The sequence below is a fragment of the Streptomyces sp. DSM 41931 genome (assembly GCF_050271085.1).
In the GTDB taxonomy this organism is placed as follows: Bacteria; Actinomycetota; Actinomycetes; order Streptomycetales; family Streptomycetaceae; genus Streptomyces; species Streptomyces albogriseolus.
The window spans coordinates 3,743,092-3,799,122 of the sequence record NZ_CP189902.1; the positions used below are offsets into that span (position 1 = coordinate 3,743,092).

The 56,031-nt window shown below is 72.3% G+C and carries 52 protein-coding genes and 1 tRNA gene (2 of these 53 cut by a window edge); 37 read left to right on the top strand and 16 right to left on the bottom strand.

Annotation, left to right across the window (positions count from 1 at the left end):
• The 11 genes from ACP7TJ_RS17415 to ACP7TJ_RS17465 form a co-directional block, all read left to right on the top strand.
• Positions 1–284, top strand: partial view of a UTRA domain-containing protein gene (locus ACP7TJ_RS17415; protein ID WP_020700213.1) — the end only. The gene continues 445 nt to the left of window position 1, outside the view; the window shows 284 of its 729 coding nt (coding positions 446–729); the start codon falls outside the window, past its left edge; the stop codon is at positions 282–284.
• 126 nt (positions 285–410) lie between these two features.
• On the top strand, positions 411–761 hold the full coding sequence (locus tag ACP7TJ_RS17420) for a hypothetical protein (RefSeq protein WP_019527050.1): 351 nt from the start codon (positions 411–413) through the stop codon (positions 759–761).
• 5 nt (positions 762–766) lie between these two features.
• Positions 767–2,140: an FtsK/SpoIIIE domain-containing protein gene (locus ACP7TJ_RS17425; protein WP_019527051.1), complete on the top strand. Its 1,374-nt coding sequence runs from the start codon at positions 767–769 to the stop codon at positions 2,138–2,140.
• Positions 2,141–2,222: 82 nt separating this feature from the next.
• Positions 2,223–2,852, top strand: a complete 630-nt coding sequence (locus tag ACP7TJ_RS17430) for a DUF2637 domain-containing protein (RefSeq protein ID WP_019527052.1) — start codon at positions 2,223–2,225, stop codon at positions 2,850–2,852.
• A gap of 18 nt (positions 2,853–2,870) precedes the next feature.
• Entirely contained in the window at positions 2,871–3,062 is a 192-nt protein-coding gene (locus ACP7TJ_RS17435) for a hypothetical protein (protein ID WP_019527053.1), read from the top strand.
• A complete protein-coding gene (locus ACP7TJ_RS17440) occupies positions 3,062–3,253 on the top strand; it encodes a mobile element transfer protein (RefSeq protein WP_019527054.1) in 192 nt (63 codons plus the stop codon). Before ACP7TJ_RS17435 ends, ACP7TJ_RS17440 begins: the two co-directional genes overlap by 1 nt.
• Positions 3,254–3,263: 10 nt before the next feature.
• The gene (locus ACP7TJ_RS17445) at positions 3,264–3,458 is read left to right on the top strand and encodes a hypothetical protein (protein ID WP_019527055.1); all 195 of its coding nucleotides are present in this window, start codon (positions 3,264–3,266) and stop codon (positions 3,456–3,458) included.
• Positions 3,459–3,472: 14 nt separating this feature from the next.
• A complete protein-coding gene (locus ACP7TJ_RS17450) occupies positions 3,473–3,730 on the top strand; it encodes a hypothetical protein (protein WP_019527056.1) in 258 nt (85 codons plus the stop codon).
• Positions 3,731–3,862: 132 nt separating this feature from the next.
• Entirely contained in the window at positions 3,863–5,167 is a 1,305-nt protein-coding gene (locus ACP7TJ_RS17455) for a replication initiator (protein ID WP_427763756.1), read from the top strand.
• Positions 5,160–5,342, top strand: a complete 183-nt coding sequence (locus ACP7TJ_RS17460; RefSeq protein ID WP_019527058.1) for a helix-turn-helix domain-containing protein — start codon at positions 5,160–5,162, stop codon at positions 5,340–5,342. Before ACP7TJ_RS17455 ends, ACP7TJ_RS17460 begins: the two co-directional genes overlap by 8 nt.
• Positions 5,342–6,511 carry a site-specific integrase gene (locus tag ACP7TJ_RS17465; protein ID WP_427763758.1) on the top strand — a complete coding sequence of 390 codons (1,170 nt, stop codon included), beginning with the start codon at positions 5,342–5,344 and terminating at the stop codon, positions 6,509–6,511. Before ACP7TJ_RS17460 ends, ACP7TJ_RS17465 begins: the two co-directional genes overlap by 1 nt.
• A gap of 97 nt (positions 6,512–6,608) precedes the next feature.
• Here ACP7TJ_RS17465 and ACP7TJ_RS17470 read toward each other — a convergent pair.
• The 3 genes from ACP7TJ_RS17470 to ACP7TJ_RS17480 form a co-directional block, all read right to left on the bottom strand.
• Positions 6,609–6,682: transfer RNA gene (locus ACP7TJ_RS17470), tRNA-Pro, on the bottom strand.
• Positions 6,683–6,729: 47 nt separating this feature from the next.
• A complete protein-coding gene (locus ACP7TJ_RS17475) occupies positions 6,730–7,482 on the bottom strand; it encodes a Pr6Pr family membrane protein (RefSeq protein WP_266547896.1) in 753 nt (250 codons plus the stop codon).
• 149 nt (positions 7,483–7,631) lie between these two features.
• Positions 7,632–8,555: a metallophosphoesterase gene (locus tag ACP7TJ_RS17480; protein ID WP_167741186.1), complete on the bottom strand. Its 924-nt coding sequence runs from the start codon at positions 8,553–8,555 to the stop codon at positions 7,632–7,634.
• A 124-nt stretch (positions 8,556–8,679) separates the two neighbouring features.
• Here ACP7TJ_RS17480 and ACP7TJ_RS17485 point away from each other — a divergent pair, with 124 nt between their 5' ends.
• Positions 8,680–9,144, top strand: a complete 465-nt coding sequence (locus ACP7TJ_RS17485; protein ID WP_167741185.1) for a GatB/YqeY domain-containing protein — start codon at positions 8,680–8,682, stop codon at positions 9,142–9,144.
• A gap of 147 nt (positions 9,145–9,291) precedes the next feature.
• Here the strand turns inward: ACP7TJ_RS17485 and ACP7TJ_RS17490 are convergent, their stop codons facing one another.
• Positions 9,292–11,571 carry a transglycosylase domain-containing protein gene (locus ACP7TJ_RS17490; RefSeq protein WP_367454228.1) on the bottom strand — a complete coding sequence of 760 codons (2,280 nt, stop codon included), beginning with the start codon at positions 11,569–11,571 and terminating at the stop codon, positions 9,292–9,294.
• Between the two features lie 428 nt (positions 11,572–11,999).
• Between ACP7TJ_RS17490 and ACP7TJ_RS17495 the strand changes: the two genes are divergently transcribed.
• Positions 12,000–12,338: a WhiB family transcriptional regulator gene (locus ACP7TJ_RS17495; RefSeq protein ID WP_176710656.1), complete on the top strand. Its 339-nt coding sequence runs from the start codon at positions 12,000–12,002 to the stop codon at positions 12,336–12,338.
• A 338-nt stretch (positions 12,339–12,676) separates the two neighbouring features.
• Here the strand turns inward: ACP7TJ_RS17495 and ACP7TJ_RS17500 are convergent, their stop codons facing one another.
• Both ACP7TJ_RS17500 and ACP7TJ_RS17505 read right to left on the bottom strand, forming a co-directional pair.
• Positions 12,677–14,053, bottom strand: a complete 1,377-nt coding sequence (locus ACP7TJ_RS17500; RefSeq protein ID WP_193457723.1) for an ArsA family ATPase — start codon at positions 14,051–14,053, stop codon at positions 12,677–12,679.
• A gap of 109 nt (positions 14,054–14,162) precedes the next feature.
• Entirely contained in the window at positions 14,163–15,140 is a 978-nt protein-coding gene (locus ACP7TJ_RS17505; protein ID WP_167741183.1) for an ArsA family ATPase, read from the bottom strand.
• A 128-nt stretch (positions 15,141–15,268) separates the two neighbouring features.
• Between ACP7TJ_RS17505 and ACP7TJ_RS17510 the strand changes: the two genes are divergently transcribed.
• The 4 genes from ACP7TJ_RS17510 to ACP7TJ_RS17525 all read left to right on the top strand — a co-directional run bounded on the left by ACP7TJ_RS17510 (position 15,269) and on the right by ACP7TJ_RS17525 (position 17,852).
• The gene (locus tag ACP7TJ_RS17510) at positions 15,269–15,430 is read left to right on the top strand and encodes a DUF4177 domain-containing protein (protein ID WP_003975360.1); all 162 of its coding nucleotides are present in this window, start codon (positions 15,269–15,271) and stop codon (positions 15,428–15,430) included.
• Positions 15,427–15,897, top strand: a complete 471-nt coding sequence (locus tag ACP7TJ_RS17515) for a RidA family protein (RefSeq protein ID WP_048456988.1) — start codon at positions 15,427–15,429, stop codon at positions 15,895–15,897. The genes ACP7TJ_RS17510 and ACP7TJ_RS17515 overlap by 4 nt, the downstream gene beginning before the upstream one ends.
• Before the next feature lie 246 nt (positions 15,898–16,143).
• Positions 16,144–17,025 carry an NUDIX hydrolase gene (locus ACP7TJ_RS17520; RefSeq protein ID WP_320586025.1) on the top strand — a complete coding sequence of 294 codons (882 nt, stop codon included), beginning with the start codon at positions 16,144–16,146 and terminating at the stop codon, positions 17,023–17,025.
• Positions 17,022–17,852, top strand: a complete 831-nt coding sequence (locus ACP7TJ_RS17525) for an MBL fold metallo-hydrolase (protein WP_189911101.1) — start codon at positions 17,022–17,024, stop codon at positions 17,850–17,852. Before ACP7TJ_RS17520 ends, ACP7TJ_RS17525 begins: the two co-directional genes overlap by 4 nt.
• A 61-nt stretch (positions 17,853–17,913) precedes the next feature.
• Here the strand turns inward: ACP7TJ_RS17525 and ACP7TJ_RS17530 are convergent, their stop codons facing one another.
• Positions 17,914–18,588 carry a Crp/Fnr family transcriptional regulator gene (locus ACP7TJ_RS17530; protein WP_006132548.1) on the bottom strand — a complete coding sequence of 225 codons (675 nt, stop codon included), beginning with the start codon at positions 18,586–18,588 and terminating at the stop codon, positions 17,914–17,916.
• A gap of 252 nt (positions 18,589–18,840) precedes the next feature.
• Between ACP7TJ_RS17530 and nth the strand changes: the two genes are divergently transcribed.
• From nth to ACP7TJ_RS17545, 3 genes are all read left to right on the top strand, one after another.
• Positions 18,841–19,983: an endonuclease III gene (nth, locus tag ACP7TJ_RS17535; protein ID WP_427763764.1), complete on the top strand. Its 1,143-nt coding sequence runs from the start codon at positions 18,841–18,843 to the stop codon at positions 19,981–19,983.
• Positions 19,984–20,074: 91 nt separating this feature from the next.
• Complete coding sequence (locus ACP7TJ_RS17540) at positions 20,075–20,770, top strand: NUDIX hydrolase (RefSeq protein ID WP_093764665.1); 696 nt, start codon at positions 20,075–20,077, stop codon at positions 20,768–20,770.
• A 45-nt stretch (positions 20,771–20,815) separates the two neighbouring features.
• The gene (locus ACP7TJ_RS17545) at positions 20,816–22,015 is read left to right on the top strand and encodes a MarP family serine protease (RefSeq protein ID WP_189911100.1); all 1,200 of its coding nucleotides are present in this window, start codon (positions 20,816–20,818) and stop codon (positions 22,013–22,015) included.
• Positions 22,016–22,067: 52 nt separating this feature from the next.
• On the opposite strand, the gene ACP7TJ_RS17550 is transcribed toward ACP7TJ_RS17545, so the two are convergent.
• From ACP7TJ_RS17550 to ACP7TJ_RS17575, 6 genes are all read right to left on the bottom strand, one after another.
• Complete coding sequence (locus tag ACP7TJ_RS17550; RefSeq protein WP_246532096.1) at positions 22,068–22,250, bottom strand: hypothetical protein; 183 nt, start codon at positions 22,248–22,250, stop codon at positions 22,068–22,070.
• Positions 22,251–22,428: 178 nt separating this feature from the next.
• On the bottom strand, positions 22,429–23,379 hold the full coding sequence (locus tag ACP7TJ_RS17555; RefSeq protein WP_189911099.1) for an alpha/beta fold hydrolase: 951 nt from the start codon (positions 23,377–23,379) through the stop codon (positions 22,429–22,431).
• The gene (locus ACP7TJ_RS17560) at positions 23,376–23,864 is read right to left on the bottom strand and encodes a phage holin family protein (RefSeq protein ID WP_093764526.1); all 489 of its coding nucleotides are present in this window, start codon (positions 23,862–23,864) and stop codon (positions 23,376–23,378) included. Before ACP7TJ_RS17560 ends, ACP7TJ_RS17555 begins: the two co-directional genes overlap by 4 nt.
• An 85-nt stretch (positions 23,865–23,949) precedes the next feature.
• Positions 23,950–25,383, bottom strand: a complete 1,434-nt coding sequence (gene nhaA / locus ACP7TJ_RS17565; protein WP_386001937.1) for a Na+/H+ antiporter NhaA — start codon at positions 25,381–25,383, stop codon at positions 23,950–23,952.
• A 223-nt stretch (positions 25,384–25,606) separates the two neighbouring features.
• Complete coding sequence (gene acs / locus ACP7TJ_RS17570) at positions 25,607–27,562, bottom strand: acetate--CoA ligase (RefSeq protein WP_427763770.1); 1,956 nt, start codon at positions 27,560–27,562, stop codon at positions 25,607–25,609.
• 196 nt (positions 27,563–27,758) lie between these two features.
• The gene (locus tag ACP7TJ_RS17575; RefSeq protein ID WP_427763773.1) at positions 27,759–30,218 is read right to left on the bottom strand and encodes a bifunctional SulP family inorganic anion transporter/carbonic anhydrase; all 2,460 of its coding nucleotides are present in this window, start codon (positions 30,216–30,218) and stop codon (positions 27,759–27,761) included.
• A gap of 377 nt (positions 30,219–30,595) precedes the next feature.
• Between ACP7TJ_RS17575 and ACP7TJ_RS17580 the strand changes: the two genes are divergently transcribed.
• Positions 30,596–31,870, top strand: coding sequence for a polysaccharide deacetylase family protein (locus ACP7TJ_RS17580; RefSeq protein ID WP_427763775.1), 1,275 nt, complete (start codon positions 30,596–30,598; stop codon positions 31,868–31,870).
• 3 nt (positions 31,871–31,873) lie between these two features.
• On the opposite strand, the gene ACP7TJ_RS17585 is transcribed toward ACP7TJ_RS17580, so the two are convergent.
• Positions 31,874–32,854, bottom strand: a complete 981-nt coding sequence (locus ACP7TJ_RS17585) for an ATP-binding protein (RefSeq protein ID WP_189911096.1) — start codon at positions 32,852–32,854, stop codon at positions 31,874–31,876.
• A gap of 101 nt (positions 32,855–32,955) precedes the next feature.
• Here ACP7TJ_RS17585 and ACP7TJ_RS17590 point away from each other — a divergent pair, with 101 nt between their 5' ends.
• The gene (locus ACP7TJ_RS17590) at positions 32,956–33,780 is read left to right on the top strand and encodes an oxidoreductase (RefSeq protein ID WP_427763778.1); all 825 of its coding nucleotides are present in this window, start codon (positions 32,956–32,958) and stop codon (positions 33,778–33,780) included.
• A gap of 406 nt (positions 33,781–34,186) precedes the next feature.
• Here ACP7TJ_RS17590 and ACP7TJ_RS17595 read toward each other — a convergent pair whose 3' ends face one another.
• Positions 34,187–35,020, bottom strand: a complete 834-nt coding sequence (locus ACP7TJ_RS17595) for an HAD family hydrolase (RefSeq protein WP_167741172.1) — start codon at positions 35,018–35,020, stop codon at positions 34,187–34,189.
• Positions 35,021–35,598: 578 nt separating this feature from the next.
• On the opposite strand from ACP7TJ_RS17595, the gene ssd reads away from it, so the two are divergent.
• The 7 genes from ssd (at position 35,599) to ACP7TJ_RS17630 (ending at position 40,616) form a co-directional block, all read left to right on the top strand.
• Positions 35,599–36,699, top strand: coding sequence for a septum site-determining protein Ssd (gene ssd, locus ACP7TJ_RS17600; protein ID WP_167741171.1), 1,101 nt, complete (start codon positions 35,599–35,601; stop codon positions 36,697–36,699).
• Positions 36,696–37,913 carry a TadA family conjugal transfer-associated ATPase gene (locus ACP7TJ_RS17605; RefSeq protein ID WP_093764535.1) on the top strand — a complete coding sequence of 406 codons (1,218 nt, stop codon included), beginning with the start codon at positions 36,696–36,698 and terminating at the stop codon, positions 37,911–37,913. The genes ssd and ACP7TJ_RS17605 overlap by 4 nt, the downstream gene beginning before the upstream one ends.
• Positions 37,910–38,773, top strand: a complete 864-nt coding sequence (locus ACP7TJ_RS17610; protein WP_193457713.1) for a type II secretion system F family protein — start codon at positions 37,910–37,912, stop codon at positions 38,771–38,773. Before ACP7TJ_RS17605 ends, ACP7TJ_RS17610 begins: the two co-directional genes overlap by 4 nt.
• Positions 38,770–39,555 carry a type II secretion system F family protein gene (locus ACP7TJ_RS17615; RefSeq protein ID WP_380864594.1) on the top strand — a complete coding sequence of 262 codons (786 nt, stop codon included), beginning with the start codon at positions 38,770–38,772 and terminating at the stop codon, positions 39,553–39,555. The genes ACP7TJ_RS17610 and ACP7TJ_RS17615 overlap by 4 nt, the downstream gene beginning before the upstream one ends.
• A 107-nt stretch (positions 39,556–39,662) precedes the next feature.
• Complete coding sequence (locus ACP7TJ_RS17620) at positions 39,663–39,872, top strand: DUF4244 domain-containing protein (RefSeq protein ID WP_033274961.1); 210 nt, start codon at positions 39,663–39,665, stop codon at positions 39,870–39,872.
• Entirely contained in the window at positions 39,859–40,263 is a 405-nt protein-coding gene (locus ACP7TJ_RS17625; protein ID WP_176710657.1) for a TadE family type IV pilus minor pilin, read from the top strand. The genes ACP7TJ_RS17620 and ACP7TJ_RS17625 overlap by 14 nt, the downstream gene beginning before the upstream one ends.
• Positions 40,260–40,616 carry an Rv3654c family TadE-like protein gene (locus ACP7TJ_RS17630; protein ID WP_093764539.1) on the top strand — a complete coding sequence of 119 codons (357 nt, stop codon included), beginning with the start codon at positions 40,260–40,262 and terminating at the stop codon, positions 40,614–40,616. Before ACP7TJ_RS17625 ends, ACP7TJ_RS17630 begins: the two co-directional genes overlap by 4 nt.
• Here ACP7TJ_RS17630 and ACP7TJ_RS17635 read toward each other — a convergent pair.
• A complete protein-coding gene (locus ACP7TJ_RS17635) occupies positions 40,579–43,122 on the bottom strand; it encodes a DEAD/DEAH box helicase (RefSeq protein WP_427763787.1) in 2,544 nt (847 codons plus the stop codon). The two genes, ACP7TJ_RS17630 and ACP7TJ_RS17635, sit on opposite strands and share 38 nt — an antisense overlap.
• Positions 43,123–43,201: 79 nt before the next feature.
• Between ACP7TJ_RS17635 and bldG the strand changes: the two genes are divergently transcribed.
• From bldG to tmk, 8 genes are all read left to right on the top strand, one after another.
• Complete coding sequence (bldG, locus tag ACP7TJ_RS17640) at positions 43,202–43,543, top strand: anti-sigma factor antagonist BldG (protein ID WP_006132569.1); 342 nt, start codon at positions 43,202–43,204, stop codon at positions 43,541–43,543.
• Positions 43,544–43,652: 109 nt separating this feature from the next.
• Positions 43,653–44,090: an ATP-binding protein gene (locus tag ACP7TJ_RS17645; protein ID WP_093764541.1), complete on the top strand. Its 438-nt coding sequence runs from the start codon at positions 43,653–43,655 to the stop codon at positions 44,088–44,090.
• Positions 44,091–44,411: 321 nt separating this feature from the next.
• Positions 44,412–46,823 (top strand): sodium-translocating pyrophosphatase, encoded by a 2,412-nt coding sequence (locus ACP7TJ_RS17650; RefSeq protein WP_427763791.1) that lies wholly within the window; start codon positions 44,412–44,414, stop codon positions 46,821–46,823.
• A gap of 182 nt (positions 46,824–47,005) precedes the next feature.
• Positions 47,006–47,596 carry a small secreted protein gene (locus ACP7TJ_RS17655; protein ID WP_093764543.1) on the top strand — a complete coding sequence of 197 codons (591 nt, stop codon included), beginning with the start codon at positions 47,006–47,008 and terminating at the stop codon, positions 47,594–47,596.
• A gap of 83 nt (positions 47,597–47,679) precedes the next feature.
• The gene (locus ACP7TJ_RS17660) at positions 47,680–49,209 is read left to right on the top strand and encodes a DUF7059 domain-containing protein (protein WP_427763794.1); all 1,530 of its coding nucleotides are present in this window, start codon (positions 47,680–47,682) and stop codon (positions 49,207–49,209) included.
• Between the two features lie 443 nt (positions 49,210–49,652).
• Positions 49,653–49,850 (top strand): hypothetical protein, encoded by a 198-nt coding sequence (locus ACP7TJ_RS17665; RefSeq protein WP_093764544.1) that lies wholly within the window; start codon positions 49,653–49,655, stop codon positions 49,848–49,850.
• Positions 49,851–50,096: 246 nt separating this feature from the next.
• Positions 50,097–52,925 (top strand): type I DNA topoisomerase, encoded by a 2,829-nt coding sequence (topA, locus tag ACP7TJ_RS17670; RefSeq protein ID WP_189911084.1) that lies wholly within the window; start codon positions 50,097–50,099, stop codon positions 52,923–52,925.
• A 159-nt stretch (positions 52,926–53,084) separates the two neighbouring features.
• Positions 53,085–56,031: the 5' portion of a dTMP kinase gene (tmk, locus tag ACP7TJ_RS17675; RefSeq protein ID WP_367461979.1), read on the top strand. It continues 221 nt past the right edge of the window; the window shows 2,947 of its 3,168 coding nt (coding positions 1–2,947); the start codon lies at positions 53,085–53,087; the stop codon falls past the right edge of the window.

Sequence of the window (56,031 nt, forward strand, 5' to 3'; positions counted from 1 at the left end):
GCCTGGTCGAGGGAACTGAGCTGGGGACCGACGAGCCTCTGAGTGGGAGTGTTCGCGAACATCTCGAAACGCGGAAGAAGGTCCGCTTCGACCACGTGGTCGAGCGTGTGTCGGCCCGGTTGCCCGAAGCGAGTGAAGCTGAACTGCTGGGTCTGCCGGACGGTATGCCCGTGCTGAGTGTCCTGGTCGTCGCCTGTGACGCCTCCGGCCGGTCCTTGCAGGTCGCTGACGTGCTCCTGCCCGCTGACCGGCAGGAACTCGAAGACACCTACCGCCTGAGCTGAGCCCCGTCCGGGAGTGAAGCCCCGCGATAGCAGCTTGACAAGTCAACCTGGCATCCTTAGCTTCGAACTTGCTAAGTCAACTTGTCAGGTCGGCGAGTTGATCAACTCTCAGAAGGAGCAATCCCTGTGCGTGTGATCCGCATTGACGCCTCGGCCGCCACGATCCTGCTCACCGAAGCTCCGGCGCCGAAGGTGCGCGACCGGCAGACCGGTGAGATCGCCAAGGACGCGATGACCGGTGAGGCGCTGATGACCGTCGGCGTCGTCTACATCGACGAGGGCGAGTCGTCACTGATCCAGGTCACCGTCCCGGAGAGCGGCGTGACCGAGGGCCTGACGGTCGGTGCTCCGGTCTCGCTCCCGGGACTGGTGGCACGGCCTTGGCAGAGCGTCTTCAACGGCCGGGAGCGGCACGGCATCGCCTACCGGGCGACCGCCGTCGCTCCGGGGGCCTTCTCGATGGCTCAGGCGGGCTGACCGCCGTGACGGATCTGGTGACGTGGGCCGAGCTGGGCGGTTCGCTCGCTGCGATAGGCGGCGCCGCCTACGCCCGGCACGCCCACCCGGCGGCGTACTGGTCCACGGTCGGGCTGCCGCTCTCGGTGGTCCGGCTGCTGGCCTCGTACTCCTCGACCATGGACGCCTGCGGTTTGACCGTCGAGCCGTCCCGGTGGCGGGCGTTGGCCGTCCGGGCGGCCACCCGCCGTGAGGTCCGGCCGGTGCCTCCTCGCCGGGGTGTCATCCGTCCCACCACGACCGGCCTGCGCATGCGGCTGCGGTTGGCTCCGGGGCAGGAGCCGGCTGACGTGGCGGCCTCCGCCGAACGCCTCCGGCACGCCTGGGGCGTTCACGCCGTCCACGTGCGGGACGTCAAGCCGGGCGTCGTCGAACTGCGGCTCGTCGGCTTCGACGTGCTGCGGAAGGTGCGGATGCCCCGGCGGCTGGACGGCGGCCCGCTTCGGATCCCGGTGGCGTTACGGGAGGACGCGACCGCGTTCCTGCGGGACTACCGGGCCGTGCCGCATGAGCTGGTGCTCGGGGCCACGCTCTCGGGCAAGTCCATGTACCTGCGGAACCTGCTGACCGGGCTCGCCGCTCAGCCGGTGGCCCTGGTCGGGATTGACTGCAAGCGCGGGGTCGAGCTGGCGCCCTTCGCACCCCGGCTCTCCGCCCTGGCGACCGACCCGGACCAGGCGGCCGGGCTGCTTCCCGCGCTCGTGAAGGAAATGGAGGACCGGTACGACCTGATCAAGGCCCGGCAGGGCATCGCGCCCGGCACTCCGGAAGAGCTGATCACCTCGGACGTCTGGGGACTTCCGGAGGGCGAACGCCCGGCCCCGATTGTGCTGTTCATCGACGAGGTGGCCGAACTCTTCCTCGTCGCCACGCGGAAGGAGGAGGAGCGGCGGGACGAGATGGTCACCCAGCTCATCCGGCTTGCCCAACTCGGCCGGGCCGCCGGCATCTACCTCGAAGTCTGCGGACAGCGCTTCGGCTCCGAACTGGGCAAGGGCGCGACCATGCTCCGCGCCCAGCTCACCGGCCGCGTCTGCCACCGCGTGAACGACGAAGCCTCGGCGAAGATGGCACTCGGCGACATCGCCCCTGAAGCCGTCGGCGCGGCCTGTGCCATCGCCGCCGAGCTGCCCGGCCTGGCCGTCGTCGGCGACACCTCCGGCGGCTGGTCCCGCATCCGCACCCCCTACCTCTCCCTCGCCGACGCCGCGGCCACCTGCCGCGCCACGGTGGACCTCGCCCCCGACGTACCTGCGCTCCACCCCTTCCGGCCGTACGTCCCGCCGATGCCGGTAGAGGCGTCCGGGCCCGTAGCCAGGGCCCGCCCGGTCACCGAGTAAGCGCACCCCGTCTACGGCCGGCACGGCCGTCCCGTGCCACGTCCCTACCCCCTCCATGCCTGGAACCGGAAGGAGCTGCGCCGTGCGTGCCCTGTCCGTCCGCATCGACGCCGTACTCGTCCAAGCGCTGATCGCCGCCGCGCTGTCCTTCGCCCACCTGCACGACCTGGCGCTGGCCGCCGGGCAGGACGGCTGGAAGGCGTGGGCCTACCCGGTCTCCGTCGACCTGCTGCTGGTCGCGGCATGGCGGCGGCTGCGCTCCGGTGAGGCGAAAACGGCCGGGTGGTGCTGGTTCCTCGTCGCCCTGACCGCCTCGCTCGGCGCCAACGTCGCCACGGCCGGACTCCTCGACCTCGACGACGTGCCGGACTGGCTGCGCATCCTCGTCGCCGGATGGCCCGCGATCGCCTTCCTCGGCGGGACGCTGCTCGCCCACGGAGCAACCGCGGACGCCCCGACGAGGGAACGCGAGTCGGCCCCGGAACCCATTGCGCCCGAAGCGCCTGACCCTGCACCTGAGTTGCCCGCTGCGGAGCCGGAACCGGCTCCGCCCTCCACGCCCCCGGTCCCGCCAGCGCTCGTCACGCTCGCGCGCAAGGTCGCCGACGAACACCGCGCCCGGACCGGAACGCCCATCGACACCTCGACCCTTCGCGCCCGGCTCGGCGTCCCGCTGCCCCTGGCCGAAGCCATCTCCACCCACCTGACCTGACCCGGAGGACTTTCCCCCGTGCGCCCGTCCACGCTCCGCGCGCTGAAGCGCGCCGCCGAGCTGACCCGACAGAACCGCCTCACCGAAGCCGTGCTCATCGCCGAGCCCGTGATCCTCGCCGCCGACAGCTACGAGGGCGACGAGATCTTGCGCTGGCTGGCCGAGCACGTCACCGACTTCACCGGCCAAGACCTCAAGGAGACCCCCTGATGACCGCCAACCGCCGCTTCCGCCGCGTCGTCCGTATCGGCCCCGTGCAGGTCGCCACCTACTACGACGGCCGGGGCCGCGAGAAGCACACCGCCGCCTGCACGGCTCCGCGCTGTGGCTTCGCCACGGACTACGACAGCCGCGCCGCCGCCGAACTGGCCGCCCGTACCCACCGCTGCGCCATCCGCTGAAGGAGCTCCCGTGACCGTCTCGCTGCCGCTCGTCTTCGTCCTGGGCGTCATTGCCTGGGCCGCGATCAAGTTCCTCGGCGTCCGGCTCTGGGTCGCCGTCGTGATCGCGCTCTTCGGCTTCTGGCTCTCACACACCTTCCTCGCCCCCGCCATCGAATCCGGCACCTCCTCCGGGGTCGACGTCGTCAACGGCACCCACGAGTGACAAGGAGATCCGCCGTGCTCCGTCCCAAGCTGCCCGACGTTCCGACTCCGCCGACGACCACCGTCACGCTTCAGCAGATGCAACCTCCGGCTCCCTCGGCCGGTCGTCCGATCGCTCCGTACGTGGGCATCGGTGCCGGCGCGGTCGCCGCCGTGGTCGTCGTCGGGATCGTGCTCACCGCGCTCCTGGCGGCGGTCGCCGTCTCGGCTGTGTCCGTGGCCATCGCCGCCGTGGTCCTGCGCTCGCTCGTCAACGGCGCACACAAGCGCTGACCGGCCGCCGGGGCGGCAACAAGCCGCCAAGCATCCCGCCGCCCCGGGGCCGTCCCTTCCGAACCGTCACGACAGCCGAAAGGAACTCCCATCATCACCCGGCAGACTCCGCCTCCGCTGGCGGAACTCTCCATGCTGGCCTCCCTCGGCACCCTGCCCGAGCTGGGCCGCCAACTGTCCGGCCTGGGCGGCTGCACCCGCCCGGTACGCCTCGACGGTCACCGCACCGAATACGCGGTGGACCGGACGACCGGCGAGATCGGCCGCGTCCTGCACCACCTGGACTCCTCCGCCCTCCCGGCCGGTCAGCTCCTCGTCCGATGCAACAACCGCCGCGCCACTCGGTGCGCGGCCTGCGCCGAGACCTACCGCCGCGACACCTACCACCTGATCACCGCCGGACTCCGCGGCGGCAAGGGCACCCCCGAACGGGTCGCCACCCACCCGCGCGTCTTCGCCACCTTCACCGCCCCCGGCTTCGGCCCGGTCCACAACCGCCCCTCTGGTGATCGCCCCTGCCGTTGCGGCCTCCGCCACGACGACCAGGATCCGTCCCTGGGCGCGCCCCTCGACCCGGACACGTACGACTACGAAGCGGCCGTGCTGTGGAACGCGCATGCCGGGGCCCTCTGGCAACGCTTCTCGATCTACCTCCGCCGGGAGGTCGCCAAGCGAGCCGGCCTCACTCAGCGGGCCTTCTGCGACCATGCCCGGGTCTCCTTCGCCAAGGTGGCCGAGTACCAGAAGCGGGGCGCCGTCCACTTTCACGCGGTCATCCGCCTCGACGGTCCGGAAGGCGGTGAGACCGCGCCCCCGGCCTGGGCGACGGCCGAGCTGCTGACCGACGCCATCCGCGCCGCCACTGCTGCCGTCCGCGTCGACGGCCCGGAGGTCGACGGCCGGCCGCACACCTTCGTCTTCGGCCGACAGCTCGACGTCCGTCCGATCCGGTCCACCGACTTCAACGACGGGCAGGACCTGACCGAGCGGGCTGTAGCGGCGTACGTCGCCAAGTACGCCACCAAAGGCGCCGAGACGGCGACCGGCACCCTCGACCGGCCGATCCGTTTCCTCGCCGAGCTGGCACAAGCGAGGATCACCGACCACGCCCGGCGCCTGATCCGCACCGCCTGGACCCTGGGCGCACGCACCGAGCTGGCAGACCTCCGCCTGCGGGCCTGGGCCCACATGCTCGGCTTCCGCGGCCACTTCTCCACCAAGTCCCGCCGCTACTCCACCACCCTCGGCGCCCTCCGCGACGCCCGCGCCGAATGGCGCCGCGCCCAAGCCGTTCCGGCCGTCGACACCGGCCAGGAAACGACTCTCGTCCTCGCTCACTGGGTCTTCGCCGGCACGGGCCTCAGCGTCGGTGAGGCCTGGCTCGCCGCATCACTTCAGCCTGCCCCCGGAACCGAAGGAGAACCGACCCATGCGTGATGACGAACTGCTCACTGTCACCGAGGTGATGGCTCGCCTCAGGCTCGGTCGGTCCACGGTGTACGACCTGATCCGTACGCGACGGCTGTCCTCGGTCACCATTGGCCGGTGCCGGCGTATCCCGGCCTCTGCTCTGGGCGACTTCATTGCGGAGCAGATGGAGCGTGCGGCCTGATGACTAAGCGTCGGAGCCGTGGTGACGGCGGCCTGCACTGGGACGAGAAGCGGCAACGGTGGATCGCCACGGCGAACCTCGGCTTCGATCCGAGCGGCAAGCGGATCGTCAAGCGGGGGAGTGGCAAGACCAAGACGGAGGCGAAGAACAAGCTCAAGGAGGTGTTGCGGGACCACGAGGATGGCCTCGCGATCGCGCCCTCCAACTACACGGTCAAGGACGCGGTGACGGACTGGCTCACCTACGGCCTGGCCGGCCTCGACCCGCGCACCGTCGAGACGACGACGCTGCTGAGCCAGAAGCACGTCATCCCGTCACTCGGCGCACGCAAACTCCGCGACCTCAGCGCGGAGGACGTCGACCGCTGGCTTGCTGCCAAGGCGAAAACGCTCAGCACGCGCACTCTCCAGGCGATGCACTCGTGCCTCAACCGCGCGGTCAAGCGGGCCATGGCCCGGGACAAGGTGAAGCGCAATGTCGTCGAGCTGTGCTCGGTGCCCCAGGGGCAAGCCGGCCGCCCTTCCAAGGCGCTCACGTTCGCTCAGGCCGAGGCCGTGCTGAAGGGTGCCGAGGGGACCTCGATGTACGCGTACATCGTCGTCGCCCTGCTGACCGGTGCCCGGACCGAGGAACTGCGGGCGCTCACCTGGGACCACGTCTTCCTCAAAGGCAAGCCGGACGCCGATCCGCCGCAGCCTCCGCACATCGCGGTGTGGCGCTCGGTCCGGCGGGGCGGGGACACCAAGACTCGAAAGTCCCGGCGCACGCTCGCGCTGCCGGCTCGCTGCGTCGAAGCCCTGTGGCAGCAATTCGAAGATCAGGGATGGGATCGGTTGGCGGCCGGCGACAATTGGGAGGAGCACGGACTCGTCTTCTCCTCGGCCGTGGGCAAGCCGCTGGACGCGGCCAATGTGCGTCGTGCCTTCCGGCAAGCGCTCAAGGGCATCGACGGGATCAACCCCGACGAGTGGACGCCCCGGGAACTCCGGCACAGCTTCGTGTCCCTGCTGTCCGACCGCGGCGTCCCGCTGGAAGTGATCTCCCGGCTCGTCGGGCACTCCGGGACGGCCGTGACCGAGGAGGTCTACAGGAAGCAGATCCGGCCCGTGATCCAGACCGGCGCCGTGGTTATGGACGGCATCTTCGGCACACAGGAACGACGGCCGTAGACACGCGGATAGCGATAGTCACGCAGATAGACACGCAGGCAGAAACAAGAAGACCACCGCGTAACGTTACGCGGTGGTCTACCTGCTGCTACGGCTGTCGGGGTGGCGGGATTTGAACCCACGACCTCTTCGTCCCGAACGAAGCGCGCTGCCAAGCTGCGCCACACCCCGGTGTCGCTGCTGTCGCGGCGACGACGTTTACTTTAGCCCACTGGTGGCTAGAGACGAAATCTGGTTTTCGGGCGGGTGTGGTCCAGGGCCACCAGCAGGACCGCCACGGCGTAGATCGCGAGCCCCACGAGGAGCGCGTTGGCGAGCACGCTCCGGTAGCCGTGGCGGGCGACGTCGAGGAACGGGTAGAGATAGCGGGCGGCGGAGCCGGGGAGCAGCTCGCCCCGGGTCAGCGTGAAGGCCAGGTACGCCAGCGGGTACAGCAGCCACGTCGTGGCCTGGCGCAGGTGCATGCGGGCCGGCGGTGTCAGGACCAGCCAGTCCAGCAGCGCGGCGACCGGCAGCACCGTGTGCAGCAGGTGCCCCGCCACCGGCTCGAGCCACGCGGCGTCCCCGCTCGCTCCGGCCGTCATGGCGTAGGCCGGTGACGCGTCCGTCAGGGCGATGTGGTGGACCAGGGCCGCGACGACCACGTACAGGAGCGCCGCCCCCGTGACGGCGCCCGGCAGGGGATGGCGGGCGGTCCACGCGCGGCGGGCCGAGGCGAAGGTGACCAGGGCCAGCAGCGCCGTGCTCTGGATCACGAAGTAGCTCAGTACCCGGGTGGGGCTGCCGAGGAGGATCTCGGTCAGCACGGCCGCCGTCGCCAGCAGGGCCAGGGCCAGCCGGTACACCGCGGTCAGCGGACGGCGCACCGGCGGTACGACGGCTCGGGCGGGGACGACGGAGGGGAGCAGCTGCGGAGCCGTCCGCGGGAGGGCGGGGAGGTCCGGGATGTCCCTGGGTATCGGGGCGGTCATGTCCCCAGCGTGGGACGGGGGACGGGGCGCGGCGATGTGGCGTGGGCCGGTCGGGTTATCCGTACATCAGATAACCCGCCGACCCGCCGACCCGCCGACCCGTCGACTCACCTACCCGCCGACCCGTCGCCCTTGCCCTTGCTCCCGCCTCAGCGGCCGACCAGCGTCAGCAGCGTCGCCTCCGGCGGGCACGCGAACCGCACCGGTGTGTAGCGGCTCGTGCCGCAGCCCGCCGAGACGTGCAGGTACGACCTGCGGCCCTCCGCCGTGTGCGTGGACAGGCCCTTCACGCGGTCCGTGTCCAGGTCGCAGTTGGTGACCAGGGCGCCGTAGAACGGGATGCACAGCTGGCCGCCGTGCGTGTGGCCGGCGAGGATCAGCGGGTAGCCGTCGGCCGCGAAGGCGTCCAGCGCGCGCAGGTACGGCGCGTGCACGACGCCCATCGAGAAGTCCGCCCCGGTCGACGGGCCGCCCGCCACCTCCGCGTACCGGTCCCGCTTGATGTGCGGGTCGTCCAGTCCCGTCAGCTCGATCGACGTGCCCTCGATCTTCAGGGTGCCCCGCGTGTTGGTGAGGTTGAGCCAGCCGGCCGAGTCGAAGCCGTCCCGCAGGTCCTCCCACGGGTTGTGGACGGCGTCGACGACCGGCGGGTTGCCGTTCAGGCCGTGCCGCCCCTGCACCTTCTCCAGCAGGTAGCGGGCGGGGTTGCGCAGCCGGGGGCCGTAGTAGTCGTTGGAGCCGAAGACGTACGCGCCGGGGAACTCCATCAGCGGGCCGAGCGCGTCCAGGACCTCGGGGACGCCCTCGGGGTCGGACAGGTTGTCGCCCGTGTTGATCACGAAGTCGGGGCGCAGCCCGGCCAGGGAGCGCAGCCAGCGCTGCTTCTTGCGCTGGCCGCCGACCATGTGGATGTCGGACACCTGCAGCACGCGCAGGGGGCGCATCCCGGAGGGGAGGACGGGGACGGTCACCCGTCGGAGGCGGAAGGAGCGGGCCTCGAAGCCCGCGGCGTACAGCAGTCCGGCGGCGCCGGCCGCCGTGATTCCCAAGGGGATTCGGTATCGCGCGCGCATGCGCCCATCGTGTCAGACCCTGACGGTTCCTCCGTACGCCCCTCGGGGGGTCACCCCTGCGGATCGCCGGCGGCCCCTGCAAATCAGCAGGCGCCGCCGGCCCCGCACCTGCGACAATCAAGTCATGACCACGCTCAAGTCGAAGCTGCAGGATGACCTCAACGCCGCGATCAAGGAGCGCGACGAGCTCCGCTCCTCGACGCTCCGGCTGACGCTCGCCGCGATCACCAAGGAGGAGGTCGCGGGCAAGGAGAAGCGCGTCCTCTCCGACGACGAGGTGCAGAAGGTGATCGCCCGCGAGGCGAAGAAGCGCCGTGAGGCGGCGGACGCCTTCGCGCAGGGCGGCCGCGCCGAGCAGGCCGAGCGGGAGAAGGCGGAGGGCGAGGTGCTCGCCACGTACCTGCCCAAGCAGCTGTCCGACGACGAGCTGAACGCGATCGTCGCCCAGGCCGTCGAGGAGGCCCGCGCCGCCGGCGCCGAGGGTCCGCGCGCCATGGGCGCCGTCATGAAGATCGTGAACCCGAAGGTGGCCGGTCAGGCGGAGGGCGGCCGGGTGGCCGCCGCCGTGAAAAAGCTGCTGGCGGGCTGAGCGGGACCGGCAGGCCCACCGAGGCACACGGCCGGGACGGCGTACGGCCACGACGGCGTACGGCCACGACGGAGTGCGGCCCCTTCCCCACCCGGGGAAGGGGCCGCACTCCGTCGCCGGACGACCGTCGTTCTCGGACGACCGCCGTCAGTCGCGCCCGCCCGGGCCGTTGCCCGGGCCCTGGATGAATCCCTCGGGGATGCTGAAGCCGGGGTCGGGCTCGCCGCCGTTGCCGCCGTCACCGCCCCCGTTGCCGTTGCCGTTGCCGCCGTTGATCAGGCCGCCGATGAAGCCCTCGTCACCGTTGCCGCCGTCGTCGCGGTCCCGGTCACGGTCGCGGTCCTCGGGCTTCTTCGGGTCCGGGATGTTCACCCGGTTGAATGTCGGGGCCTCCTTGCCCTCCAGCGCGCCGGTCATCGCGTCGCGCCAGATGGGGCCGGGGACGGCGCCGCCGAAGACCAGCTCGTGGTACTGGCCGCCGATGGTGATGTCCCGCATCTTCACCTTCTGGCTGGCGCTGCCCACCCACACGGCGCCCGACATGTTCGGCGTGTAGCCGACGAACCAGGCGTTCCTGCGCTCGTCCGTCGTACCCGTCTTACCGGCGTTGTCGCGGCCGTCGCCGAGGCCCGCCTGCTGACCGGTACCGGAGTCGATCACTCCCCTGAGCAGCTCGTTCACCGTGTCCGCGGTCTGCTCGCTCATGGCACGCGAGCACGTGGACTTCGGGACCGGCAGGGACTTCGACCGGTCACCCGTCTTCTGGGTGATCGACTCGATGGCGACCGGCGTGCAGTACATGCCCCGGGAGGCGAAGGCCGCGTAGGCGCTGGCCATGGTGAGGGGCGAAAGACCGGTGGAGCCGAGCGTCATGGAGGACGGCACCTCGGGGATCTTGTCCCCGTTGCCCTGGACCACGCCGAGCTTGTCGGTCATGGTCACCACCGGGCACATCCCGATGTCCTCGATCATCTGCACGAAGTAGGTGTTGACCGACTTGGCCATCGCCTCCTTCAGCGCGTACGGCCCGACCTCGGTCTCGTTCTCGTTCTCCAGCTTGTAGTCGCCGTCGTTCACCCACGGCTTCTCGCAGCCGCGCACGGTGGCCGGGTACGGCATCTCGTACGGGGCGGAGTACGTCTGCGTCGGCGGCCGGCCCTCCTCCAGGGCGGCGGCGGCCACGAACGGCTTGAACGTCGAACCGGTCGGGAAGCCGAAGTTGGAGCCGCCCCAGGCGGAGTCCACGGAGAAGTTGATCTCCGTCTCGTTCTTGCCGTAGCCGTACGGCTTCGACTGGCCCATCGCGACGATCTTGCCGGTGCCCGGCTCGACCAGCGTGGACGCGGCGGCGACCTTGTCCGACTCGTAGACGTGGTCCTTGAGCGACTCCTGCACCGACTCCTGGGCCTGCGGCTCCAGCGTCGTGCGGATGGTCAGGCCGCCCTGGTTCCAGACCTTCGCCCGCTCCTCGCGGGTCTTGCCGAAGACCGGGTCGTTGAGGAAGACCTTCTCCACGTACTTGCAGAAGAAGCCCGCGCCCTTGGACGCCGTGATGCAGCCGTTCTTCGGCTGGCTGACCTTCAGGCCCAGCGGGGAGCGCATCGCCTCGGCGGCCTCCTCGGGGGAGACGTCGCCGACCTCGGCCATCCGCTGCAGGACGACGTTGCGCCGCTTCTTCGCCTCGGCCTCGTCGTTGACCGGGTCGTAGCGGCTCGGCGACTGGACGATGCCGGCGAGGAGCGCGGCCTCCTGGAGGTTGAGGTCCTTGGCCGACTTGGAGAAGTAACGCCGGGACGCGGCCTCGACGCCGTAGGCCTGCTGGCCGAAGAAGGTGATGTTCAGATAGTTCTCGAGGATCTTCTTCTTGCCCAGTTCCTCCTCGACCTGGATCGCGTACTTCAGCTCAGCGATCTTGCGGCCGATGGTCTGCTGGGTGGCCTGCGCGACCTTCGTCGGGTCGTCGCCCGCCTCCTCGACGAAGACGTTCTTCACGTACTGCTGGGTGAGCGTCGAGGCGCCCTCGGAGACCTCACCGCTGCGGGCGTTCTTGTTGAGCGCGCGCAGCACGCCCTTCAGGTCGATCGCCCCGTGCTCGTAGAAGCGCGAGTCCTCGATCGCGACGATCGCCTTCTGCATGTACGGCGAGATGTCCTTGAGGTCCACCACCGTGCGGTCGCGCGAGTAGACGGTGGCGATCAGGCCGCCGTCGGCGTCGAGGATGGTGGTGCGCTGGCTCAGCGGCGGCGTCTTCAGGTTGGCGGGGAGCTCGTCGAAGCTCTCCACCGACCCCTTGGCCGCCAGGCCCAGCGCGCCCACGGCGGGCAGTGCGATGCCGGCCATGACGGCACCGGCCAGGACACTGACACCGAGGAACTTGGCGGCCTGCTGCGTGGGAGACAGACCACCGCCCGAGCGCTTCTTTGGCATGGGAGCAGCCTACGTTCTCATTCGCCGGACAAGCGTATATGCCTTGGCCTAAGCTGCACTCAACTGTCACAGCAGTGAGGCCACGTATCAATACGTCCGGCGACCCCGAATCGTTCCGGATCTTCTCGACTTTCTTCATACGAGTTCGGTCGAGGAGCGTGGAGACCGTGTCCGGATCGCCGCGTGTGTCACGCGGTGCCCGTTGTGGCGCAACTGAACTGACCCGAAACGCCCTGTTCGTCACGCATGTCGCCCCCTCACTCCCCCGGGTGATCTGCCGCTTACCCATAGTCCGTTCGGACCATTCAAGATTGGGCCCGCTGGGGGTGTTGCGCTGTGCCCACCTTCCGTAACGTCCTCAACTGGCGGCGGTGAATATGCCGCTGCCGCCGTGGGGGAGCCTCGATTCGGGAGAGGACGGCGCCGGTATGGGCTGGGTTACCGACTGGAGTGCGCAGGCTGCCTGCCGCACTACCGATCCGGATGAACTGTTCGTACAAGGAGCAGCGCAGAACAGGGCCAAGGCGGTGTGCACCGGCTGCCCGGTGCGCACGGAGTGCCTGGCCGACGCGCTGGACAACCGCGTCGAGTTCGGCGTGTGGGGAGGCATGACGGAGCGTGAGCGCCGTGCGCTGCTGCGCCGGCGGCCCACCGTGACCTCCTGGCGCCGACTGCTGGAGACCGCGCGCTCGGAGTACGAGCGCGGCACGGGGGTCGTGCCGCTCAACGACGACCAGGTCTACGAGGACTTCGCCGCGGTGAGCTGAGAGCTCCCGGTGAGGGCTCTCGGGGGGTCCTCGGCGTGCCCGGTCACGTGACCGGGCTCACGCGGGTTGCCTTCGGCGGTGGGCAGGGTGTGCAGACACCTGCGGGGCGTCGAACGCGGGGCCGCGACGTCCCGGACGGGCCCGAGGTGCCTCGTCGTGCCCGGGGGCGCGGGTGCGGCTGCCCGCGCGTGCGCGCAGGCCCCGGTCGCGGGGGTTGTCCACGGTCGCACCTGCGAGCGCGGACACGACCTGAACGCGCGCCGGCACGCTCAGCGTGAGCCGGGCCGCCGACCGGCGCGCGGAAAGTCACCCAGGTGTGCCCGCGCAGGGGACGCCCCTCAGGGCGTACCCGACAGCTCCGCGCGCCCGGCGGCCAGCCGCTCGCCGATGTCGCGCAATCCCGCGAGGTCGTGGACGTCGCCGGGCAGGGCGGCCACCTCGGCCATCGCCACCTCGGGGTGCAGCGCCGTGAAGCGGTCACGCGTCCGCCGCTCGCGCTCGAGCAGCTGCATCCGCTCGGCGTGCAGCCTCAGCAGACCGGCGGTGAGACGCTCGACGGAGCGTCCGCCGTCCGCCGTGGTCGGTTCGTCCTCGGGAGCCGCGTCGCCGGCGTCCTCGGTGGCGGGGGAGCCTCCGTCGGTGACGTTACGCGCGGGTGATTCTGAACTGCCGTACGTGTCGGGAGAGTTACGAAGACCAGCTTTCCCGTCCGGCTGATCCACAATGCGGGACTCCTCAAGATTTTCCGCGGCGGCCAGCGCCCGCTCCGCCGACAGCCGGCCGGCCCCGCTGCCGTGCACCCGGTTCAGCACCAGGCCCGCGAGCGGCATGTCCTCCGCGGCCAGCCGTTCCACGAAGTACGCGGCCTCCCGCAGCGCGTCCCGCTCGGGCGCGGCGACCACCAGGAACGCCGTCCCCGGAGCCTGGAGCAGCTTGTACGTGGCGTCCGCGCGCGTCCGGAACCCGCCGAACATGGAGTCCATCGCCGCCACGAACGTCTGCACGTCCCGCAGCAGCTGACCGCCGAGCACCTTGCCGAGCGCGCCGGTCATCATCGACATCCCGACGTTCAGGAACTTCATCCCCGCACGGCCGCCCACCTTGGCCGGGGCCAGCAGCACCCGGATCAGCTTGCCGTCGAGGAAGGAGCCCAGCCGCTTGGGCGCGTCCAGGAAGTCCAGCGCGGAACGCGACGGCGGAGTGTCGACCACGATCAGGTCCCACTCGTCCCGCGACCGCAGCTGCCCCAGCTTCTCCATCGCCATGTACTCCTGCGTGCCGGCGAAGCCCGCGGAGAGCGACTGGTAGAAGGGGTTGCCTAGGATCGCGGCGGCCCGCTCGGGGTCCGCGTGCGCCTCGACGATCTCGTCGAAGGTGCGCTTCATGTCGAGCATCATCGCGTGCAGTTCGCCGCCCGCGGAGTCGTCGATGCCCTTCACCCGGCGCGGGGTGTTGTCCAGGGTGTCGATGCCCATGGACTGGGCGAGCCGGCGCGCCGGGTCGATGGTGAGGACCACCACCTTGCGGCCCCGCTCCGCCGCCCGCAGGCCCAGCGCCGCGGCCGTGGTCGTCTTGCCGACGCCGCCGGAGCCGCAGCACACCACGATCCGGGTGGCCGGGTCCTCGATCAGCGGGTCGATCTCGAGCGCGCGGGCGGGCGAGAGGTGCTCACGGACCGGGTCCTGGTCCTGCGCCGGTTCCGGACGACGGCTCATGACATCCCCTGCTTCCGGTGCTTCCGGTGGATCGGACTCGTGACGGGACCGGTACGGCGGTGGCGGTGGCGGTGGCGCGGGTGGCCGCCGGAGGAAGGGACCCGGCCGGTCATGACACGCCCTGTCCGCGCAGATTCCGCGCCAGCGCGTACAGCCCGGCCAGGTCCATTCCCTCCGCCATCAGCGGGAGTTCGTGCAGCGGCACGCCCAGCTCCGCCAGCACGGCACGCTGCTCGGTCTCCAGCGCGTACCGCTCGGCGTACTCCTCCGCCTGCGCGAGCAGCGGCTCCACCAGCCGCTCCGCGTGTCCGCCGCGCCGCGCGCCGCCGAGCCCGGTGGAGGACAGCGAGCGGGCGACGGCGGAACGGGGGACGCTTCCGACGAGTTCCAGGTCGGCGGCGTCCAGCACCTGCGGCCGCACCATGTTCACGATGACCCGCCCCACCGGCAGCCGGGCCGCGCGCAGCTCCGCGATGCCGTCCGCGGTCTCCTGGACCGGCATCTCCTCCAGCAGGGTGACCAGGTGCACGGCCGTCTCCGGCGACTTCAGGACGCGCATGACGGCCTGCGCCTGATTGTGTATCGGGCCGATCTTGGCGAGCCCGGCCACCTCGTCGTTGACGTTGAGGAAGCGGGTGATGCGGCCGGTCGGCGGGGCGTCCATCACGACGTAGTCGTAGACGAACCGTCCGCCGCGGTCCTTGCGCCGCACCGCCTCGCACGCCTTGCCGGTGAGCAGCACGTCCCGCACACCGGGCGCGATGGTGGTGGCGAAGTCGATCGCGCCGAGCTTGCGCAGGGCCCGGCCGGCGCTGCCGAGCTTGTAGAACATCTGGAGGTAGTCCAGAAGCGCCAGTTCGGGGTCGATGGCGAGGGCGTACACCTCCCCGCCCCCGGGAGCGACGGCGATCTTCCGCTCCTCGTACGGCAGCGCCTGCGTCTCGAAGAGCTGCGCGATGCCCTGCCGGCCCTCGACCTCGACGAGAAGCGTCCGCTTCCCCTCGTCGGCCAGGGCCAGCGCCAGAGCGGCGGCCACCGTGGTCTTGCCGGTTCCGCCCTTGCCACTCACGACCTGGAGCCTGCTCACGTCTTCGAGCCTAAATGCTCACCGCGCGTGGCGGCGGCTCCGGGGGATGTTCCCGCCCCCGTGTGCCGTCCCGGGCAGGGGTGACGGCGACGCGGGCGGCGGGCGTAGCAGCGGCTAGAGTCGGCCGCATGACCAAGTGGGAATACGCGACTGTGCCGCTGCTCGTTCACGCGACGAAGCAGATTCTGGACACCTGGGGCGAGGACGGCTGGGAGCTCGTCCAGGTCGTGCCCGGGCCGAACAACCCCGAGCAGCTGGTGGCCTACCTGAAGCGCGAGAAGCAGGCATGAGCGGCGTCGTCGAGTCCAGGCTGGCCGAGCTGGGCCTGAGCCTGCCCGAGGTCGTCCCGCCGCTCGCCTCGTACCAGCCCGCCGTCGTCTCCGGCCGGTACGTGTTCACCTCCGGCCAGCTGCCGATGGTGGACGGCAAGCTGCCGGTGACCGGCAAGGTCGGCGCGGAGGTCACCCCCGAGGAGGCCAAGGACCTGGCCCGCACCTGCGCGCTGAACGCGCTCGCCGCGGTCAAGTCCGTCGCCGGTGACCTGGACCGCGTCGCGCGCGTGGTGAAGGTCGTCGGCTTCGTCGCCTCCGCCGCGGACTTCACCGGCCAGCCGGCCGTCGTCAACGGCGCCAGCGAACTCCTGGGCGAGGTACTCGGTGACAAGGGCGTGCACGCCCGCAGTGCGGTCGGCGTGGCGGTCCTGCCGCTGGACGCGCCGGTCGAGGTCGAGATGCAGGTGGAACTCACGGAGGCATAGCCCTCCGGGCGGCGTCCCCGCCGTCCTCCGGGGGACGCTCCCCGGGGGAAGCCCCCACGACCGCCCTGCGGCGCCCCGGCCGGCCCTGTGCCCGCCGGGGCGCGGCGTGTCCCGTCACCCGGCCGCACGGGTGACGGGTGACGGTCCCGGCCGCCCCTCCGCCGCACCGGGCCGGGAAGGCGTCCCCCACCCCGTCCGCCTCGAAGGGCACTCGAACATCTGGGCGTCTCGGGATAGCCTCCGGCCATGGCGAATGCGCAGGCTGGCGGGCAGTGGTACCCGCCGGAGTGGCCGGGGCGGATCAGAGCGCTGGCGAGCGGTGAGCTGACACCCGTCACGCCGAAACGGGCGGCCACCGTCATGCTCCTCAAGGACACCGGCGCCGGGCCCGCCGTGCACATGCTGCGCCGCCGTACGTCCATGGCGTTCGCGGGCGGCGCGTACGCCTACCCCGGCGGCGGCGTCGACCCGCGTGACGACGACCGGCACGTCCGCTGGGCCGGGCCCTCGCTCGACTGGTGGGCCGACCGGCTCGGCGTGGACCGCGCGGGCGCCCAGGCGATCGTCTGCGCGGCCGTCCGGGAGACGTACGAGGAGGCCGGCGTGCTGCTCGCCGGCCCCGCCCCGGACGCGGTCGTCGGCGACACCACCGGCGCGGACTGGGAGGCGGACCGCGCCGCGCTCGTCGCGCGCGAGCTGTCCTTCGCGGAGTTCCTGGACCGGCGCGGCCTGGTGATGCGCTCCGACCTGCTGGGCGCCTGGACGCGCTGGATCACCCCCGAGTTCGAGCAGCGCCGCTACGACACCTGGTTCTTCGTCGCCGCCCTTCCCGAGGGCCAGCGCACCCGCAACGCCTCCACGGAGGCCGACCGCACCGTGTGGATCACCCCGCGCGAGGCGGCCGGCGGCTACGACCGGGGCGAGCTGCTGATGATGCCCCCGACGATCGCGACCCTGCGCCAGCTCACCGCGTACGGCACGGCCGCGGAGGCGCTCGGCGCGGCGCCCGCGCGGGACCTCACGCCGGTGCTGGCCTCCGCGCGCCTGGTGGACGGCGAGATCGTCCTCTCCTGGCCCGGGCACGACGAGTTCACCAAGCACATCCCGACCGGGGGAGCCCCCGCATGACGGACGCCACCGCCCTTCCCGGCCGGCCGCGCGGCGGGGTCCTCTCCGGCCCCGCGACCGCGCGGGCCGTCAACGTGCTCGCCCCGAACCCCTCGGTGATGACGCTCGACGGCACGAACACCTGGATCCTGTCCGAGCCGGACTCCGGCCTCGCCGTCGTCGTCGACCCGGGGCCGCTGGACGACGGGCATCTGCGGCACGTCGTCTCCACCGCGGAGCAGGCCGGCAAGCGGGTCGCCCTCACCCTGCTGACGCACGGTCACCCCGACCACGCCGAGGGCGCCGCCCGGTTCGCGGAGCTGACCGGCACGAAGGTGCGCGCCCTGGACCCGGCACTGCGCCTCGGCGACGAAGGGCTGGCCGCCGGGGACGTCGTCACCGTCGGCGGCCTGGAGCTGCGCGTCGTACCGGCCCCCGGGCACACCGCCGACTCCCTGTGCTTCCATCTGCCGGCGGACCAGGCGGTGCTCACCGGCGACACCGTGCTGGGGCGCGGCACGACCGTCGTGGCCCACCCCGACGGCCGCCTCGGCGACTACCTGGACACCCTGCGGCGGCTCAGGTCCCTCACCGTCGACGACGGCGTCCACACGGTCCTGCCGGGACACGGGCCGGTGCTGGACGACGCCCAGGGCGCCGTCGAGTACTACCTCGCGCACCGCGCCCACCGGCTCGCCCAGGTGGAGACGGCCGTCGAGAACGGCCACCGCACCCCCTCCGAGGTCGTCGCCCACGTCTACGCGGACGTCGACCGCGCCCTGTGGCCGGCCGCGGAACTCTCCGTGCGGGCCCAGCTGGAGTATCTGAAGGAGCACGGGATCCTCTGACGACACGTCCGCGCCCCCACGGCCGGCGGCCGTGGGGGCGCGGAGAAGTCGGGGTGCCGTGTCAGCGGGAACGCTTGGCGAGCCGCTCCACGTCGAGCAGGATCACCGCGCGGGCCTCCAGACGCAGCCAGCCGCGCTGGGCGAAGTCCGCCAGGGCCTTGTTGACCGTCTCGCGGGACGCGCCGACGAGCTGGGCCAGCTCCTCCTGCGTGAGGTCGTGCACCACGTGGATGCCCTCCTCCGACTGCACGCCGAAGCGGCGGGAGAGGTCCAGCAGGGCGCGCGCGACACGGCCCGGGACATCGGAGAAGACCAGGTCGGACATGGCGTCGTTGGTCTTGCGCAGCCGGCGGGCGACGGCGCGCAGCAGCGCCGTGGCCACCTCGGGACGGGCGCTCAGCCAGGGCGTCAGATCGCCGTGGCCCAGGCCCAGGAGCTTCACCTCGGTGAGCGCCGTGGCGGTCGCGGTGCGGGGACCCGGGTCGAAGAGGGACAGCTCGCCGATCAGCTCGCCGGGGCCGACCACGGCCAGCATGTTCTCGCGGCCGTCGGGGGAGGTGCGGTGCAGCTTCACCTTGCCCTCGGTGACCACGTAGAGGCGGTCGCCCGGGTCTCCCTCGTGGAACAGTGAGTCGCCCCGTGCCAGGGTCACCTCACTCATGGAGGCGCGAAGCTCCGCGGCCTGCTCGTCATCGAGCGCCGCGAAAAGCGGGTTCCGCCGCAGAACGTCGTCCACGAGTTCTCTCCTCTTCGACCTGCTCAGGGGATCTTGGTTCCCCTGCGTGCCAGGGGACCGTGGTTCCCATTTTGCCGGACCGTCCAAACAGTGTGATCTGTCACAAGGATGCCGCACAGGTCGGCCGGGGTATGCGGCAGGGGTCCAATTGGACGCCGATCTTCTGGGGCCGGGGCGGATGTCCGTGCCGGGTCGTAGGCTGGCCGGGTGTCCAAATCGCCGGTGAGAGCACAGGCCGAGGGGGCTGCGCGGGTGAGTGCAGAACGCGATTCCGCTGTGGGCGAACAGGGCTCCGATGGCGGTAGGAAGACGGCGGGAGCCGCGAGGACGGCTGCCGCCGGGACGGGCGCCTCCGCCTCCGCCGCGAAAAAGGCCGCCCCTTCCAAGAAGGCGGCCGCCCGGAAGCCCGCCGCGGCCAAGAAGGCGGCGGCCGAGAAGACGCTTGGCGCCACGAAGCCTGCGGCCAAGAAGGCGCCCGCCAAGAAGGCCCCTCCCGCCAAGAAGGCGTCCTCCGCCCCGCTGAAGAAGGCCCCCGCCCCCAGGAAGCAGGTCGTCGCCCCCAAGAAGGCGACCGCCTCCGTGCCGGCCGCCCCGGCGAAGACGGTGGCCGCGCACCCGCAGGGCGAGTCCCGTACCGCACTGGTGCGGCGAGCCCGCCGTATCAACCGCGAGCTCGCCGAGGTCTACCCGTACGCCCACCCCGAGCTGGACTTCGAGAACCCCTTCCAACTCGTCGTCGCCACCGTGCTGTCGGCCCAGACCACCGACCTGCGCGTCAATCAGACGACCCCCGCGCTGTTCGCGAAGTACCCCACGCCCGAGGACCTGGCGGCCGCCAACCCGGAGGAGGTGGAGGAGATCCTCCGACCCACCGGCTTCTTCCGCGCCAAGACCAAGTCGGTCATCGGGCTGTCGAAGGCGCTGGTGGAGCAGTTCGGCGGCGAGGTGCCAGGCCGGCTGGAGGACCTGGTCAAGCTGCCCGGCGTGGGCCGCAAGACCGCGTTCGTCGTGCTCGGCAACGCCTTCGGCCGCCCCGGCATCACCGTCGACACCCACTTCCAGCGCCTGGTGCGCCGCTGGAAGTGGACCGACGAGACCGACCCGGACAAGATCGAGGCGGCGGTCGGCGCGCTGTTCCCGAAGAGCGACTGGACGGACCTGTCGCACCACGTCATCTGGCACGGCCGCCGCATCTGCCACGCCCGCAAGCCCGCCTGCGGCGCCTGCCCGATCGCCCCGCTCTGCCCGGCCTACGGCGAGGGCGAGACGGACCCGGAGAAGGCGAAGAAGCTGCTGAAGTACGAGAAGGCCGGCCAGCCGGGCCAGCGTCTGAGGCCGCCGCAGGCCTATCTGGACGCCGGCGGCAGAGCGGCCCCGCCGCTGGGGGCCGGATGAGGGCAGGCCGGGCGCCGCTGCGCCCCGCGGAACGATCTCGGGACCACCGCGCGTTGGACCCGTGGGACGGGGCCGGACGACGGGGGTGGGCATGACGCGTGCGAGCGGGACGCAGGGGGGTCCGGTGACCCTGAGCGGGGACGGGCTGCCCGCGTGGCTGGACCCGGTGGTCCGCGCCGCCGAGACGGTCCGGCCCACGCAGCTGAGCCGCTTCCTGCCGCCGCGGGACGGCTCGGGACGGCAGTCCGCGGTCCTCATCCTCTTCGGCGAGGGCGAGCACGGTCCCGAGCTGCTGCTCATGGAGCGGGCCAGTTCGCTGCGCTCGCACGCCGGGCAGCCGTCCTTCCCTGGCGGCGCCCTCGACCCCGAGGACGGCGACCCGCAGGGCGAAGGACCGCTGCGGGCGGCGCTGCGCGAGGCCGAGGAGGAGACCGGGCTCGACCCGTCGGGCGTGCAGCTCTTCGGCGTGCTGCCGAAGCTCTACATCCCCGTCAGCGGTTTCGTCGTGACGCCCGTGCTCGGCTGGTGGCGTGAGCCCAGCCCGGTCGGCGTCGTCGATCCGAACGAGACGGCGCGGGTGTTCACCGTGCCCGTGGCCGATCTCACCCACCCGGACAACCGTGCGACCGCGATCCATCCCAGCGGCTTCCACGGACCGGCATTCCTGGTCGAATCGGCCCTTGTGTGGGGGTTCACCGCGGGGGTCATCGACCGGTTGCTGCACTTCGCGGGCTGGGAGCGCCCCTGGGATCGGGACAAGCAGGTCCCGCTGGACTGGAGGGCGTGACAGGGTGGGCGCCGTGCTGCGTAGGACGAGGCGAGGCTTGAATCGGTGAACGTGCTGGACATCCTGCTGCTGGTGGCCGCCGTATGGTTCGCCGTCGTCGGCTACCGACAGGGCTTCGTCGTCGGCATCCTGTCGGTGATCGGCTTCCTCGGGGGCGGTCTGGTCGCCGTCTACACGCTGCCCGTCATCTGGGACGCGATGACGGACAACGCCGAGGTGGGCACCACCGCCGCCGTCGTGGCGGTGGTGGTCGTCATAGTCTGTGCCTCCGTCGGCCAGGCCCTGACCACCCATCTGGGCAACAAGCTGCGCCGGTACATCACCTGGTCCCCGGCCCGGGCGCTGGACGCCACCGGCGGGGCCCTCGTCAACGTCGTCGCGATGCTCCTGGTCGCCTGGCTGATCGGCTCCGCCCTCGCCGGGACGACACTGCCGACGCTCGGCAAGGAGGTGCGCGGCTCCAGGGTGCTGCTGGGCGTGTCCCGCGCGCTGCCGGACCAGGCCGACATCTGGTTCGCCGACTTCTCCTCCGTCCTCGCGCAGAACGGCTTCCCGCAGGTTTTCAGCCCGTTCGCCAACGAGCCCATCACCGACGTCCGTCCGCCGGACCCGGCGCTGGCGGGCAGCCCCGTCGCCGCCCGCGCGCAGCGCTCCATCGTCAAGGTGACCGGCACGGCGACGAGCTGCGGCAAGGTCCTGGAGGGCACCGGCTTCGTCTTCGACGACCGGCGCGTCATGACCAACGCCCATGTGGTGGGCGGCGTCGACGAGCCGGTCGTGCAGATAGGCGGCGAGGGCCGGACGTACGACGCCACGGTCGTCCTGTACGACTGGCGGCGCGACATCGCCGTGCTCGACGTGCCCGACCTGGACGCGCCCGCGCTGCGGTTCGCCACGGAGGACGCGAGCAGCGGGGACAGCGCGATCGTCGCCGGCTTCCCGGAGAACGGCGCGTACGACGTCCGCGCGGCGCGGCTGCGGGGGCGCATCACGGCCAACGGCCCCGACATCTACCACCGCGGCACGGTGCGCCGCGACGTGTACTCGCTGTTCGCGACGGTCCGTCAGGGCAACTCCGGCGGCCCGCTCCTCACACCGGAGGGCGAGGTCTACGGCGTCATCTTCGCGAAGTCGCTGGACGACGCCCAGACGGGATACGCGCTGACCGTGGACGAGATCCGCGCGGACATCGTCAGGGGCCGCAGCGCCGCCCAGGAGGTGGACAGCGACAAGTGCGCGCTCTGAGCGGGAACCGGACCGGGGGCTGCCCGGACGTCAGGATCGGCCGGACGGACCGTCAGCCGCGCGGGTGACGCAGCCGGACCGATACCCAGCGCGCACGGCGGCGGAGAATGCGCGGGATGCCGACCCTGAGATCCGTAGCTGCCATCTGTGATGCACCGCCTCGCTGGTGGGAGCCCACACCGCTCGCCGAGCGGCGATTGCGGCTTGCGTCACTGAGTTCGTGCGTCCAGCCCATACCCGGACGTGTGCCCCCGCCCCAAGGTCCATAACCGCCTGAGGGGCCGCCAATTGGCCTATGCGCCAGGCAATTGGCGTTTGTAGGACAAGCGTTCAGGCGGAGGGGGTGGGAACGGTGCGGAGCGGGGCGCGAGCGGTACGGAACGTGTCCGTCCGGGCGCCGGCTGCACGGCTCGTCACCGGTCAGGCTCGGGATCCTTCAGCCAGTTGATCAGCTCGGTCGAGAAGGTCACCGGGTCCTCCTCGTGCGGGAAGTGCCCCAGCCCGTCGAACAGCCGCCAGCGGTACGGCGCTTCGACGTACTGCCCCGAGCCCGCGGCGCTGCGCGTGCGCACCACCGGGTCCAGCGAGCCGTGCAGATGCAGCGTCGGCACCCGCACCGGGCGCTTCATCCTGCGGTTGAACTGGATGCCGTCAGGACGGGCCAGCGACCGCACCATCCACCGGTACGGCTCGATCGAGCAGTGCGCCGTGGACGGGATGCACATGGCCCGCCGGTAGGTCTCCAGGGCCTGCTCGTCGGGCGGCTGCGGCCCGGACCACTCCTGGATGAGCCGCGCCACCATCGCCCCGTCGTCCGCGGTGAGCTGCCGCTCGGGGATCCAGGGCCGCTGGAAGCCCCAGATGTGCGACTGGGCGGCCGTCTGCCGGGCGTCGGCGAGCATCGAGGAGCGCCAGCGCCGCGGGTGCGGCATCGAGGACACCGCGAGTCGCCGTACGAGCTTGGGGCGCATCGCGGCGGCCGTCCAGGCGAGGTAGCCGCCCAGGTCGTGGCCGACCAGCGCGGCGTCCGGTTCGCCCAGGGAGCGGATGACGCCGGTGATGTCCAGCGCGAGGTTGGCCGGGTCGTAGCCGCGCGGGGTGCGGTCGCTGCCGCCGACACCCCGCAGGTCCATGGCGACGGCCCGGAATCCAGCGTCGGCGAGCGCGGTCAGCTGGTGCCGCCAGGTCCACCAGAACTGCGGGAAGCCGTGCAGCAGCAGCACCAGCGGGCCGTCGCCCAGCTCCGCGATGTGGAAGCGGGCGCCGTTGGCGGCGACGTCGCGGTGGACGAGTCCCGGGGCGTCCGGGAGGTCCAGGCGTACGACCGAGGCTGGTTGCGCCGAAGGAGTGGCGGGGTCCGTCATGAGGACGAGCGTGCCACAGCCTCGATGGCCTCGGGGCCACGGTGCTCGGGGAGGGCCGGCCGCGGGTGCGGCTTGGCCTTCTGCAGCACGCCGGCCGTCTCCTTCATCGAGGCGGCGACCTTCTGCGGGCCGCGGCCCTTCTTGGCCTTCTTGGCGAAGACGGCGCCGATCATGGCGAGGAGGCCCGCCAGGATGCAGTTCGCCAGGAACGACAGCAGGAAGCAGAGCGCCAGGTTCCAGTCGCTCCAGGTGCGGATGCCGTACGCCAGGGCGAAGTTGAGCATCGGCAGGGAGAACAGGAGCAACAGGCCGGCCATCGTGAACAGGCCGCCGCTGGTCGCGCCCCGCTTCACGTCCTGCCTGAGCTGCGCCTTCGCCAGCGCGATCTCGTCGTGCACCAGCGCCGACATCTCCGCCGTCGCCGTGGCGAACAGCTGGCCGATGCTGCGTTCGGCGCCGACCGGGCTGCCGTCGGGTGCGCTCATCGCGGTCTCCCTCTTCTCCGTACGCCTCGCGTACGTCCGTCGTGTCTGCGCGGGACGGTCCCGTCTTTTGTACCGTCTCGTCAGATCATGCCGGACCGTCGTGCCGATCGCCTGCCCCGCCCGGCACTTCCGCAAGCGCGTCTCGCGCGGCGGCCTTCTCCTTGGCGAGCCGCCTGTGCTCGGCGGCCTTCTCCTCGAGGATGCGGGCCATGCGCAGGTGGTACTCCGGGTCGTCCTGCTCGTAGATGTCCGGCACGCCGTCGAGGTCCTCGTCCCGCTCCTCCTCGTCGGCCAGCCTGCGGTACTTGGCGTTCCTGATCTTCAGCAGCACGGTCGCCAGGAGCGTGGCGATCAGTGAGCCGGTGAGGACGGCGGCCTTCACGCTGTCCGTCATCGTCGCGTCGTCCTCGAAGGCCAGCTCCCCGATGAGCAGCGACACGGTGAAGCCGATGCCGGCGAGGGTCGCCACGGCGAACACGTCCGGCCAGGCCAGGTCGTCGCTGAGCGAGGCGCGCGTGAAGCGGGACGTCAGCCAGGTTCCGCCGAAGATGCCGAGCGTCTTGCCGACGACCAGACCGAGGACCACGCCCAGCGTCTCGGGCTGGGTGAACACCTTGGCGAGCGCGTCGCCGGAGACCGCGACGCCGGCGCTGAACAGCGCGAACAGCGGGACGGCGAAGCCGGCGGACAGTGGCCGGACCAGGTGCTCGATGTGCTCGCCGGGGGACTGCTCCTCGCCCTCCTCGCGGTGGCAGCGCAGCATCAGGCCCATCGCGACGCCCGCGATGGTGGCGTGGACGCCGCTGTTGTACATCAGGCCCCAGATCACCAGGGCCAGCGGCACGTACACGTACCAGCCGCGCACCCGCTTGCGCAGCAGCAGCCAGAAGACCAGCAGGCCGACGACGGCGCCGCCGAGCGCCGCGAAGTTCAGCCGGTCGGTGAAGAAGACCGCGATGATCAGGATCGCGAACAGGTCGTCGACGACCGCGAGGGTGAGCAGGAAGGCGCGCAGCGCGCTGGGCAGCGAGGTGCCGATGACGGCGAGTACGGCCAGCGCGAACGCGATGTCGGTGGCGGTGGGCACGGCCCAGCCGGCGAGGGAGCCGCCGCCCCCACCGGCCGTGATCGTGTAGACCACCGCGGGCGCGATCATGCCGCACAGGGCGGCCACGACGGGGAGCGCCGCCGCCTTGGGGTCGCGCAGGTCGCCGGCGACCAGTTCCCGCTTGAGTTCGACGCCGGCGACGAAGAAGAAGACCGCGAGCAGGCCGTCGGCCGCCCAGTGCGCCACGGACAGGTTCAGCCCGAGCGACTCGGGGCCGAAGTGCCAGTGGCTGACGGTCTCGTAGCTGTCGCCCAGCGCGGGTGAGTTCGCCCATACGAGTGCGGCGACGGCGGCGAGCAGCAGCAGGACGCCGCCGACGGTCTCGGTGCGCAGGGCCTCCGCGACGAAGTTCCGCTCGGGCAGGGAGAGCGGACCGAAGGTTTTGCGGGGGGTGGGGGTGGGGGCGCTCACGGTGTGGTCCTCTGGTCGCTGGGCAGCACGAATCGTGTGCCGACCAGACTTCCCGGCGCTCCATGAGACAGCGTGTTGTGTTCTTGAGCGTAACCAACGGACGTACGGGCCGCACCAGCGGCATCGGCGTGGCCCGCGTCACAAGGGCGGACGCCCGGCGGACGGGACCGTCCGTGCCCCCACGAGCGGGGGCACGGACGGTCCCGTCCGCCAGGGTGCCCGGTCAGTCCTCGCTCGGCGCCGCCGGAAGCTTCGCCTGGATGAGGTCCATGACCGTGGAGTCCGTCAGCGTGGTGACGTCCCCGAGCTGGCGGTTCTCCGCGACGTCCCGCAGCAGACGCCGCATGATCTTGCCGGAGCGGGTCTTCGGCAGCTCGGCCACCGGCAGGATCCGCTTCGGCTTGGCGATCGGGCCGAGGGTGGCGCCCACGTGGTTGCGCAGCTCGCCGACGAGGTCCTCGGTCTCCGCCGCCGTGCCGCGCAGGATGACGAAGGCGACGATCGCCTGGCCGGTCGTCTCGTCCGCCGCGCCCACCACGGCCGCCTCGGCGACCGACGGGTGGGAGACCAGCGCGGACTCGACCTCCGTGGTGGAGATGTTGTGGCCGGACACCAGCATCACGTCGTCGACCCGGCCGAGCAGCCAGATGTCGCCGTCGTCGTCCTTCTTCGCGCCGTCACCGGCGAAGTACTTGCCCTCGAAGCGCGACCAGTAGGTGTCGATGAACCGCTGGTCGTCGCCCCAGATGGTGCGCAGCATCGACGGCCACGGCTCGGTGAGCACCAGGTAGCCGCCGCCTCCGTTGGCCACCTCGTTGGCCTCGTCGTCCACCACCGTGGCGGAGATGCCGGGCAGCGGGGTCTGGGCGGAGCCCGGCTTGGCGGAGGTCACGCCCGGCAGCGGGGAGATCATGATGCCGCCGGTCTCGGTCTGCCACCAGGTGTCGACGACCGGGGTGCGGTCCGCGCCGATGTTCTTGCGGTACCAGATCCACGCCTCCGGGTTGATCGGCTCGCCGACGGAGCCGAGCACCCGCAGCGACGACAGGTCGAACTTGGCGGGGATGTCGTCGCCCCACTTCATGAACGTCCGGATCGCGGTGGGCGCCGTGTAGAGGATCGTCACGCCGTACTTCTGGATGATCTCCCAGAAGCGGCCCTGGTGGGGCGTGTCCGGCGTGCCCTCGTACATGACCTGGGTGGCGCCGTTGGCGAGCGGCCCGTAGACGATGTACGAGTGCCCGGTGACCCAGCCGACGTCGGCCGTGCACCAGTACACGTCGGTCTCCGGCTTGAGGTCGAACACCGCCCAGTGCGTGTACGCCGTCTGGGTCAGGTAGCCGCCGGAGGTGTGCAGGATGCCCTTCGGCTTACCTGTGGTGCCCGACGTGTAGAGGATGAACAGCGGGTGCTCGGCCTCGAACGCCTCCGGGGTGTGCTCGCTGCTCTGCCGGTCGACCGCGTCGTGCCACCACACGTCGCGGCCCTCGGTCCAGGCGACGTCCTGGCCGGTGCGGCGCACGACGAGGACGTGCTCGATGCTCTCCACCCGGCTGACGGCCTCGTCCACCGCCGGCTTCAGCGCGGAGGGCTTGCCGCGCCGGTAGCCGCCGTCGGCGGTGATGACGACCCGCGCGTCGGCGTCCTTGATGCGGGTAGCGAGCGCGTCGGCGGAGAAGCCGCCGAAGACCACGGAGTGCGCGGCGCCGATGCGGGCGCAGGCCAGCATCGCGACGGCGGTCTCCGGGATCATCGGCATGTAGACGGCGACCCGGTCGCCCTTGCGGACGCCGAGCTCCAGCAGGGCGTTGGCCGCCTTGGAGACCTCGTCCTTGAGCTGGGCGTAGGTGATGGCGCGGCTGTCGCCCGGCTCGCCCTCGAAGTGGATCGCGACCCGGTCGCCGTGGCCGGCCTCCACGTGCCGGTCGACGCAGTTGTAGGCGACGTTGAGCTCGCCGTCCTGGAACCACTTGGCGAACGGCGGGTTCGACCAGTCGAGGGTCTCGGCGGGCTCCTTGGCCCAGGTCAGCCGGCGGGCCTGCTCGGCCCAGAAGCCGAGCCTGTCAGCCTTGGCCTGTTCATACGCCTCCGCGGTGACGTTGGCGTTCGCGGCCAGGTCGGCGGGGGGTGCGAAGCGTCGCTCCTCCTTCAGGAGGTTGGCCAGGCTTTCATTGCTCACGGCATCTGCCTTTCCCAGGGTGTCCGTTGTGTCCCAGGCCACAGCTCATCAGACCCGGGGGTACGCTGACAAGGGTCGACGGGAAATTGGTTTAGACCTGTCAGGGTCGTGTCGTGCGGCTGCCCGACACCCCTTCCCACGGGCCGGGGGGCAACCCGGTTCAAGAGGTGTAACGCCTCTCACATCCGGGCGTGTGTCACACCACCAGGTCCACGTCGCGTACCCGGTCGAAGACCCTCCCCTCCTCCTGCTCGGCGAGGAGATACGCCTGGGCCTCGCCCACGTGGAAGTACACCCCGTGCAGCTCGAGGCTCCCCTCCTTCAGCGCATGGGCGACCGATTCGTGGGCGCGCAGATGCTCCAGCTGCTGGACCACGTTGGTCAGGCAGAGCTGCTCGACGTCGTCGGCGGGAGGCCGCCCGGCCAGCCGGGGCGCGGAGGCACCGGTGTCACGCAGCCGCTCCAGGCTCGGCCCGCCGTGCCGCAGCCAGCGTCCGAGGGGCGTGGCGGCAGGGGCGGCGGGGGAGGCAGGGGAGGCGGGCCGGGAGTCGAGCAGGGCCTGCATGGCGCCGCATCCCGAGTGGCCGCACACCGTGATCGACCGCACCGCCAGCACGTCGACGGCGTACTCGATGGCGGCGGCCACCGAGTCGTCGCCGCTCTCCGCGCCGGGCGGCGGCACGAGATTGCCGACGTTGCGCACCACGAACAGGTCGCCGGGGCCGCTGGAGGTGATCATCGAGGTGACCACGCGGGAGTCGGCGCAGGTCAGGAACAGCTGCGACGGCCGCTGCCCCTCCCGCGCCAACCGGGCCAGCTCGCCGCGCACCAGGGGCGCCGTGCGGCGCTGGAACGTGCTGAGTCCGCGCGCCAGTTGACGGCCGCCCGGCGTGCGTCCGCGGGCCGGGGCGCTCAGGGCCCGGCCGGTCCGCGGGTCCGCCTCGCCGCTCTCCAGCGTCTCGTCCGGCCGGGCTCCGGCATCGTCCGGGGCGGGGGAGGGGCGGTCGCACTGGTGGTTGCGCCAGGCCGTCCAGGCGCGGCAGCGGCAGTCGCCGGAGGTGCCGGGCTCCCCGTCGGGCACCGGCCCGGAGGCGAGGGCACCGGGTTCGGCGATCCGTACTCCGGTGCGCCGGCCGGTGATCTCCACGGTGCCGCCGCGCGCGGTGTGCGTGCTCTGCCAGTCCTGCAGCGTCTCGTACGCCGCGTGGTCCATGAAGGACCCGTCCAGCGCCACCACCGCGTCGGCGCCTTGGGGCACGAGATGCAGCGCCCGGCTGAGCCGCGGCACCGCGAGGAACGTCAACTGCCCGCGCACATGGACGTGATGGACGCCGTCCTCCTCCGTGTGGGTGATCCGGGTCCGGGTGAGCCGGTGCAGGGCAACGCCGACCGCCGCGGCGATGCCGAGCGCCACGCCCTCCAGCACCCCGAGGGAGATCACCCCGAGGGCGGTGACGGCGTAGACCAGGACCTCGCGGTGGCGCGTCACCGTGCGGATGTGGTGCAGGGACACCATCCGGATGCCGACCGCCATGACCAGGGCGGCCAGCGAGGCGAGCGGGATCAGCTCCAGCAGCGGGACCAGCAGCAGCGCGGCGGCCACCACCAGGACGCCGTGGAGCATCGTGGAGTTCCGGCTGACGGCGCCCGCGTGGACGTTCGCCGTGCTGCGGACGGCGACGCCGGCCACCGGCAGACCGCCGAGGGTGCCGGAGACGACGTTGGCCGCGCCCTGACCGAGCAGTTCCCGGTCCAGGTCGGAGCGGACGACATGACCGGCGCCGGGCCGGGCGGACGCCAGCTTGTCCACGGCCACCGCGCCGAGCAGCGACTGCACGCTGCACACCAGCGTCGTGGCCAGCACGGCTGCGACGAGACCGAGCACCGGGCCCTCGGGCAGCCCGGCCAGCGCGTGGCTGCGCCACGACGGCAGGTCCACCAGGGGCAGCACCAGTCCGGCCGCCGCGGCGATCGCGGTGGCGCCGGCGACGGCGACGAGGGCGGCCGGCACCCGCCGCAGCAGGTGTCCGGCGCGGCCGGGCAGCCGGGGCCAGAGGAGCAGGACGGCCAGGGTCAGCACGCTCATCGCGAGGGCGGCGGGGTCGAGGCCCGCCAACTGGGCGGGCAGCGCCCGGAGGTTGTCGGGCACGGAACTCTGCGGCTCGCCCCCGAGCACGATGTGCGCCTGGGCGACGGCGATGGTGACGCCGATGCCGGCGAGCATGCCGTGCACGATCGCGGGGCTCACGGCGAGGGCGCCGCGCGCCACGCGCAGACAGCCGAGTCCGAGCTGGGCGAGGCCGGCGAGGACGGTGACGGCGCAGGTGGTGCGCCAGCCGTACTGGTGGATGACGTCGGCCGTGACGACGGTGAGTCCCGCCGCCGGGCCGCTCACCTGGAGCGGGGAGCCGCCGAGCCGTCCGGCGACGAGCCCGCCCACGGCCGCGGCGACCAGGCCGGCCTGCAGGGGCGCGCCGGTGGTGAGGGCGATGCCGAGGGACAGGGGGAGGGCGATGAGGAAGACCGCGACGGCGGCCGAGAGGTCGGCGCTCGCGACGCGGAAGCCCCGGCGGCGGCCGGGCGGCGGGCTGTGCGGAGGATGGGCTCGCTCGGTGTGCGCCGGCTCGGTGGCGCCGGCGGGGACGCAGGCTGACATGGACTCCCGTCTCCTTCGGGTCTGCGCGGTCGCGTGAGGGTGGGGCCCGCTTGGGCGGAGCGGTCGCGGCCGTGGGGCACGGCCCCAGAACGGCGGGACGAACGGTGGGACGAACGTGGGACGAACAGCGGGGCAAACGAGGGGACGAAGCAACTCTCGGTAAACAGATCGTAATTGAGAGTAAAGGACCGGCATAGACTTTCCGGGCAAATGGCGGCATGTGTCACTCCGAAGGGTGAAGCGGCCATTTCATCGGCTTGTCGTATTAATTCACTTCTTCTTTCCGTGCGACGTTGACGGCGCGGTCGGCATGGACCGGCGCAGCACCACACAACGCCTCATCGAGCTCGGCCCGAGAGAAGGAAGAAGGTGGGCGAATGGCCGCCACCCACAGGATCGTCACGGGCACCGTGATCACAGCGGTCTGCCTCGCCGCGCTCGCCGGCTGCGGAACCGGCGCCGACGGCGGAGGCGGGCAGGGCGGGCCGGAACAGGAGAAGGCACAGCCGGCCCCCGCGCCCAAGAACGTCGTCCGGCTGATCGGCGACGGCTCCACCGCCTACACCGGCGCCCAGCCGCACCTGCCGAAGCCGGAGCGGCTGAAGCCCGGCGAGAAGCCGCCGCAGTTCGTGGTGTTCTCCTGGGACGGCGCGGGCGAGGACAGCCAGAAGCTGTTCTCCCACTTCCGCAAGGTCGCCAAGGAGAACGACGCGACCATGACGTACTTCCTGAGCGGCGTGTACCTCCTGCCGGAGGAGAAGCGCGACCTGTACCACCCGCCGCAGCACTCGCCGGGCCGCTCCGACATCGGCTTCAACGACCGGCAGGGCATCGCCGACACCGTGAAGCAGCTGCGGCTGGCCTGGCTCGAAGGCAACGAGATCGGGACCCACTTCAACGGCCACTTCTGCGGCAGCGGCGGCGGGGTCGGCGAGTGGTCGGTGGAGGAGTGGAAGGAGGAGATCGCCCAGGCCAAGCGATTCGTGAAGACCTGGAAGACCAACGCCGGCATGAAGAACGAGGCGCCGCTGCCCTTCGACTACGACAAGGAGCTCGTCGGGGCCCGCACGCCCTGCCTGGAAGGGCAGAAGAACTTCATGAAGGCCGCCCGGGAGCTGGGCTTCCGCTACGACACCAGCGGCGTCAACAACCAGGTCTGGCCCAAGAAGAAGTCAGGGCTGTGGGATCTGTCGATGCAGCTCGTGCCCTTCCCCGGGCACTCCTTCGAGCAGCTCACTATGGACTACAACTTCATGGTCAACCAGTCCGGCACCACCACCCAGGGCGACCCGGACAAGCACGAGATGTGGGGCGACCAGATGCGGGACGGCCTGCTCCAGGGCTTCGAGCGCGCCTACCACGGCAACAGGGCGCCCCTGATCATCGGCAACCACTTCGAGTCCTGGAACGGCGGCACCTACATGCGGGCCGTCGAGGAGGTCATCGAGGCGGTGTGCACCAAGTCCGACGTGCGCTGTGTCTCCTTCCGGCAACTGGCGGACTGGCTGGACGCGCAAGACCCGGCGACCCTGGAGAAGCTGCGCTCGCTGAATGTCGGCGAGGCCCCGAAGAAGGGCTGGAAGGCCTTCCCGGCCTCCGGCCCCGCCCCGGCCCCCAAGGGCGCGCCGGGTTCCCCCGCACCGAAGGAGTGAAGCTCAGGCCCCGGCGGTGACGCTCTCGCCGAGCACGAAACCGGGGTCGACCTGCGCCGCCAGGTCGGCCCCGGTGCGCTCGTTCCCCCACGACTGGGCGTTCTTGAGGTGGAAGTGCACCATCTGGCGCGTGTACCGCTCCCAGTCCCGTCGCCCGTACGACGCGTCGGCGGCCTCGCGCAGCGTGCGCAGGGCGAGCCGGTTCGACTCCTCCAGGGCGGCGAACCGCGGCGGGCGGCCCTTCTCCATCGCCCGTACCCAGTCCGAGTGGCCCACGGTCACCAACAGGTCGTCCCCCGCCTCCGCGCGGAGGAAGTCGAGGTCGTCCGGGCCCTGCACCTTGTTGCCGACGACCTTCAGCGCCACGCCGAAGTCGCGTGCGTACTCCTTGTACTGGCGGTAGACGGAGACGCCCTTCCGGGTCGGCTCGGCGACGAGGAACGTCATGTCGAAGCGGGTGAACATGCCGGAGGCGAAGGAGTCCGAGCCGGCCGTCATGTCGACCACGACGTACTCGCCGGGGCCGTCCACCAGGTGGTTCAGGCAGAGCTCCACGGCCCCGGTCTTGGAGTGGTAGCAGGCGACCCCCAGGTCGGCGTCGGTGAAGGGGCCGGTGACCATCAGCCGGACCGTGCCGCCGTCCAGCCGCACCGGGCGCGCGCAGGCGTCGTAGACCGGGTTGTCCTCCTGGACCCGCAGCAGCCGTGAGCCCTCGCCGGGCGGTGTCGTCTTGATCATCGTGTCGGCGGACGCGATGCGCGGGTTGCCGCCGCGCAGGTAGTCCTTGATCAGCCGGAGGTGCTCGCCCATCGCGGGAAGGGCGGCTGCCTCGGACTCGTCGAGGCCCAGCGCGGCCCCGAGGTGCTGGTTGATGTCGGCGTCCACGGCGACGACCGGTGCGCCCTCGGCCGCGAGATGACGGATGAACAGGGAGGACAGGGTCGTCTTTCCGCTCCCGCCCTTCCCAACGAAAGCAATTTTCATGTTCACGAAGCGTAGTGGGTGAGTAGCTTTACGTCACGGCAGGGCGTGAAGAAGACCACTCCATCGTGGGGCGGGCGTCCGGGGTGCGTAGGGTCGTACCCATGAGTACGACGGGCGCGACCGCCGATCCCCTCGCGGCCCTGGGCGACCTGCCCGGTGTGGCCGACTCCGTGGAGTCCGTACGCAAGGCCGTGGACCGGGTCTACGGGCACCGGGTCATGCGGCGGCGCAGCAACGAGATCACCTCCGAGGCGGCGCTGCGCGGCGCCCGGGGTTCGGCGGCGCTGTCCGGCGCGGACTGGGCCCTGGAGGAGGTGCGGCGGCGCAGCGACTTCAGCGGCGACGACGAGGCGCGCACCGTGGGCGCGGCGCTGCGGCTGACGGCCGAGGCGGGGCAGCTGCTGTCGATCTGGCGGCAGTCGCCGTTGCGGGTGCTGGCGCGGCTGCATCTGGTCGCCGCGGCCGACAAGGCCGAGCACGTGGGCCGGCCCCGCCGGGCGGGCGAGCCGGTCGACGAGCCCGTGATCGATCTCCCTCTGCCGGGCGCCGAGGAGATGCACGGCCGTCTGGAGGGCCTGGCCGAGATCGTCATCGCGGGCGGTTCCGCGCCGGCGCTGGTGACCGCCGCCGTGGTGCACGGCGAGCTGCTGGCGCTGCGTCCCTTCACGTCCCGCAACGGTCTGGTCGCGCGCACGGCCGAGCGGATCGTCCTGGTCGGCAGCGGACTCGACCCCAAGTCGGTGTGCCCCGCCGAGGTCGGCCACGCCGAGCTGGGCCAGGACGCCTACCGGGAGGCGCTGAAGGGGTACCTGTCCGGCACGCCGGAGGGCATGGCGGCCTGGATCGCCCACTGCGGGCGCGCGGTCGAGCTGGGCGCGCGCGAGTCGACGGCGGTGTGCGAGGCGCTGCAGCGCGGAGCCGCCTGATCGGCCGGAAGATCACGCGGGCCGAGGTGGGGGGCCCGCGCAAAAATGCGGCGGTACGAATACTCGTACCGCCGCTGGCACGTCCACCGCGTTACCAAGCGTCCTCGATATGTGCCCATCAGGCCGGGGACTTTGCCCGGCCTGGTGCGGCTGGCCCGTAATCGACGGGTCGACGTCGCGTGGGTGCGCGGTTTCCATGCGCGGTCCGTGGGGCCTAAAGCGTTCTGGAGGTCGTCCTCTCGGACGTCCTTGGTCTCGCGGGCCGTCAGCTCCTTTGTACTCCGGCTTCCCGGAGAGGGGAAGTCCTGACCGCGTTCCTTTACTTTTCGGTTCAAACAAGCAGTAAACGGACGGCGAAATGGCGAACGCGCCCCGGGGCGGGACGCGCGACGAAGAAAAAGTACGTTCAGGCAACCGTCGAGCGGCGGCGGCTGGCGTACCAGACGAGGCCCGCGGTGGCCGCCGCCGCGCCTATCGCGGCCGCCGCGACAAGAGCGGGACGCGGCGGAACGGAGAACGCCGGGAAACGCTGCTTCAGCCGCACCGGACGGTGGAAATCGAGGATCGGCCACTCGCGCGCCAGTGCTTCCCGGCGCAGTGCGCGGTCCGGGTTCACGGCGTGCGGGTGCCCGACGGCCTCCAGCATCGGGACGTCGGTCACCGAGTCGCTGTAGGCGTAGCAGCGAGCCAGGTCGTAGCCCTCGGACGCGGCGAGTTCCCGGATCGCCTCCGCCTTGGTCGGGCCGTACGCGTAGTACTCGACCTCGCCGGTGAAACAGCCGTCGTCGCCCACCACCATGCGGGTGGCCACGACCCGGTCGGCGCCCAGCAGCTCGCCGATCGGCTCGACCACCTCGGCGCCCGAGGTGGACACGATCACCACGTCGCGGCCGGAGGCGTGGTGCTCCTCGATGAGCGTGGCGGCCTCGTCGTAGATGATCGGGTCGATCAGGTCGTGCAGGGTCTCGGCGACGATCTCCTTGACCTGCTGGACGTTCCACCCGCGGCACAGCGCGGACAGGTACTTCCGCATCCGTTCCATCTGCTCGTGATCCGCGCCGCCGGCGAGGAACACGAACTGGGAGTACGCGGTCCGCAGGACGGCCCTGCGGTTGATCAGGCCGCCTTGGTAGAAGGACTTGCTGAAGGTGAGTGTGCTCGACTTCGCAATGACCGTCTTGTCCAGGTCGAAGAAGGCGGCTGTGCGGGGCGACAAGTGGTTTTCCACGCCCTTGAGCATAGGCGCAGCCCATTCGGCGTAAGGTGTGGCGCGTGGGTTTGCCTGAGAAGGCCCTCGGGTACACCATGGAAGTCACGGATCGTTCGCGACCGTGCTAACCCGGTCCGACTCCTCCCCCCCCGAGTCGGCCGTGGGGACGACCCCCGCTCTCCCCCCCGGCGGGGGTCGTCGCATGTCCGGACGCATTTTCCGCCGCTTTCTCCCCTTCCTTGCCCCCGTGCGGGTTCATGCGAGGAATTGATTGTCATGCGCGTGACGGGTGACGGAGTGTAACGGTCAGGCTGCGCTGCGGTTATCGCACGCAAGCTATGACGGCCTCACCGGTATGGGTGACCGCGATATTCACAGCCAACGCCCCGTCCACAGTTTTCCACCAAGATCCCCACGATTTCCGGGACCGCTGCACTGTCATTCCCACGCGTCCCGCTCGCCGGGAGTTCACACCCGCTTCCGTGCTGCCGTGACGCGCACGGCCGGTCTTCGCCGGCCGGCCCGCGGGAGGCCGCAGCGCGGTCCTCCCCCCATCTGGAATCGGCGGGCCCCGAGGGCCGCGCGAGGTAGGGAGCACTGGGGACGACATGACCGGAACCGTCACGCACGACCCGCCGCCCGGAGGCAACCGACCGGGCGCACCGCTGATCGTCACCGAGGACACGGCACTCCTCGACGACCTGCTGCGCCTGTGCGCGGCCGCAGGCGCCACACCGGAGGTCCATCACGGACTGCCCGGGCCGCGCGGGAGCTGGGAGGCCGCACCCCTGGTCCTGGTCGGCGACGACGCCGCCCGGCGGGCCCGCGGCGCGCCCCGCAGACAGGGGGTGGTGCTGGTCGGGCGCGACCAGGACGACCCCGGAGTCTGGCGGCGGGCCGTCGAGATCGGCGCCGACCATGTGCTGATGCTCCCCGACGGCGAGCAGTGGCTCGTCGACCGCATCGCCGACGTCGCCGAAGGCGTCGGCCGGCCCGCCCTGACCGTCGGCGTCATCGGCGGCCGGGGCGGCGCGGGCGCGTCCACCCTGGCGTGCGCGCTCGCCGTCACCTCCGCCCGCGAGGGGCTGCGCACCCTGCTGGTGGACGCCGACCCGCTGGGCGGCGGACTGGACGTGGCGCTCGGCGGCGAGACGGCGAAAGGACTGCGCTGGCCCGCGTTCGCCTCGTCGCACGGCCGGGTCGGCGGCGGGGCGCTGGAGGAGTCGCTTCCCGAGCTGCACTCGTTGCGGGTGCTGAGCTGGGATCGCGGCGACTGCCTCTCGGTGCCGCCCCGGGCCGTGCGCGCGGTCCTCGCAGCCGCCCGGCGCGGCGGCGGAGCCGTCGTGGTCGACCTGCCGCGACGCGTCGACGAGGGCGTCGCCGAGGTCCTCGCCCAGCTCGACCTGGCGCTCCTCGTCGTCCCCGCGGAGCTGCGCGCCGTCGCGGCGGCCGGCCGCGTCGCCTCCGCCGTGGGCATGGTCCTGCGCGATCTGCGCGTTGCCGTCCGCGGACCGTACGCACCCGGTCTGGACGACCGCGAGGTGGCCCGGTTGCTCGGCCTGCCCCTCGCCGGGGACGTGCCCGTGGAGCCCGCCCTCCAGCGCCCTTACGGCACCGGGCGGCCGCCCGGGGTGACCGGCCGGGGCCCGCTGGCCCGCTTCTGCCGGGAGTTCTGGGAGCGCGCGCTGGTGGAGGCGAGGGCGGCATGAGCGGCACGGGGACGACCGGGGCGGGAATGCCGCCCGGCCTGCTCGACGGGGTGCGGCGGTGGCTGGCCGAGAGCGGGGCCGAGCCGACGCCCGCGCGGGTGGCGCAGGCCCTGCGCGAACAGGGCCGGGTGCTCGGCGACGCGGAAGTGCTCGGCGCGGCCGAGCGGTTGCGGTCCGAGCTGGTCGGCAGCGGACCGCTGGAGCGGCTGCTGTCCGACCCGGCCGTGACCGACGTGCTGGTGTCGGCGCCTGACCGGGTCTGGGTGGACCGCGGCGGGGGCCTGTTGCTCACCCCGGTGTCCTTCCCGGACGAGCCGTCCGTGCGGCGCCTGGCGCAGCGGCTCGCCGCGGTGGCCGGACGGCGCCTGGACGACGCGCGGCCCTGGGTCGACGCCCGGCTTCCCGACGGGACCCGGCTGCACGCGGTGCTGCCACCGGTCGCGGTGGGCGGCACCTGTCTGTCCCTGCGGGTCGTGCGGCCGCGCGCCTTCACCCTCGACGAACTGGTGGCGGCGGGGACGGTGCCGCCGGGCGGCGACCGGGTGCTGCGGGCCCTGATGGACGCGCGGCTGTCCTTCCTGGTCAGCGGCGGCACGGGCACCGGAAAGACGACCCTGCTCAGCGCCCTGCTGGGGCTGGTCGGGCCGGACGAGCGGATCGTGCTGGCGGAGGACTCGGCCGAGCTGCGGCCCGACCACCCGCACGTCGTGCGCCTGGAGACCCGGCCCGCCAACCAGGAGGGCGCGGGACTGGTGACCCTGGAGGACCTGGTGCGCCAGGCCCTGCGGATGAGGCCGGACCGACTCGTCGTGGGCGAGGTGCGCGGGCCCGAGGTGGTGCATCTGCTCGCCGCGCTCAACACGGGACATGAGGGCGGCTCCGGCACCGTGCACGCCAACGCGGCGAGCGACGTCCCCGCCCGGCTGGAGGCGCTCGGCACGGCGGCAGGCCTGGACCGGTTCGCCCTCCACAGTCAGCTCGCGGCCGCCCTGTCGGTGGTGCTGCACCTGGTGCGGGACCGCAGCGGCAGGCGGCGGATCGCCGAGGTGCACGTCCTGGAGCGGGACCCCTCGGGGCTGGTGCGGACGGCGCCGGCGCTGCGGTGGGGACCGGAGACCTTCGTCGCCGAGCCTGCCTGGCCGCGCCTGCGGCACCTGCTGCGCGCCGCACAGGACGAGGAGGCCCGGGCGGGGCGAGAGGCGGTCGGCGCATGAGCGGGGCGACCGGGACGACGGTGGGGACGGCGGTGGCGTGCCTGGGGACGGCGGCCTGGGTGCTGGGCGGCGGACACGGGGAGGCCAGGCGGGCGCGGGCGCTCGCCGGGGACGACCGGGTGTCGGCGCGGCGGCCACGTTTCGCGCTGCGGGCGGTCGGCCTTCGGAGGCGGCTGGGCGTCGAGTGGGCGTCGCTGGCCGCCGGGGTGGTGCTGGCGGTGCTCGGGGCGTCGGTGCTGCCGGCCGTCGCGGGGGCGGCCGGAGTGCCTCTGCTGCGGAAGGTGCGACGGGCCGCGGCCGCGCGCAAGGAGCGGGACGGCCGCACGGACGCGGTGGTCGCGCTGTGCGGGGCGCTCGCCGGGGAGTTGCGCGCGGGACGGCAGCCGGGCGAGGCGCTGTTGCCGGCCGTCCGGGACTCCGGAGGGCTGGGCCCTATGCAGGCGGCCGTGCTGGCGGCGGCGCGGTTCGGCGGGGACGTGCCGGACGCGCTGGCGGCGGCGGCCCGGCAGCCCGGCGCCGAGGGACTGCGCGGTCTCGCCGCGTGCTGGCGGGTGGCGGTGGACCAGGGCGCGGGTCTCGCGGACGGCCTCGACCGGCTGGAAGCGGCCCTGCGCGCCGAGCGGGACCAGCGCGCCGACCTGCGCGCCCAGTTGTCCGGGGCCCGGACCACGGCGGTGATGCTCGCGGGGCTCCCGGTGGTGGGCCTGGCGCTGGGCGCGGCCCTGGGCGCCGACCCGCTGCACGTCCTGCTGCACACACCGCCGGGGTCGGTCTGTCTGGCGGCCGGCGGGGTGCTGGAAGGGCTGGGCCTGTGGTGGGCGCTGCGGATCATGCGGGGCGCCGAGGAGGCGGCGGCATGAGCGGCGACGTCGTCCACAGGCTGGGGACGGTCCTGGGGGTCGCGGCCGTGCTCGTCGGGGCGTGGGCCTGGTGGTACCGGCTCCGGTGCGAGCGGCGGACACGGCGGAGACTCGACGCGCTCGCGGCGCGGGAGCGGCGAAGAGCGGGTGCGCGCCTCCCCTTGCTCAGGACCGCGCGCGGCCGGCTGCCGTACGGGGCGGTCGTGTTCGCCGGGTGGGTGACGGTGGGCGGGCTCGGCGGTGTGGGGCTGGGGCTGGTGCTGGCGGCGGGACTGTGGCGGTGGCACCGGCGGCAGACGCGGACGGCCGCTGAGGCGGACGCATCCGACATCGCGCAGGCGGCCCGCCAACTCCCCCTCGCCGCCGACCTGCTGTCCGCCTGCATCGCGGCGGGCGCCGGACCGGTACCGGCGGCGCAGGCCGTCGGGGAGACCCTGGGCGGCCCGGTCGGCGACGCCCTGGCGCGGGGCGCCGCGGAGGTACGGCTCGGGGGTGAGCCGGGGGAGGCCTGGCGCAGGCTGGCCGCCGTGCCCGGCGCGGTCCCGCTGGCCCGGCTGCTGGAGCGGGCCGATGTGTCCGGTCTCCCGCTGGCCGCCCCGGTGGGGCGGCTCGCCACCGAGGCGCGGGCGGAGTGGACCCGTACGGCGACAGCGCGGGCCCGGCGGGCGGCGGTCCTGATCAGCGCGCCGGTGGGGCTGTGCTTCCTGCCCGCCTTCATCGCCGTCGGTGTCCTGCCCGTGGTGATCGGGCTCGCGGGCGGGGTGCTCGGAGGGGGTGGGTGAAGGACGACGAAGACGGACGGCGGAAGACGGACGACGGACGACGGCGGCGGAACACGACGACGGATGACAAGAGGACGACAACAGACATGGCACGTACGGAGGTTCGGATGTATCAGGTGGTGCGGGCGCGGCTGCGTGCCCTGACGGCGAGGGTGCGCGGGGCGCGGAGGGACGCCGGGATGGTGACCTCGGAGTACGCGATGGGCATCGTGGCGGCGGTGGCGTTCGCCGTGGTGCTCTACCGGGTGGTCAACAGCGGCCCGGTCAGCACGGCCCTGCGGAACATCGTGCAGCAGGCCCTCGATGGCCGGATGTGACAGGTGGCGCGGCACAGTGCGCGGCAGGGGGCGCGACCACGGGTTCGTGACGGCGGAGTCGGCGTTGGTGCTGCCCGTGCTGGTGCTGTTCGTGGCTGCGCTGGTGTGGGGGCTGATGGTGGTGGCCGCACAGATCCAGTGCGTGGACGCGGCCCGGGCGGGCGCCCGGGCCGCGGCTCGGCAGGATCCGCCGGACGCGGTGGTCGAGGTGACCCGGGAGGCGGCCCCGGCCGGTGCGCGGGTCACGGTCGGCCGGGACGCCGAGCAGGTCCGGGTGACCGTCGTGGCCGGGGCGCCGATGCTGCGGGCGCTGCCCTTCGAGCTGAGGGAGGAGGCCGTCGCGGCGGTCGAGGAGGCGGTGGTGGCCGCGGGTGCGGGGAGGGGGACGTGAAGGAAGCCTTCCGGAGTCCGGCGGACCGCGGCTCCGCCTCCGTCTGGAGCGTCGGTGCGGTCGCCGTGCTGTGCGTGGTGTTCGGGGTGGTGCTCGCCCTCGGGCACGCCGTGGTGGTCCGGCACCGGGCGGCGGGAGGCGCGGACCTCGCGGCGCTCGCCGCCGCCGACCACTGGACGCGGGGTGCGGCGGAGGCGTGCGCGCGGGCGGACCGGGTGGCCCGGGCCCAGGACGCACGGCTCGTGCGGTGCGTGATGACCGGCGAGGTGTCGGACGTGTCGGTGGCGTCCGGAGCGGGGCCGTTCACCGCGGAGGTCAGGGCGCGGGCGGGGCCTGCGGGTCCGGCGCGCTGATCGGGCCGTCCTCTCCCTCGGAGGCCTGGGCCTTCTCCGCCTTCTCCGCCTTGTCCTCAGGCGCCCCCTCCAGCAGCACGTCCAGCAGTCGCACGGCGCCCCGCTTGTGCAAGGGGTCGTTGCCGTTGCCGCACTTGGGGGACTGGATGCAGGAGGGGCAGCCGGCCTCGCACTCGCAGGAGGCGATGGCCTGGCGGGTGGCGGTGAGCCAGGAGCGGGCGGTGTGGAAGGCGCGTTCCGCGAAGCCCGCGCCGCCCGGGTGGCCGTCGTAGACGAAGACCGTGGGCAGCAGGGTGTCGGGGTGCAGCGGGATCGAGACGCCTCCGATGTCCCAGCGGTCGCAGGTGGCGAACAGCGGCAGCATGCCGATCGACGCGTGCTCGGCCGCGTGGAGGGCGCCGCCGAGGATCTCCGGGTTGATCCGGGCCCGGTCCAGCTGGTCCTCGGTGACCGTCCACCACACGGCGCGGGTGCGCAGCGTACGGGGAGGGAGGTCGAGTTTCGTCTCGCCGAGCACTTCGCCGGTGATGACCCGCCGCCGAAGGAAGGAGACGACCTGGTTGGTGACCTCGACGGAGCCGAAGCAGAGGCGTCCGTCGCCCCAGGGGATCTCGGTGTCCGTCTCCAGGACGGAGATGGACGTCGTGTCCCGGGCCACCGTCGTCCAGGACGGGCTGGCCTGCTCGACCAGGGCGACGGAGTCCTCCAGGTCGAGGGAGCGGACGACATAGGTGCGGCCCTGGTGCAGATGGACCGCGCCCTCGTGGACGCTGGTGTGCGCCGCGCCCGCGTCGACCGTGCCCAGCAGCCGGCCCGTCCCCGCCTCGACGACCTGGACGGGGCGGCCGCCCTCCCCGCGGATGTCGGTGAGGTCGGCGGCCCGCTCGCGGCGGGTCCAGTGCCAGGCCCGCGTCCGCCGGCGCAGCAGCTTCGCGGCCTCCAGCTGCGGCAGCAGCTCCTCGGCGGCGGGGCCGAAGAGGGCGAGGTCGTCCTCGGTGAGGGGCAGTTCCTCGGCCGCCGCGCACAGGTGCGGGGTGAGGACGTACGGGTTGTCGGGGTCGAGGACGGTGGACTCCACGGGACGGTCGAAGAGCGCCTCGGGGTGGTGGACGAGGAAGGTGTCCAGCGGGTCGTCGCGGGCCACCAGCACCGCGAGCGCGCCCTGCCCGGAGCGTCCCGCGCGGCCGGCCTGCTGCCACAGGGAGGCGCGGGTGCCCGGGTAGCCGGCGATGACCACGGCGTCCAGGCCGGAGACGTCCATGCCGAGTTCGAGGGCGTTGGTGGCGGCGAGACCCAGGAGTTCGCCGGAGTGCAGGGCGCGTTCGAGGGCACGGCGCTCCTCGGGGAGGTAGCCGCCGCGGTAGGCGGCGACCCGCCGGGCCAGGGACCGGTCGACCTCGGCGAGGCGCTCCTGGGCGATCACGGAGATCAGCTCGGCGCCGCGCCGGGAGCGGACGAAGGCGACCGAGCGGACGCCTTGCACGGTGAGGTCGGTGAGCAGGTCGGCGGCCTCGGCGGTGGCGGTGCGGCGGACCGGGGCGCCCTTCTCGCCGTGCAGCTCGGTCAGCGGCGGCTCCCAGAGGGCGAACACCAGTTCACCGCGGGGTGAGGCGTCGTCCGCCACCTCGACCACGGGCAGGCCGGTGAGGCGGCGGGCGGCGACGGCCGGCTCGGCGGCGGTCGCCGAGGCCAGCAGGAACACCGGCGAGGCGCCGTAGCGGGCGCACAGCCGCCGCAGCCGCCGCAGCACCTGGGCGACGTGCGAGCCGAACACGCCCCGGTAGGTGTGGCACTCGTCGATCACGACGTACTTGAGGGCCTTGAGGAAGGAGGACCAGCGGGGGTGGGACGGCAGGATGCCCCGGTGCAGCATGTCGGGGTTGGTCAGCACGTAGTTGGCGTACTGGCGGATCCATTCGCGTTCCTCGAACGGAGTGTCGCCGTCGTGGACCGCCGCGCGCACCGAATGGCCCAGTGGCCGTGAAAGTTCCTTCACGGATCGGCACTGGTCCGCGGCGAGGGCCTTCGTGGGGGCGAGGTAGAGGGCGGTGGCGCCCCTGCCGTTGGGCGCCTCGGCGCCGTCCAGCAGCGTGGACAGCACGGGCACGAGGTACGACAGGGACTTGCCGGAGGCCGTGCCGGTGGCGACGACCACCGAGTCGCCGTCCAGGGCGTGCTCGGCGGCCCGCGCCTGGTGGGCCCAGGGGTGTTCGATTCCCGCGGCCCGCACCGCGGCCAACACTTCCGCGCGGATCCGGTCCGGCCAGACGGCATGCCGACCCGCACGCGGGGGCAAGTGCTCCGTATGAGTAATGCGCGAAGCCCGGCTCGGTCCGGACGCGAGCCGGTCCAGGACGTCGCCCGGCGCGGCGGTCCCGGATCGCGTGTCCGTCGGGGGTCCATCGGATCGGTGATTCTTGGCCATCGGCACCGAGTGTGTCACCGGCGTGACGGACAATGGGGCCAAGGCGTCGTGCACGCCTGCCGGTAAGTGATTGAATGCCATGGCGGCTGGCGAACCGTCCCGGGGGCTGAGCCGAGATGTCCCAAGGGCGACCGCTCGATAGCTAGGTGCTGGAGGATCCGTGGACCTGTCCCTGTCGACCGAGACCGTGGGCGATCGCACGATCGTCAGGGTCGGTGGCGAAATCGACGTATATACCGCGCCCAAGCTGCGCGAGCAGCTGGTCGAGCTGGTGAACGACGGCAGTTTCCACCTTGTCGTCGACATGGAAGGTGTGGACTTCCTCGACTCCACCGGTCTCGGCGTGCTGGTCGGCGGCCTGAAGCGGGTTCGAGCCCACGAGGGCTCGCTGCGCCTGGTCTGCAACCAGGAGCGCATTCTCAAGATTTTCCGCATCACCGGCCTCACCAAGGTGTTCCCGATCCACACCTCGGTCGAGGAAGCGGTGGCGGCGACCGACTGACCACCCGCTCCCGGGCTCTCGCGCCCGGGCAGCACGAGAGACACCAAGGGGACCGGGCGTTCGGCGGCCCGGCCCCTTCACCGCACGCCCGTAGTCGCGAGGGGGATGCATGGCCACCGTCGAACTCCGCTTCAGCGCGCTGCCCGAGCACGTGAGGACCGCCCGGCTCGTGGCGGCGGCGGTGGCGCGCAGGGCCGGAGTGGACGAGGCCGTCCTCGACGAGGTCAGACTCGCCGTCGGTGAGGCCTGCACCCGGGCGGTCGGACTGCACCAGCACGGCGGCATCTCGGCGCCCGTGAGGGTGCTGCTGATCGAGGAGGAGAAGCAGTTCTCCATCGAGGTCGGCGACGAGGCCCCGCACGCTCCCGTCCGCGCCCGCCCGGCCGGTGAGGTGCTCGGCGACGCGGACGCGGAGTCCGAGGAGGACGAGATGGGCCTCGCGGTCATCAGCGGCCTCGTCGACGACGTCGAGGTCAGTGCCGGGGAGAGCGGCGGATCGATCCGCATGAGGTGGCCCACCACGCCGCCGGCCGCGCTGTTCACCTGACCGGTTCACCCGTACGCCGACCGTTTTCCGAAGGGCCCCCTGCATGGGGGCCCTTCGGCACGTGCGGGTGCGGGGGACCGCCCTTACAGTGGTTCCCAGCGGATGATCGCGTGAATTCGTTCACGATCCTTCGCGCCCGGGAAAATGCGATCACGAGAATGCCTCAAAGGCATTACCGATTTCCGGCCGACCGGTCGCCGGAGATCAATGGTGAAGAGCGACTGCACGCCATTTACATTTCTCGCGGTCTGTTTAGATCAGGTTCCGGTACCTACAATCCCGTCCACATCTTGAGCTCAGCCCAAGCGTCAAGGAGGACGAATGGCGGGGCTTTCCATCTCATACGAGTCGGGCCAACCCATATCCCTCGCAGCCGCCGTGCTGACCGACGAGAACCGCGTGCTCGTGGTGACCATCGGCATCGTGGCCCTGGCGGCGCTGGCCGTCGCGGCGGTCCTGGTACGCCAGGTGCTCGCGGCCGGCGAGGGCACCGACAGCATGAAGAAGATCGCGGCCGCGGTCCAGGAGGGCGCCAACGCCTATCTGGCCCGCCAGCTGCGCACGCTCGGCGTATTCGCCGTGATCGTTTTCTTCCTGCTCATGCTGCTGCCCGCGGACGACTGGAATCAGCGGGCCGGGCGGTCGGTGTTCTTCTTGATCGGAGCGGCGTTCTCGGCGGCCACCGGCTATATCGGCATGTGGCTCGCCGTGCGCAGCAATGTCCGGGTCGCCGCCGCGGCCCGGGAAGCCACTCCGGCCGAGGGCGAGCCGGAAAAGGATCTCACCACCGTTTCGCACAAGGCGATGAAGATCGCTTTCCGTACGGGCGGTGTGGTCGGCATGTTCACGGTGGGGCTGGGGCTGCTCGGCGCCGCCTGTGTCGTGCTGGTGTACGCGGCCGACGCGCCGAAGGTGCTCGAAGGTTTCGGCCTCGGGGCCGCGCTGATCGCGATGTTCATGAGGGTCGGCGGCGGCATCTTCACCAAGGCCGCCGACGTCGGCGCCGACCTGGTCGGCAAGGTCGAGCAGGGCATTCCGGAGGACGATCCGCGCAATGCCGCGACCATCGCCGACAACGTGGGCGACAACGTCGGCGACTGCGCGGGCATGGCGGCCGACCTCTTCGAGTCGTACGCCGTGACGCTGGTGGCCGCGCTGATCCTCGGGTCCGCGGCGTTCGGCGACGCGGGGCTGGCGTTCCCGCTGCTGGTCCCCGCGATCGGTGTGATCACCGCGATGATCGGCATCTTCGCGGTGGCGCCCCGGCGTGCCGACCGCAGCGGCATGAGCGCGATCAACCGCGGGTTCTTCATCTCCGCGGTGATCTCGCTCGCGCTGGTCGCGATCGCGACGTTCGTCTACCTGCCGTCGTCGTACGCCGGCCTCGACGGGGTGACGGACGAGGCGATCCTGGGGAAGAGCGGCGACCCGCGGGTCCTCGCACTGGTCGCGGTGGCCATCGGCATCGTGCTCGCCGCGCTCATCCAGCAGCTCACGGGCTACTTCACCGAGACCACCCGGCGTCCCGTGCGGGACATCGGGAAGACCTCGCTGACCGGACCGGCCACCGTGGTGCTCGCCGGCATCTCGGTGGGTCTGGAATCGGCCGTCTACACCGCCCTGTTGATCGGCCTCGGCGTGTACGGGGCGTTCCTGCTCGGCGGCACGTCGATCATGCTGGCGCTGTTCGCGGTGGCGCTGGCCGGCACCGGTCTGCTCACCACGGTCGGTGTGATCGTCGCAATGGACACCTTCGGTCCGGTTTCCGACAACGCGCAGGGCATCGCCGAGATGTCCGGCGACGTCGAGGGCGCGGGCGCGCAGGTGCTCACCAACCTGGACGCGGTCGGCAACACCACCAAGGCCATCACCAAGGGCATCGCCATCGCCACGGCCGTCCTCGCGGCGGCGGCGCTGTTCGGCTCGTACCGGGACGCCATCACCACCGGCGCGCGGGACGTGGGCGAACGGCTCAGCGGCGAGGGCGCGCCGCTGACGCTGATGATGGACATCTCGCAGCCCAACAACCTCGTCGGGCTGATCGCGGGCGCGGCGGTCGTCTTCCTCTTCTCGGGGCTGGCGATCAACGCGGTGTCGCGGTCGGCGGGCTCGGTGGTCTACGAGGTGCGGCGGCAGTTCCGGGAGAGGCCCGGGATCATGGACTACAGCGAGAAGCCGGAGTACGGCAGGGTCGTCGACATCTGCACCAAGGACGCCCTGCGGGAGCTCGCCACGCCCGGTCTGCTCGCCGTGATGGCGCCCATCTTCATCGGGTTCACGCTCGGTGTGGGCGCGCTGGGCGCCTTCCTGGCCGGCGCGATCGGCGCGGGCACGCTGATGGCGGTGTTCCTCGCCAACTCCGGCGGCGCGTGGGACAACGCGAAGAAGCTCGTGGAGGACGGCAACCACGGCGGCAAGGGCAGCGAGGCCCACGCGGCCACCGTCATCGGCGACACGGTCGGCGACCCGTTCAAGGACACCGCCGGTCCGGCGATCAACCCCCTGCTGAAGGTGATGAACCTGGTGGCGCTGCTCATCGCGCCCGCGGTCATCAAGTTCTCCTACGGCGCGGACAGGAGCGTCGGGATGAGGGTGCTGATCGCGGTCGTCTCGGCGCTGGTCATCATCGCTGCGGTGTATGTGTCCAAGCGGCGCGGGATCGCCGTGGACGACGACGAGGGCGGCGCGGAACCGAGGCCCAACTCACCGGACCCGGCGGTGGTTTCCCGGTAGGGCACGCCGGACACCGGATCAAGGTGCGGGCGGGCGGCGCGGATTGACGCGCCGCCCGCCCGCACGGTTCTCGGCCCGTGACCCTTGTCTCGCCTGGTGCAAATGGCTACAAAAACTCTCTTACCGGACGTTCACCATGTGGGCGTAGGCCATCCGGCGTGTATGTTCCGGGGCCGAAGGCCATGGAAGGGACCAATCCGGTGAACAAGAAGCTCGCGGCCGCACTGTCCGGCGGTGCGGTACTGGTACTGGCGCTGACGGGATGCGGCGGCGACGACAGCGACGAGAAGCTCGACGCCTGGGCGAAGGAGGTCTGCGACGCCGTTCAGCCGCAGGCCGCCAAGATCAAGGCGGCCAACACCGCCATCCAGAAGGAGACCTCGGACAACAGCACGCCCCAGGCGGTCCAGCAGGCCGACTCGAAGGCCTTCCAGGACATGTCCGACGCCTACAAGGCCATCGGCGCGGCCGTGAGCAAGGCCGGCGCGCCCGACGTCGAGAACGGCGAGCAGAAGCAGCAGGACGCCGTGAAGGAGCTCAACAGCATCTCCGCGTCCTACGCCTCCCTGAAAAAGCAGGTCGACGGCCTCAACACCAAGGACCAGGCGGACTTCGCCGACGGTCTGAAGGACATCGCGGCCGAGCTGGACAAGCTGAGCAAGAGCGGCAGCGACGCCCTCAGCGCGCTGGAGGAGGGCGAGGTCGGCGAGGCCATGTCCCGGCAGGCCAGCTGCCAGACCGCCACCGCGTCGGCCGGCGCGACCAAGAGCTGACTCCGGCTCCCGCGGTGCGGGCCGCCCCGGCTGACGGCGGCTCAGCGGCCGCGGGTGCGCGCCGGGTGGGGGCGGCGGCCACAATGGGGGGCGTGAGTGACGCCAGCCTGCCGCCCCTGCCCTCGTCCGACCGCACCGACGCCGCCGCGCGGCTGCGGGAGGCGCTGCTCGGCGCCTCCTTCACCGCCGACGGACTGCTCGACCTGCTCGGCGCCCCCGCCTACGCGGCGCTGGCCCGCAGCGAGACCGTGCCCGCGCTCCGTGCCACCCGCGGGGACACCCCGCTGGAGCTGCTCGTGCGGCTGTTCCTGCTTCAGCAGCCGGTGCCGCGCGCGGGCCTGGACGGCGTCCTGCCCGTCGACGTGTGCCTGGAGAGCGGGTGGCTGCGGGACGCCGGCGGCGACGCCCTCGCGGCCACCGTGGACGTACGGCCGTACGGCGGGGCCGACGGCGAGGACTGGTTCGTGGTGTCGGACCTCGGGTGCGCGGTCGGGGGCGCCGGGGGCATCGGCAGCCGGGACGCGGGCGTGGTGCTCGGTGTCGGCGGCGCGTCCACCACCCTGGCCGGGATCACCGTCCGTACGCCCGTGAGGTCGGCGCTCGACGTCGGCACCGGGTCCGGCATCCAGGCGCTGCACGCCGCCCGGCACGCCACGCGCGTGACGGCCACCGACGTGAACCCGCGCGCCCTGCACATCACGGCGCTCACCCTGGCGCTGTCCGGGGTCCCGGCCGCCGATCTGCGCGAGGGGTCGCTGTTCGCCCCGCTGCGAGAGGACGAGAGGTACGACCTGATCGTGTCCAACCCGCCGTTCGTGATCTCGCCCGGTGCGCGGCTCACCTACCGCGACGGCGGGATGGGCGGGGACGATCTGTGCCGCACGCTCGTCCAGCAGGCGGGGGAGCGGCTCGACCAGGGCGGCTTCGCGCAGTTCCTCGCCAACTGGCAGCACGTGGAGGGGGAGGACTGGCAGGACCGGCTCCGCTCCTGGGTGCCGCGCGGCTGCGACGCGTGGATCGTGCAGCGCGAGGTGCAGGACGTGACGCAGTACGCCGAGCTGTGGCTGCGGGACGCGGGCGACCACCGCGGGGACGAGGCGGAGTACCGGGCGCGCTACGACGCGTGGCTGGACGAGTTCGAGGCGCGCAAGGTCAGGTCCGTCGGCTTCGGGTGGATCACCCTGCGCCGGTCGGACGCGGCCGTGCCGTCGGTCACGGTGGAGGAGTGGCCGCACCCGGTGGAGCAGCCGCTCGGCGACACGGTCCGGGCGCACTTCGAGCGGCTGGACTACCTGCGGTCGCACGACGACGCGGCGCTGCTGGAGGCGCGCTTCGAGCTGGCGCCCGAGGTGGTGCAGGAGCAGGTCGGGCTGCCCGGCGCGGAGGACCCGGAGCACGTCGTGCTGCGGCAGAACCGGGGGATGCGCCGGGCGACCAGGGTCGACACGATCGGCGCGGGGTTCGCCGGCGTGTGCGACGGCACCATGGCCGCGGGCCGGATCCTGGACGCCATCGCCCAGCTCCTCGGCGAGGACCCCGTGCTGCTGCGCGACCGCACCCCGGCGCAGATCCGGCTGCTGGTGGAGCAGGGGTTCCTGAACCCGGTGGACTGAGGGGTCCGGCACGGGCGGCCCGCCCGGGTGCGGGCAGTCGTGGGTCGCTCGCGCAGTTCCCCGCGCCCCCTCGGGGCGCGTTCACCGCAGCACCCGCAAGGGGCGCGGGGAACTGCGCGACCAGCCCCCACCGCCCCGCGGACGACAACGAGACCGCGCCACGCCAAGCCACAAGCGCCCCTCGAAGCACACGCGCCACGGGGACCGGGTCCCGTACGCCCCTGTGTCGTGCGCCGCATCTTTCACGCCCATGTCGGCCCCCGGCGCCGGGCGGTCCCGAGCCCGCGGAAATTTCCGGAAGCGGACCGCGCGGGCTCGCTTCCGCCGTCCTCGCCGCCCCGCCGAGCCCCGCCGTTCACCTCCGGTTCGTCCGCCCGCCGCCCGGGCGTGGCAGCGTCCTCAGCTGTCGGCGCAGGGACGGACGAGAGGGGGCGCGGGCGACGATGGAGAGTGGGCCGGCGATCTTCGCGGGAACGGTGTTCTGCCTGTTCGGTGCCGGTTTGCTGGCCTGGACGGTGACCCGCGCGCGGCAGCACCGCCCGGTCGCCCTCGGGGTGAACCGCGTCGCGTCGACCACGGTCGCCGGGACCGTCGCGACCGTCTCCCTGGCGCTCGGCGCCTGGTGCTTCAGCCGCCTGTGAGGCGCGTCCCGATCCGGACGCCCGCGGTAACCGAAGGATCGCGCTCCGCATAAGAGCGGGCGGAGTCTGGACACTCCGGGCGGCAGGAACGGTGGTAGTCGGGTTACCGTTCGAGTGGCCGTTGCGGGCTTTTCCCGTTTGACACGGGGGCGGGATGTACCGTCACACTCCGCAGCGTCACCATGACCGACCCCGGGGGAGAAGCGCCTGGGGAGGCCCGAGCGTCCGACGGAGAGAAGAGCGAAGTTGTCCCCGACCAGCGAGACCGCGAACGGCGGCCGCCGACTCGTCATCGTCGAGTCGCCTGCCAAGGCGAAGACGATCAAGGGCTATCTCGGCCCTGGCTACATCGTCGAGGCGAGCGTCGGGCACATTCGCGACCTTCCCAACGGCGCTGCCGAGGTTCCGGAGAAGTACACCGGCGAGGTGCGCCGCCTCGGTGTGGACGTCGACCATGACTTCCAGCCGATCTATGTGGTCAACGCGGACAAGAAGGCGCAGGTCAAGAAGCTCAAGGACCTGCTGAAGGAGTCCGACGAGCTCTTCCTCGCCACCGATGAGGACCGCGAGGGCGAGGCCATCGCGTGGCACCTCCAGGAAGTGCTCAAGCCGAAGATCCCGGTCAAGCGCATGGTGTTCCACGAGATCACCAAGGACGCGATCCGGGAGGCCGTGGCCAACCCGCGCGAGCTCAACCAGAAGCTGGTCGACGCCCAGGAGACCCGCCGCATCCTCGACCGTCTCTACGGCTACGAGGTCTCGCCGGTCCTGTGGAAGAAGGTCATGCCGCGGCTGTCCGCGGGCCGCGTCCAGTCCGTCGCCACCCGGCTCGTGGTCGAGCGGGAGCGTGAGCGCATGGCGTTCCGCTCCGCCGAGTACTGGGACCTGACCGGCACCTTCTCCACCGGCCGCGCCGGTGACGCGAGCGACCCGTCGACGCTGGTCGCCCGGCTCCAGACGGTCGACGGGCGCCGGGTCGCGCAGGGCCGCGACTTCGACTCCCTGGGACAGCTGAAGAGCGCGAACACGCTCCACCTCGACGAGGCGAACGCCCGCGCGCTCGCCGCCGCCCTGGAGGACACGCGGTTCGCGGTCCGCTCGGTCGAGTCCAAGCCGTACCGCCGCTCGCCGTACGCGCCGTTCCGTACGACGACGCTGCAGCAGGAGGCGAGCCGCAAGCTCGGCTTCGGCGCGAAGGCCACCATGCAGGTCGCGCAGAAGCTGTACGAGAACGGCTACATCACTTACATGCGTACGGACTCGACGACCTTGAGCGAGACGGCGGTCGCCGCCGCCCGCGCCCAGGTCACGCAGCTGTACGGAGCCGACTACCTGCCGCCGCAGCCGCGCACCTACGCGGGCAAGGTGAAGAACGCGCAGGAGGCGCACGAGGCGATCCGTCCTTCGGGGGACCGTTTCCGCACGCCCGCCGAGACCGGCCTGACCGGCGACCAGTTCAAGCTCTACGAGCTGATCTGGAAGCGGACGGTCGCCTCGCAGATGAAGGACGCGACCGGCAACAGCGTGACGGTGAAGATCGGCGGTACGGCCGCCGACGGCCGGGACGTCGAGTTCAGCGCGTCCGGCAAGACGATCACCTTCCACGGCTTCCTCAAGGCCTACGTCGAGGGCGCCGACGACCCGAACGCCGAGCTGGACGACCGCGAGCGCCGGCTGCCGCAGGTCGCCGAGGGCGACGCGCTGAGCGCCGAGGAGATCTCGGTCGACGGCCACGCCACCAAGCCCCCGGCCCGCTACACCGAGGCGTCGCTGGTCAAGGAGTTGGAGGAGCGGGAGATCGGCCGCCCGTCGACGTACGCGTCGATTATCGGCACGATCCTCGACCGCGGCTACGTGTTCAAGAAGGGCACGGCCCTGGTGCCGTCGTTCCTCTCCTTCGCCGTGGTCAACCTGCTGGAGAAGCACTTCGGCCGGCTCGTCGACTACGACTTCACCGCGAAGATGGAGGACGACCTCGACCGCATCGCGCGCGGCGAGGCCCGCGCCGTGCCGTGGCTGAAGCGGTTCTACTTCGGCGAAGGCACCGGCAACGGCGGCGCGGCCGAGGCGGGCAACGGCGACGGGGACCACCTCGGCGGCCTCAAGGAGCTGGTGACCGACCTGGGCGCGATCGACGCGCGCGAGGTGTCGTCGTTCCCGGTGGGCAACGGCATCGTGCTGCGGGTCGGGCGCTACGGCCCGTACATCGAGCGCGGCGAGAAGGACACCGAGGAGCACCAGCGCGCCGACATCCCGGCCGACCTGGCGCCCGACGAGCTGACCGTCGAGCTGGCCGAGGAGCTGCTCGCCAAGCCGAGCGGCGACTTCGAGCTGGGCACCGACCCGGCGACCGGGCACACGATCGTCGCCAAGGACGGCCGCTACGGCCCGTACGTCACGGAGATCCTGCCCGAGGGCACGCCGAAGACCGGCAAGAACGCGGTCAAGCCGCGCACCGCCTCGCTCTTCAAGTCGATGTCCCTGGACACGGTGACGCTCGACGACGCGCTGAAGCTGATGTCGCTGCCGCGCGTGGTCGGCGTGGACGCCGACGGCCAGGAGATCACCGCGCAGAACGGCCGCTACGGCCCGTACCTGAAGAAGGGGACGGACTCGCGGTCGCTGCAGGCGGAGGAGCAGCTCTTCACCATCACGCTGGAGGAGGCGCAGGCGATCTACGCCCAGCCGAAGCAGCGTGGCCGGGCCGCGGCCAAGCCGCCGCTGAAGGAGCTGGGCACCGACCCGGTCAGCGAGAAGCCGGTCGTGGTGAAGGACGGCCGCTTCGGCCCGTACGTCACCGACGGCGAGACCAACGCGACGCTGCGCTCGGGCGACAGCGTGGAGACGATCACTCCGGAGCGCGGGTTCGAGCTGCTGGCCGAGAAGCGCGCCAAGGGCCCCGCCAAGAAGACGGCGAAGAAGACCGTCAAGAAGACGACGGCCAAGAAGGCGCCGGCGAAGAAGACGGCGGCGGCCAAGACGGCCGCGGCGAAGAAGACCACGGCCGCCAAGAAGACGACGGCGAAGAAGACCGCCGCCAAGAAGACGGCCGCGGCGAACGGCGCGGAGGACTGATCACCGTCCCGCCGGGCAGTGGACTCTCCGTCCCCTGACGCCCGGTTCCACCGCCCGGCGTTCGGAATGTGAACGTCCCGGCACGGTTCCGCGCCGGGACGTGTGCATGTCAGGGCGCGTCGGCCCCGGGGTGCCGCCGCGGGCCGATAGGCTGAACGCATGACGCGAGCCGAGCAGCCCACGGCCTCCCCACCGGCCACCGACGACGCCCTTGTCGCGGACTCCCGCGAGCGTGCCGTCCGCGCCCTGCTGCGCCGACCGCAGGTGAAACGGTTGTGGAGCGCACAGCTCGTGGGCGGGGTCGGTGACGTCCTCGCCCTCCTCGTGCTGGTGCTCCTCGTCCTCCAGGCGTCGGTCGCCGAGCAGGCCTTCGGCGGCGGGTACCGCGGGGCGGCGTTCGCAGTGGCGACCGTTTTCGGCGTGCGGATCCTCGCGACGCTGCTGTTCGGCGCCGTGCTCCTCGGCCCGCTCACGTCGCTCACCTCGCAGGACGGGCCGCTGGACCGCCGCTGGACCATGGTCGGCGCGGACGGACTGCGCGCCGCGCTGCTGATCGTCGCGCCGCTGTGGATCGACTGGACGCCCGGGAACGCCCTGGCGATCCTGCTCGTCACCGCCTTCGTGGCCGGGGTCGCCGAGCGTTTCTGGACGGTGTCCCGCGAGGGCGCGGCGCCCGCGCTGCTGCCCGGGCCGCCGCCCGAGGGCGCCAGCATCCGGCCGCTGCCCGACCACCTGGACGCCCTGCGCCGCCTGTCGCTGCGCACCGGCTTCGTGGCGATACCGCTCGCCGCCCTCACGCTGGTCGCCGCCGCCCTCTGCAACAACCTGCTGGGCACGGGCATCGAGTGGTTCGGCCGCCACCAGGCGGCCCTCGCCTCCTACGTCGCGGCCGGACTGTTCGCGGCGTCGCTGTCCGTCGTCACCTTCCTGGACCTGCCCGGCACCCGCACGCCCCGCCCGCGCTCGCCGCTGGAGGGCCTGCGCCCCCCGCGGCACGCCGCCGGACCCGACAAGGGCCGCACCGGCGTGCTGCCGCTGCTGGTGTTCGCGGGCGCGTCCGTGGCCGGCGCGGTGGCGGCCGCCGTCGCCGTGTCCGTGCTGCACGCCAAGGATCTGGGCGGCGGGCCCGTGCTGTTCGGCCTCATGGTGGGCGCGCTCACCGGCGGCGTGGTCGTCGGCATCCGTACGGCGCCCGCGCTGCTGCCGGCGCTGTCCCGGCGGCGGATGCTCGCCCTCACCCTCGCCTTCACGGGCCTCGCGCTGCTCGCCGCCGGACTCGTCCCGGACGTCACCAGCGTGCTGCTGATCCTGGCGCTGGCCGGAGCCGGCGCGGGCATGGCCGCCAACATCGCGCACACCCTGCTCGACCAGGAGACCGAGGAGCTGCGCCGGTCCCGGGTCACCGAGCACCTGCACGCGGTGGTCCGCGTGTACGTGGGGCTCGGCGCGGTCGTCGCCCCCGTGCTGGCGGCGGCGATCGGACCGCACCGCCTGGAGAACGGCAAGTTCGTCTTCGCGCACGGCGGCGCCGCCTTCACGCTCATGCTGGCCGGCGCGCTGCTGCTGCCGGTCGCCGCGCTGGTGCTGGCCAAGGTCGACGACCGCTCCGGGGTGCCGCTGCGGCAGGACCTGCGGGACGCGCTGCTCGGCGGCGACGACCCCGGTCCCGCGCCCGCGGGCACCGGCTTCTTCATCGCCCTGGAGGGCGGCGACGGCGCGGGCAAGTCCACCCAGGCCGAGGCCCTCGCCGACTGGATCCGCTCCAAGGGCCACGAGGTTGTCCTCACCCGCGAGCCCGGGGCGACCCCGGTCGGCAAGCGGCTGCGCTCGATCCTGCTGGACGTCTCCAGCGCCGGCCTCTCGCACCGCGCCGAGGCCCTGCTGTACGCGGCGGACCGCGCGGAGCACGTGGACACCGTCGTGCGCCCGGCGCTGGAGCGCGGCGCGGTGGTCATCAGCGACCGGTACATCGACTCCTCCGTCGCCTACCAGGGTGCCGGACGGGACCTGTCGCCGACCGAGATCGCCCGTATCAACCGCTGGGCCACCGCCGGACTCGTGCCGAACCTGACGGTGCTGCTCGACGTGTCGCCGGAGGCCGCGCGGGAACGGTTCACCGAGGCGCCGGACCGGCTGGAGTCGGAGCCCGCGGAGTTCCACGCGCGCGTGCGCTCCGGTTTCCTCACCCTGGCCGCCGCCGACCCCGGCCGCTACCTGGTGGTGGACGCAGGACAGGAGCCGGAGGCCGTCACCACGGTGATCCGGCACCGGCTCGACCGCGTCCTGCCGCTGTCCGAGGCCGAGATCGCCGCGCGCGAGGAGGCGCGGCGCAAGGCCGAGGAGGAGGCCCGCCGCAAGGCGGAGGAGGAGGCGGCCCGCAAGGCCGAGGAGGAGCGCCTGGAGCGCGAGCGCCAGGAGCAGCTCGCCAAGCTGCGCGCCGAGGAGGAGGAGCGCAAGCGGCGCGAACTGGAGGAGGCGCAGCGGCGCGAGGCCGAGCGCCAGGCGGAGGAGGCCCGGCAGCGCGCCGAGGAGGCCCGCCGCCGCGCCGAGGAGGAGCGTCAGCGGCTGCTCGCCGAGGAGAAGGCGCGCGCCGAGGAGGAGGCGCGCCGGAAGGCCGAGGAGGAGCGCCGCCGCAAGCAGGCGGAGGAAGAGGCGCGGCTGCGTGCCGAGGCCGAGGCGCAGCGCCTGGAGAAGCAGCGCAAGGCCGAGGAGGCCCTGCTGCGCGCGGAGCAGGCCCGGCAGCTCGCCGAGCGCGCGGCGGCCGCGGCGGAGGCGGGACCGCGCACCACGGCGACCCCCTCCGAGACCCCGGCCCCGCCTGCCGCGAGCCGGGACGCCGACGAGGCGCTGACCGTGCCGACGCCCGTGGTGACGCCGACGAACGCGACGGGCGGCCCGGTGGACGAGACGGCCGTGCTGCCGCGCGTACGGGACGAGGACGTCGCCCGGGACGCGGACCGTCCGGCGCCGGCCGACGCCGAGGTGACGACCGAGCTGCCCCGGCCGCAGGCGCCGGGCGCGGCGGACGAGACGGCGGTGCTGCCGCCCGTCCCGCCGGGCGCGGCCGACGAGACGGCCGTGCTGCCGCCGGTGCGCGGGGGCGGGC

Excerpts from the sequence above, each read along its gene's own strand:
- ACP7TJ_RS17440 (WP_019527054.1), top strand. The coding sequence starts at position 3,062 with ATGACCGCCAACCGCCGCTTCCGCCGCGTCGTCCGTATCGGCCCCGTG.
- ACP7TJ_RS17455 (WP_427763756.1), top strand. The coding sequence starts at position 3,863 with ATGCTGGCCTCCCTCGGCACCCTGCCCGAGCTGGGCCGCCAACTGTCC.
- ACP7TJ_RS17460 (WP_019527058.1), top strand. The coding sequence starts at position 5,160 with ATGCGTGATGACGAACTGCTCACTGTCACCGAGGTGATGGCTCGCCTC.
- ACP7TJ_RS17465 (WP_427763758.1), top strand. The coding sequence starts at position 5,342 with ATGACTAAGCGTCGGAGCCGTGGTGACGGCGGCCTGCACTGGGACGAG.
- ACP7TJ_RS17475 (WP_266547896.1), bottom strand. The coding sequence starts at position 7,482 with ATGACCGCCCCGATACCCAGGGACATCCCGGACCTCCCCGCCCTCCCG.
- ACP7TJ_RS17480 (WP_167741186.1), bottom strand. The coding sequence starts at position 8,555 with ATGCGCGCGCGATACCGAATCCCCTTGGGAATCACGGCGGCCGGCGCC.
- ACP7TJ_RS17485 (WP_167741185.1), top strand. The coding sequence starts at position 8,680 with ATGACCACGCTCAAGTCGAAGCTGCAGGATGACCTCAACGCCGCGATC.
- ACP7TJ_RS17490 (WP_367454228.1), bottom strand. The coding sequence starts at position 11,571 with ATGCCAAAGAAGCGCTCGGGCGGTGGTCTGTCTCCCACGCAGCAGGCC.
- ACP7TJ_RS17495 (WP_176710656.1), top strand. The coding sequence starts at position 12,000 with ATGGGCTGGGTTACCGACTGGAGTGCGCAGGCTGCCTGCCGCACTACC.
- ACP7TJ_RS17500 (WP_193457723.1), bottom strand. The coding sequence starts at position 14,053 with ATGAGCCGTCGTCCGGAACCGGCGCAGGACCAGGACCCGGTCCGTGAG.
- ACP7TJ_RS17510 (WP_003975360.1), top strand. The coding sequence starts at position 15,269 with ATGACCAAGTGGGAATACGCGACTGTGCCGCTGCTCGTTCACGCGACG.
- ACP7TJ_RS17515 (WP_048456988.1), top strand. The coding sequence starts at position 15,427 with ATGAGCGGCGTCGTCGAGTCCAGGCTGGCCGAGCTGGGCCTGAGCCTG.
- ACP7TJ_RS17520 (WP_320586025.1), top strand. The coding sequence starts at position 16,144 with ATGGCGAATGCGCAGGCTGGCGGGCAGTGGTACCCGCCGGAGTGGCCG.
- ACP7TJ_RS17525 (WP_189911101.1), top strand. The coding sequence starts at position 17,022 with ATGACGGACGCCACCGCCCTTCCCGGCCGGCCGCGCGGCGGGGTCCTC.
- ACP7TJ_RS17540 (WP_093764665.1), top strand. The coding sequence starts at position 20,075 with ATGACGCGTGCGAGCGGGACGCAGGGGGGTCCGGTGACCCTGAGCGGG.
- ACP7TJ_RS17550 (WP_246532096.1), bottom strand. The coding sequence starts at position 22,250 with ATGGGCTGGACGCACGAACTCAGTGACGCAAGCCGCAATCGCCGCTCG.
- ACP7TJ_RS17555 (WP_189911099.1), bottom strand. The coding sequence starts at position 23,379 with ATGACGGACCCCGCCACTCCTTCGGCGCAACCAGCCTCGGTCGTACGC.
- ACP7TJ_RS17560 (WP_093764526.1), bottom strand. The coding sequence starts at position 23,864 with ATGAGCGCACCCGACGGCAGCCCGGTCGGCGCCGAACGCAGCATCGGC.
- ACP7TJ_RS17575 (WP_427763773.1), bottom strand. The coding sequence starts at position 30,218 with ATGTCAGCCTGCGTCCCCGCCGGCGCCACCGAGCCGGCGCACACCGAG.
- ACP7TJ_RS17580 (WP_427763775.1), top strand. The coding sequence starts at position 30,596 with ATGGCCGCCACCCACAGGATCGTCACGGGCACCGTGATCACAGCGGTC.
- ACP7TJ_RS17585 (WP_189911096.1), bottom strand. The coding sequence starts at position 32,854 with ATGAAAATTGCTTTCGTTGGGAAGGGCGGGAGCGGAAAGACGACCCTG.
- ACP7TJ_RS17590 (WP_427763778.1), top strand. The coding sequence starts at position 32,956 with ATGAGTACGACGGGCGCGACCGCCGATCCCCTCGCGGCCCTGGGCGAC.
- ACP7TJ_RS17595 (WP_167741172.1), bottom strand. The coding sequence starts at position 35,020 with ATGCTCAAGGGCGTGGAAAACCACTTGTCGCCCCGCACAGCCGCCTTC.
- ssd (WP_167741171.1), top strand. The coding sequence starts at position 35,599 with ATGACCGGAACCGTCACGCACGACCCGCCGCCCGGAGGCAACCGACCG.
- ACP7TJ_RS17605 (WP_093764535.1), top strand. The coding sequence starts at position 36,696 with ATGAGCGGCACGGGGACGACCGGGGCGGGAATGCCGCCCGGCCTGCTC.
- ACP7TJ_RS17610 (WP_193457713.1), top strand. The coding sequence starts at position 37,910 with ATGAGCGGGGCGACCGGGACGACGGTGGGGACGGCGGTGGCGTGCCTG.
- ACP7TJ_RS17615 (WP_380864594.1), top strand. The coding sequence starts at position 38,770 with ATGAGCGGCGACGTCGTCCACAGGCTGGGGACGGTCCTGGGGGTCGCG.
- ACP7TJ_RS17620 (WP_033274961.1), top strand. The coding sequence starts at position 39,663 with ATGTATCAGGTGGTGCGGGCGCGGCTGCGTGCCCTGACGGCGAGGGTG.
- ACP7TJ_RS17625 (WP_176710657.1), top strand. The coding sequence starts at position 39,859 with ATGGCCGGATGTGACAGGTGGCGCGGCACAGTGCGCGGCAGGGGGCGC.
- ACP7TJ_RS17635 (WP_427763787.1), bottom strand. The coding sequence starts at position 43,122 with ATGGCATTCAATCACTTACCGGCAGGCGTGCACGACGCCTTGGCCCCA.
- ACP7TJ_RS17645 (WP_093764541.1), top strand. The coding sequence starts at position 43,653 with ATGGCCACCGTCGAACTCCGCTTCAGCGCGCTGCCCGAGCACGTGAGG.
- ACP7TJ_RS17650 (WP_427763791.1), top strand. The coding sequence starts at position 44,412 with ATGGCGGGGCTTTCCATCTCATACGAGTCGGGCCAACCCATATCCCTC.
- ACP7TJ_RS17655 (WP_093764543.1), top strand. The coding sequence starts at position 47,006 with ATGGAAGGGACCAATCCGGTGAACAAGAAGCTCGCGGCCGCACTGTCC.
- ACP7TJ_RS17660 (WP_427763794.1), top strand. The coding sequence starts at position 47,680 with ATGGGGGGCGTGAGTGACGCCAGCCTGCCGCCCCTGCCCTCGTCCGAC.
- ACP7TJ_RS17665 (WP_093764544.1), top strand. The coding sequence starts at position 49,653 with ATGGAGAGTGGGCCGGCGATCTTCGCGGGAACGGTGTTCTGCCTGTTC.